Here is a 44,746-nt window from a genome sequence, read left to right on the forward strand (position 1 = left end):
CAGAACTTCGCGCTGCTGCAGGCCGTCGGCGCGGTAGGCAAGCCGGTCATGCTGAAGCGCGGCATGAACGCCACCATCGAGGAGTGGCTCATGGCGGCCGAGTACATCGCCCAGCGCGGCAACCTCGACATCGTGCTGTGCGAGCGCGGCATCCGCACGTTCGAGACCGCGACCCGCAACACCCTGGACGTCTCGGCCGTGCCGGTGGCCCAGCGGCTGTCGCACCTGCCCGTCATCGTCGACCCATCGCACTCCGGGGGCCGCCGCGACCTGGTGCTCCCGCTGACCCGCTCCGCGATCGCCGTGGGGGCCGACGGAGTGATCATCGACGTCCACCCGCATCCCGAGCAGGCGCTCTGCGACGGTCCTCAGGCGCTCGTCGACGGCGATCTGGAGGAGCTGGCCCGCGTCATGCGCGACTTCCCGCCCCTGATGAACCGGGTGCCCGCCGGCGCGCTCACCCCCGTGGCGTAGCCCCCGCGCGAGGAGGGCGGCCTCGGGGGGCCGCCGTCCTCCCAGGAAAGGTGCCGCCGACCTGCGCGACCAGGTGGCCCGGCCGGGGTTCCACGAGCTGCTCGCCGTTCTGGGCGCCCGCCGCTCTAGGCGCTCGCCGGGCTCACGGCCGGGCCGCCCTCGGGCCGCTCGGCCCTGGTGTCCGAGTCGTCGATCTTGTACTCCTGGACGGAGTCGGCGAGCTGGACGGCGAGCTCCTCGGCGTCCAGTCGCTTCTCGATCTGCCGCAGGTCGGCGATGCGGGCATGGGTCTCGACCCGGCGGGGGGTCAGCAGCGTGCAGCAGTCCTCGTCGGGAAGCTCGGAGATCTCCAGCGTGCCGATGCGGCGCGCCTCCGCGATGATCTCGGACTTGTCCATGCCGATGAGGGGCCGCAGGATCGGCAGGCTCACGGCGTCGTCGAGCGCGGTGATGTTCTGCAGGGTCTGCGAGGAGACCTGGCCGAGCGAGTCGCCGGTGACCAGCACGGCGCGGCGCAGGCGGTGGGCGACCTCCTCGGCGGTCTTGAGCATGAGGCGCCGCTGGGCGACCACCTGCAGGCGGTCGGCGCCCGAGGACTTCAGGGACTGCTGCGCCTTGCCGAACGGCACCACGAACAGCCGTGCCCGCACCTGGAACTTGCTCAGCGCGCGCACCAGGGCGTACGCCTTGTAGATCGACTCGGAGGTGGTGAACGGGATGCCCGAGAAGTGCAGGAAGTCGACCTGGAGACCGCGGCGGAGCATGCGGTAGGCGGCGACCGGCGAGTCGATGCCGCCCGACATCAGCACGAGGCCGCGCCCGCTGGTGCCGACCGGAAGGCCGCCCTGGCCAGGCAGCCCGTCGGTGAAGACGAACACCTCGTCCCTGTCGACCTCGATGTGGATGGTCAGCTCGGGGTTCTTCAGGCGGACGGGCAGGCCGTACTTGTCGTTGATCTCGCCGCCGACCATGCGGTCGAGCTCGTTGGAGCGGAGGGGGAACCGCTTGTCGCGGCGGCGCGAGCGCACCGCGAACGTCGCCTTGCGCTCGACCTCGGGGCGGCCGGCCACCAGTTCCAGGGCGGCGGCGGTGACGGCGTCGGGGTCCTTGGCGACCCGCCAGGCGCGGTGGATCCACACCAGGCCCATCACGTCGGTGAGCCGCGCGGCGATGGCGTCGGCGGTCTCCACGCCCGTGCCCTCGGGCAGCAGGATCGCGATGACACCGTGGCGCTGGCGAACGTCGACCTTCACGCCGGAGCTCTTCAGCGCGGACTTGATGTTCATCTGCAGCTGCCGCTCGAACAGCTCGCGGTTCTTGCCCTTGAGGACGACCTCACCCAGTTTGAGCAGGACGCAGGGCTCGCCCAGAGCTGACGGGGGCACGACGGACATGGGGTTGCCTCCGGGCAGTGGTGGGAGTCGGAGTCGGGCTGCTTGCCGCGCGGAAGGTCGTTCCAGCGCAGGGCACCCTTCAATTTATCCCGGATGGCGGGGTCCCGGACCCCTCAGAGCCCATCCGGTCCAGCCGACGCCCACCTGAGGCCCGTACGGATGGGGCCAGGAGCACCGCCCCCCGGCCGCTCCGGCAAGGGGGTGGTGCGGATGAGGCGGGGACGATCAGCCGAAGAAGACCTCGGCCTCCTGGTAACGCGACGGGGGCACGGTCTTGAGCTCGGAGGTCGCGGCGTCCAGGCCGACCCGGACGATGTCGGTGCCGCGCAGCGCCACCATCTTGCCGAAGTCGCCGTCGTTGGCCGCGTCGATGGCCTGCAGGCCGAAGCGGGTGGCGAGCACCCGGTCGAACGCGCTGGGGGTGCCACCACGCTGCACGTGGCCGAGCACGGTGGTGCGGGCCTCCTTGCCGGTGCGCTTCTCGATCTCGTGGGCGAGCAGCTCGCCGATGCCGCCGAGGCGGACGTGGCCGAACGCGTCGAGCTCTCCGGCCTGGAGCGCCATCTGGCCCTCGATCGGGTGCGCGCCCTCGGCGACCACGATGATCGGCGAGTAGCGGGTCTTGAAGCGGCTCTCGACGTACTCGCAGACCTTGTCGATGTCGAAGGGCTTCTCCGGGATCAGGATGACGTTGGCGCCACCGGCCATGCCGGCGTGCAGCGCGATCCAGCCGGCGTGACGGCCCATGACCTCGCAGATCAGCGCGCGGTGGTGCGACTCGGCCGTGGTGTGCAGGCGGTCGATCGCCTCGGTGGCGATGTTGACGGCCGTGTCGAAGCCGAAGGTGTAGTCGGTCGCGTTGAGGTCGTTGTCGATCGTCTTGGGCACGCCGACGACGTTGACGCCGAGGTCGAACAGCTGCTTGGCCACGCCGAGCGTGTCCTCGCCGCCGATGGCGATCAGCGCGTCGACCCCGCCCTCGGCGAGGTTCTTCTTGATGCGGTCGACGCCGCCCTCGATCTTGATGGGGTTCGTGCGCGAGGACCCGAGGATCGTGCCGCCGCGCGGGAGGATGCCCCGCACGGTCTGGACCTCAAGCGGCATCGTCTCGCCCTCGAGGGGGCCGCGCCAGCCGTCGCGGAACCCAACGAACTCGTGGCCGTAGACGCCGATGCCCTTGCGGACGACGGCACGGATGACGGCGTTGAGCCCGGGGCAGTCGCCGCCCCCTGTAAGCACTCCGATACGCATGGCGGGTTCCTCCCGATGGGGTACACAGTCAGACTATGTCGAGCTCCGCGGCCGCCAGGATGCTTCCGGGGCATCCCCGGCGCGGCCGCCAACGCAGAGCATTGTGCCCCAGCGGCCAACATTGGTCTAGACCAAGTGGTGAGAGCGGGGTCTACACCGCCACGGCCAGCACGCACGAGGGGCTGCCGACCTTGAACGTCTCCCCCGTGGGAGCCGGGACGCCGTCGTTGATCTGGAGCGTCGCGACGGCGTCGGAGCGCTCGTTGGCGACGTACATGTGGTCGCCCGCGATGGCGAAGTGCCGGGGCCACAGCCCTCCCGAGCCGACCTCGGCGACCCGCGAGGGCGTGGCGTCCTCCACCCCGAAGACGGCGATGGTGTCGGGGCCGCGGTTGGCGGCGTAGAGATGGCGGCCGTCGGCGGACAGCTCGATGTGGGAGACGTGGTTAGGGCCCTCGGCCTCGCTCGCGGGCAGGCGGCCGACCTCGTGCCACTCGGCGTCGTAGATCCTGATCATGCCGTCGAGCTCGCCCGCGACGAACCAGCGGCCCTCGTGGTGGACCATGTGGCGCGGGCCGCTGCCGGGCGCCAGCCGCGCCGGGCCCTCGGGGTGCAGGTCGGGCTCGCTGCCGACAAGGTAGCGGCGGACCTCGTCGGTGCCGAGGTCGGTGACGTGGAGCGCCCGTCCGGGGCCGAAGACGGCCTGGTGCGCGTGCGGCTCGGCCTGCCTGGACGGATCGGGCCCGTGGCCCTGGTGGGGGAAGAGCCTCGGACGGCCGTCGAACAGACCCGAGCTGCCGAGCCGGTACATCGCGAGCGTGCCGTCGCCGTAGTTGGCGACCGCGAGCCAGGTGCCGCTGGGGTCGACGGCCAGGTGGCAGGGGTAGGACCCACCGCTCGCGCCGTCGGCGAGCAGGCCGGGGCCGTCCGGGTCGGCGGAGTAGGCGGCCACGCCGCCCTCCTCGCGCTCCAGCACCGCGTACAGCACGGGCAGCCGGGGATGCAGGGCGAGGAACGACGGGCCCGGCGCGGGGGTCTCGGCCAGCGCCTTGAGCACGCCGCCCTCCTCCCTGCGGACCACGGTCAGCCCGGCACCCGACCCGCCGGTCTCAGGTGTGTATCCGCCGATGTAGAGCACGTCGTACCCCGAAGTCATGTGATCGACAATAGCGCCATGGACCGGCTTCGATCTTGACGGGGGCGCGCCGCGGCCCTCGTCACGGTCCTGATTTTGGGCGCGGGAGCCAAGGGGCACAACCCCGCGTCGCGGTCTGGATCTTCGGGCGCGTACATGCTTGACTGAGGCAACGAATCAGTTGATCGGAGCAATGATGGACGAGCTCGTCACCGGGATCCGCGCCTTCAACCGCTTCTACACCCGCGTCATCGGCGTGCTCGGGGCCGGGATGCACGACACCTCGTACTCCCTCACGGAGGCCAGGGTCCTGTTCGAGCTGCACGGGCGCGAGGAGATGGAGACCGGCGAGCTGCGGCGGCTCCTCGGCCTGGACGGCGGCTACCTCAGCCGGATGCTCGCCCGCTTCGAGGCCGACGGGCTGGTCACGCGGGAACGCTCGGCGGCGGACGCCCGCCGCCAGGTCGTCCGGCTGAGCGAGGCGGGCCAGGTCGCCTACGGGACGCTCGACGAGGCCTCGGCCGCCGCGGTGCGGGAAATGATCTCACCGCTGGGCGAGGAGGACCGGCGCCGCCTGATCTCCGCCATGACCACCGTCGAGGAGATCCTCGGCGAGGCCCCCAAACCGGAGCCGTACGTCATCCGCCCGCCGCGCGCGGGCGACCTCGGCTGGGTGGTGCACCGGCACGGGGTGCTGTACGCCGAGGAGTACGGCTGGGACGAGACCTTCGAGGCCATGACCGCCCGCATCGTCGCCGACTACGTCCGAGACCACGACCCGAAGCGCGAGGCGGGCTGGATCGCCGAGGTCGGCGGCGAGCCCGCCGGCTCGGTCTTCTGCGTCAGGAAGGACGACCGCACGGCCCAGCTCCGGCTGCTCCTGGTCGAGCCGTCCACGCGGGGCATGGGAGTGGGCGGCCGGCTCGTCGAGGAGTGCCTCGCGTTCGCCAGGAGGGCCGGGTACCAGCGCGTCATCCTGATCACGGTCGACGTGCTGGCCGCCGCGCGGCGCATCTACGAGCGGGCGGGCTTCCGGCTCGGCGAGCAGCACACCGAACGCGACTGGGGCACCGAGATCACGATGCAGACCTGGTCCCGCGACCTCTGAGCACCAGGGCGGGAAAGGCAGGGCAAAGCGCCGGTCTCGCCCGTTCACGGCGCGCCCGGGACCGGCCCGGCGTCTGCGAGCATCGAGCGAGCCCCTTACCAGCACGGCATCGGAAAGGCGTCAGCACGGCCCGGCGGTCAAGGGGCGCAGAGCCCGCCGCCCCGGCCATGGGAGCCCGCCGATGACCTCGATGATCGTTTCCGCGCCGCCCGCTCCGGCGATCAGGACGCGCAAGGCCCTGGTCTTCCTGGACCGCGAGAGCGGGCCGGGGGGCGGGGCCGACCGCAGGCTGGTCCACGCCCTCACCGCCCAGGGGTACGCGGTCGAGACCGCCGACGGCGACGCGGGCGACCACCGGCGCGTCGGCGCGTTCCTGGACGCCGTCGAGCCCGGCGACCTGCTGCTCGTCCGCTGGTCCACCGAGTCTGGCTGGGGGCGGCGCGAGTTCGGCGCGCTGATGGGCGAGTTCGCCCGCCGGGTCGAGCGGTCGGACGGCGCGGCGCTGCTGCTGGTGGTCGACTTCGGATGGCTCATCACGGCGAACCCCGACCAGCCCCACGAGACCGTGGGCCGCCTGCGGATCAGGGGCGAGCCCGTGGCCGCCGCCGCCGCGCTCACCACCAGCGCGACCATGCCGGGGGAACGGCCCGGCCGGACGGTCTCCCTCACCGGAATCCTGGCCGACGGCATCCTGTCGGGCGAGGCGGACCTCGACCGCGACGGCACCGTCTCGGTCGGCGACCTCTACCGGTACGCGGAGGAGCGGTGCGCGGACCTCGGCGCCGACCGGCGGCCCTACCTGCTCACCTACGGGGAGGGCGAGCTGATCGGCGTCGCGTCCACGCGGGAGTCCGTACACGATCTCGGCGCCGCGTTCGGCGCCGCGCTCGCCCGCCTCGCCGTCGCGGGCGACGCCGTGCCCCCCGTCTCGGCCGCCGAGCTGGTGAGCAGGATCTACGAGGTCCACCTGGGCGAGGACGCCAGGCGGCTGCTGCGCCGGGCGACCCTGCTGGCCGAGGACGAGCCGCTCACGCCCGAGGTCGCCGAGCTGCTCACCGAGGACACCCCCTCGGGCGAGGCGGTGCGCGATCTCGCGGCGTGGGGTCTGCTCGGGAAGGGCAGGCCGTTCGCCGACCCCGCGATCCGCCGTGCCCTCGCCGGCCGGCTGGACCCCAAGGAGCTGTCGCGGGTCTCCGGCCTGCTGCGCCGGTGGCGCGCCACCCGCCGCACCGTGCAGCCCCGCACCCGGCTGACCGGCGACCGGTGGACCATTCACGACCGGCTCGGCCACCGGGTCCACGCCGAGGCCGTCGCGGCGTTCGTCCGCCATCCCGACACCCGGCCCCCGCTGACCATCGGCATCAAGGGGCCCTGGGGGGCGGGCAAGACCTCGCTGATGCGCATGGTGCAGGACCTGCTGGACCCCGGCGCCGCCGAGGACCGGCCCGCCGACATCCACCTCAACCGGCTGCGCGGGACGCCGGAGGAGGTGACCAACGCGGAGGTCCTCGCGCGTTCCAAGGTCCCCGAGCACGGCTGCGCGGAGTACGCGGTGCCCGGCGAGCTGCCGCTGCGGCACGCGGACTGGCGGCCGACCGTCTGGTTCAACCCGTGGATGTACCAGAGCGGCGAGCAGGTCTGGGCGGGGCTGGCCCACGAGATCATCACCCAGGTCACCGGCCGCCTGCCCCGGAGCGAGCGCGAGCGCTTCTGGCTGACGCTCAACCTGTCGCGGATCGACAGGGAGGCGGTGCGCGGGCGGGCCTACCGGCTGGCCGCCACGCGCCTGCTGCCGGTGGCCCTGGCGTTCTGCGCCACCCTGCTGTTCTGCGCCGCCGCGCTGGCCGCCGGGGCCCTGATGCCCGCGCTGGGCTCCTTCCTGCGCGGCACGGCGGCGGCGGTCGGGTCAGGTGGCTCGCTGATCCTGCTGGCCGCGACGGCCGTACGGCTGGCGCGGTTCCTCGGCGAGTCGGCGGACACCGCGTTCCGTGAGCTGGTCCGCCAGCCGGACCTGCTCGGCGTGTCACCCGAGCTGGTCAAGGAGCTGACGCCCGACCCCGGCTACCGGTCCAGGACCGGCTTCCTGCACCTGGTGCAGACCGACATGCGCAGCGTGCTCGGCATGGTGGCCACCGAGAAGCGTCCCCTGGTGGTGTTCGTGGACGACCTCGACAGGTGCTCGCCCGGTACGGTCGCACAGGTCATCGAGGCCGTGAACCTGTTCCTCGCCGGGGAGTTCCCCAACTGCGTGTTCGTGCTGGCCATGGAGCCCGAGGTGGTGGCGGCGCACGTCGAGGTGGCCTACCGCGACCTCGCCCGCACGCTGCCCTCGGCCATGGAGGAGCGCTCGGGCCTCGGGTGGCGGTTCCTGGAGAAGATCGTGCAGCTCCCGCTCAGCGTGCCCTTACTGGACGACGGCGAGCGCGTGCCCGCCTTCCTCCGCACCCTGCTCGACGTTCCGGCGGCGCCGTACGGCGGGGGGCCGGGCGCGCGGGACGGCGGCGAGGGCCGTGGAGGGCCCGCGCCGTCCCCGCAGCCCGATCCGGAGCTGGTCGACCGGCTCGAGGCGGCCATCAGGGCGCAGGGCCCGACCGCGGACGACCTCGACGCGGTCGCGCGCAGGGTCCAGGAGACGGTGGGCACCCCGTGCGGCCGGGCGCCGGAGAACGGCCGGACGCGCGCTCCTCGCCGTCCCCGGGCACCCGGCGGCGAGCGCGAGCACCTCGCCGATCACCGGGCGGCCAGGGGCGAGCGGGAGCGCTTCGCCGACCGCAGGACGTTCCGGACCCCGCCCGTGGCCGCCTCACCCGCGCCACCGGGGTGGGCGGGCTTCGACGACGCCATCGGCGGGCTGTCGGCCGCCGCGCGGCTCGCCGCCGACCGCGTCTACGACGAGCTCTACAGCGACCAGAACGCGTACGCCGCCATCGAGCGGGCCCTTCCCGCGCTCACGCTGAGCAATCCCCGCGAGCTCAAGAGGTATGTCAACGTGTTCCGGTTCTACTCGTTCGTCACCTACCGGCGGGCCCTGGCCGGCGCGGCGCGGGCGAGCGACGAGGAGGTGGCGAAGCTCGCGGTGCTGACGATCCGCTGGCCGCACCTGCTCTCCCTGCTGGCACGGGACGCGGACAGCGTGGTACACGCGTGGCCGGAGACCTCCTCAGAGCCGGGCGGGCCACGCCGTGCCGGTCAGGGTGCCGGTGCCGGTCAGACGGTGCTCGAAAGGCTGGAGCGCGCGGCGGCCCGCGCGGAAGACGACTGGGCGGCCTGTCTCATCGAGGCCGGGCTGCTGAGAAACACAAGGGCCGGGACGGCCCGCTGGGACGCTCTGCGCGCCCTGCTGTCCGCCCGGCCCTCGATCGCCCACCTCGCACGCGATCTGCTCTGACGTGCTCCTCCGGTGCCGGAGCTCACGGCTCCGGCCCTTGGCCGCCGCCGGCCGCTCAGCGCTGCGCCTGGATCATCCAGTGCTGCTTCTCCAGGTCCTGGGTGATCTCGATGAGGAGATCCTGCGTGACCGGATCGGCCTCCTCCGTGGTGTTCACGCGCTCGCGCATGCGCGAGATCATCGCCCCGAGGATGTCGGTGAAGGCCGCGACCACCTTCCCGTCCTCGATGTAGCCCGCGTCGAGCGCGTGTATCTGGGTATCGCGCGCGATGGTCGCCGCGCGCCCGTCCGGGTTGATCCCGAGAGCCACCGCGCGCTCCGCCGCGTCGTCGGCGCGGTTGCGCGCGATGCTGACGATCTCGTCCAGCTGCAGGTGCAGCGACCGGAAGTTGCGCCCGATCAGGTTCCAGTGGGCCTGCTTGCCCACCAGCGAAAGGTCGAGCAGATCGATGAGGGCACCCTGAAGGGCCTCACCGGTGATCTTCTGATTGTCGCCCGACAGAGGGCTGGTGATCTGGGCCATGAAGTTTCTCCCCCTCAAGAGTCGTCTATGGCGTCTTACGTAGAACGCCGTATCCGGTCTGAGTCGTCCTAAACGTTGACACTGTCATGATTGCAGTGTCAGTATCGAGGTATGAGTGACACCTGGACCATCGGCGAGCTGGCGGAGCGGGCGGCGACCACGCTGCGCCCCACGCCGCAGCGGCCCAACGGCCGGGTTCGCGACGTGCCCAACGAGCGGCTCATCCGCTGGTACACGACGATCGGCCTGGTCGACCCGCCGCTGACCCGCCGGGGCAGGGTCGCGCTGTACGGCAGGCGCCACCTCCTCCAGCTGATCGCGGTCAAGCGCCGGCAGGCCGACGGGCGTTCCATCGCCGAGATCCAGGCCGAGCTGGCGGGTGCGACCGACACCACCCTCGAAGCCATCGCGAGCATTCCCACCGCCGCCGGGCCCGCGCCCGGCGGCGCGGACGCCGAGGGCTCCCCCCATCCCCCGGCGGGGTTCGACGGAAACCCCGGGCCTCCGGCCGCCCGCCCCCGCTTCTGGGCGCGACCCGCCGCCGAGGCGGTGCCGGCCCTCGCCGACGGCGCCGTGCCGGTGAGCCTGCCCGATGCCCCCGGCGGCGGCCCCCCTCCCGGCCCGCGTCCGGCCGGGCTCGTGCACGGCGTACGGCTCGCGCCGGGGGTCACGCTGCTGCTCGACGGGCCGGCGCCCTCCCCCGGCGACGTCGCCGCGCTCCAGGAGGCCGCCGCGCCCCTGCTCACCGTGCTGCGCGACCGCGGCCTGTCCGGCTCCGCCGTCATCCACCCCATCCACCACGACCTCGACCGATCCCCGTCCGAAGGGATGCAAACATGACTGTTCAGATCACCGCGTTGAAGCCCGGTGAGTACTCCCCGCTGCCCGACGCGGGGCTGGGCGCGCTGCGGACCGGCAAGGGGAACCTCCCGCTGGAGAGTGTCGAGGTGGACGCGCGGATCACCGCCCTCACCTGTGGCGTGGAGGTCGCCCAGGGATTTCACAACCCGTATGACGTCCCGCTGGAGGCGACGTACGTCTTCCCGCTTCCCGACCGGGCGGCGGTGACCGCCTTCCGCATGGAGGCGGACGGCCGGGTGGTCGAGGGCGTGCTGAAGGAGCGCGGCCAGGCCAGGCAGGACTACGACCAGGCCATCTCCGAGGGACGGCGGGCCGCCATCGCCGAGGAGGAGCGCCCGGACGTCTTCACCATGCGGGTCGGCAACATCGTCCCCGGCGAGCGGGTGACGGTGCGGCTGACGCTCAGCCAGCCTCTCCCGTACGAGGACGGCGCCGCGACCTTCCGCTTCCCGCTCGTCGTCGCTCCCCGCTACATCCCGGGCACCCCGCTCGACGACCGCTCGGCGGGGGACGGCGTGGTCCCCGACACCGACGCCGTGCCGGACGCCTCGCGGATCACTCCCCCGGTGCTGCTTCCCGGTTTCCCCAACCCGGTGCGGCTGTCGCTCACGGCCCGGGTGGATCCGGGCGGGCTCGACCTGCGGGAGATGCGGTCCAGCCTGCACGCGGTCACCGAGGAGGACGGCGTCGTCCGGCTCCAGCCGGGCGAGTGGCTCGACCGTGACTTCGTGCTGCGCCTGGACTTCACCGCCTCCAGCTCGCTCACGCTCGTACCGGACCGCGAGCGGACCGCCGGCGACGGCCGGGGGGCGACCGGCGGCGCCGGCCAGGAAGCGACCGGCGGCGCCGGCAGGGAAGCCGCCGACGGCGACGGCACCTTCACCCTCACCGTGCTGCCACCCGCCCCGGACGACCAGGCGGCGCGGCGGCCGAGGGACGTGGCGCTGCTCCTCGACCGCTCCGGCAGCATGACCGGCTGGAAGATGGTCGCCGCCCGGCGCGCGGCGGCGCGCATCGTCGACACGCTGACCTCGGCCGACCGGTTCGCGGTGCTGTCGTTCGACAGCGTCGTCGAACGGCCCGAAAGGCTCGACGCCGGGCTCGTCCCCGCGACCGACCGCAACCGCTACCGCGCGGTCGAGCACCTCGCCCGGCTGGAGGCGCGGGGCGGCACCGAGATCCTAGAACCCATGGAGCAGGGGCTCGGCCTGCTGGACGACTCCACCAGGGAGCGGGTGCTCGTCCTGGTCACCGACGGGCAGGTCGGCAACGAGGACCAGATCCTCGAACGCCTCGGCACGCGGCTCGCGGCCGTGCGCGTCCACACCGTCGGCATCGACCGGGCCGTCAACGCCGGTTTCCTCGGCAGGCTCGCGGGCCTCGGCTCGGGCCGCTGCGAGCTGGTGGAGTCGGAGGACCGCCTGGACGAGGCGATGGAGCACATCCACCGCAGGATCGGCTCCCCGCTGGTCACCGGCCTGTCGCTCAAGGCCGACGGGCTCGACGTGCTGCCGGGCACCGTCACCCATCTCGGCTCGCTGTACTCCGGCGTGCCCCTGACCGTGTCGGGGAGGTTCCGCGGCCCCGCTCGCGGGTCGGTGACCGTGCACGGCCTGGCCGCCGACGGGCAGCCGTGGGAGCGGCGGCTGGAGGGCGCGCCCGCCGAGGGGGACGCCGCCAGGGCCATCTGGGCGCGGGCGCACCTGCGCCGCCTGGAGGACCGCTACGCCACCGGCGAGCACGGCCTGGAGCGGGAGATCGTCGAGACCTCCCTGCGGCACGGGGTGCTGTGCCGGTTCACCGCCTTCGTCGCGGTGGACACGCGCGTCGTCGCCGAGGGCGGTCCGAGGCACCGGGTCATCCAGCCGGTGGAGATGCCGAGCGGCTGGGACGTGCCGTCCCCGATCACCGGCGCTCCGATGATGGCCGCCGCCCCGGTCGCGTTCACCGCGGACGCCGCACCGGCGATCTTCGGTCTCGGCGCGCAGGACGGCGGGCCTCTGGGCCCCGGCGGCGGGGGCATGCCCGGCGCTCCGGCGCCGTTCCCGGCTCCCCGTGCCTCGCGTGGCTTCGCCCGCGCGTCCAGCGCGAAGATGGCGCCGCCCGCGCCGCCGGTTCCCCACTCGCCCGACCTGGTACGGCCGCAGCTGGTGGAGGAGCTCGCGCGGCTGCGGGCGCAGGAGTCGCTTCCCGCCCACGAGCGGCGGCTCTACCTGGCCGACCTGGGCAGCCGCCTGGCGGCCCTCGCGGCGTACGTCGGCGGCGGCGAGAACGAGCTGTCGGTCCTGGCCCGCGAGCTGTCGGCGTGCGAGACGCCGGGCGCGGACGTGGACGGCCTGTGGCTCCGTGCGACCAAGGTGCTGGCCGAGCTGATCGGCGGCACGACGGGCCCCGTTCAGGACGCCCGGCACGGCCACCGGCCGTCGTTCTGGAAGCGCTCCTAGCGCGGCGGGGCCCGGGGAACGCGACCCCGGGCCCCACTCTTCCGGGCCACCGCGGAAACCAGGCCGATTACCGGCGAACGACGGCTCCGGTCATTTCCGGAATGTTAACGAAGCTATTGACGAGCCGTCGTAAAGTGGTGATAATTCCCCCGGAGAGCGCTCTCTCACCTTAGTTCGACCGATCTGCTACCCCCGGCACGCACCGGTGATGATGGCCGGTGCGCTTACCTCCCTCGTCCCTGTCTCGGCGGACAGCAGGCAACACCCCCTGGACCCGGGACCGCCGTCGTTCGCCGATCGGTCTTCCAGCAAGGGAGAGACGATGTTAGGCAAGCGCACAAGCAGAGACGTGGGAGGCAGCGCGGGCAAGCGCCTGTTGCTGCGCCTCAAGGCCAGTGGCTCTGCCATGGCACTGGTGCTCGGCACGGCCGGAGTCGCGGCCATCGGCGCCGTGACCGTTCCCGGCACCGCCAACGCCGCCGCCCCGGCTCCCCCGCCGGGCTTCACGCTCACCTGGAGCGATGAGTTCAACGGTGCCGCCGGAACGGGCGTCAACACCGGGAACTGGAAGTACGACACCGGTCCCGGCAGCAACTTCGGCACCGGCGAGATCGAGACGATGACCAACAGCACGGCCAACGTCTTCCAGGACGGCGCCGGTCACCTCGTGCTCAGGGCCCTGCACTCGGGCACGGCCCCGCGCTCGGGCTGGACGTCGGGCCGCATCGAGACGCAGGCGGCGACCTTCGGGGCGCCCGCGGGCGGCGTCGTGCGGATGGAGTCGGTCATCCAGCAGCCGAACGTGACCACCGCGAACGGCGCCGGCTACTGGCCGGCCTTCTGGATGCTCGGCGCCGACCTGCGCGCCGGGGTCCCGTGGCCGACCAGCGGTGAGATCGACATCCTGGAGGACATCAACGGCCGCAGCTCGGTCTTCGGCACGCTGCACTGCGGCACCAACCCCGGTGGCGTGTGTAACGAGTCGACCGGCATCGGCAGCGGTGAGCGCGCGTGCCCCGGCTGCCAGACGGGTTACCACAACTACGCGGTGGAGATCGACCGCTCGACGAGCCCCGAGCAGATCCGCTGGTACCTCGACGGCAACAACTACTTCACCCTCCCGGCCAACCGCGTGGACGCCGCCACCTGGACCAAGGCGGTCGACCACCCGTTCTTCATCATCTACGACCTGGCGATGGGCGGTGGATTCCCCGACGCCTTCGGCGGCGGTCCGAACGCCAGCACCATCTCCGGCGGCCAGATGAACATCGACTACGTCGCCGTCTACAACAAGGCACCCGGCGGCGGTGGCGGGACGAACATCGCGCAGGGCAAGCCCACCACGGCCTCCTCCACCGAGAACGCCGGAACCGGCGCGGCGAACGCGACCGACGGCAACGCCGGCACCCGCTGGTCGAGCGCCTTCAGCGACCCCCAGTGGATCCGGGTCGACCTCGGCCGGTCGTACAACATCAACCACGTGAAGCTGACCTGGGAGGCCGCCTACGGCAAGGCGTACCAGATCCAGACCTCACCAGACGGCAACACGTGGACGAACATCTACTCCACCACGACAGGTGACGGCGGGACCGACGACCTGGCGGTGACCGGCACCGGCCGGTACCTCAGGGTGAACGGCACCCAGCGCGCCACCCAGTACGGCTACTCGCTGTGGGAGCTCGCCGTCAACGGCAGCTAGCCCTTCTCCGGCGGGGCCGCCGCGTGCGCTGGGAACGGCACGCGGCGGCACCGGGCGGTAAAAGTCAAAGAGAGCGCTCTCTGAATTAGGTCGTTGGTTGTCCACCGTGGACGATCACTATTTCGATCATCCGTGACACGGCGGCACGACATGAATTCCCTCGGGGCGGCCCGTCTAGGAACCCGGGCCCAGCTCCCGGTAGGCCGGGCGGAGGATGTCCAGCAGAGGGATGTGGCGCACCTTGACCGGCGGCGGCTCAAGGGCGCGCAGCAGGAGCTCCGGGGGCGCGAGCGGGTTGCCGGACCGCGGCCGCAGGCGGCTGAGCGGCACCGGGGAGGAGTAGAAGTCGTCTACCCGCTCGCCCAGCGGCACGTCGTCCACGTGCAGCGGATCCGGGGACTCGTCCTCCTCGAACGGGATCCCCCGCAGAGCGTCCAGCAGCTCCTCCTTGCCCCGCCCGCGCCAGGCGAGCACCAGGAACGGATCCTGGTCGAACGCCTCGGCCAGCAGGTAGAGCACCGCCGACAGGTGCTTGCAGGGAGACCCCCAGTCGGGGCACGAGCACTCCATGTCCAGCTCGGCGGGGAAGAGCGGCAGCGCGAGCGCGTCGAAGACCTCGACGATCTCGGTGGGCATCTCCCCTGCCAGCAGCTTGGCCCGGTACAGCGCCTGCCCGGCCAGCGACTCCTGGATCCCCGCCCAGTCGGCCGGGCCGTACGCCGGAATCCGGACCGACAGCAGGTACGGCTCGGGGCGCGACCCCTGCACCCTGGCCTTCACCACGCCGGGCGACAGGTCGATCTCCAGCACCTGGCCCTTCCTCGCGTACGACCGGCCGCGGGTGAGGCGGCCGGAGTCGCAGACGCGTTCGAGGATGTCGATGAACCGGCGGGACCACCACTGCTCGCCGATGGACCCGCGCTTGCTGCGCGCCTGGATGCCGCCCTCCACCCGGATGGGCGCCGAGGCCTCGAACCAGCCGTCCTTCCCGACCGGCATGTCAGCTCACCGCCTCGGGGCCGAGGTGGAACAGCTCACGCAGCTGCTCGGTGGACAGGCCGGTGATCCAGTCCTCGCCGGTGCCGACGACGCTCTCGGCCAGGGCCTTCTTGCGCTCGATCATCTCGTCGATCCGCTCCTCCAGCGTTCCCACACAGATGAACTTCCTGACCTGGACGTTCCTGGTCTGGCCGATGCGGAACGCCCGGTCGGTGGCCTGGTTCTCCACGGCGGGGTTCCACCACCGGTCCACGTGGACCACGTGGTTGGCTGCGGTGAGGTTCAGCCCCGTACCGGCGGCCTTGAGGGACAGCAGGAAGATCATCGGCTCGTCGTCGTTCTGGAACCGGTCGACCAGCTCGTCGCGCTTCTTCTTCGGCAGCCCGCCGTGCAGCCAGAGCACGGGACGGTCGAGGTGGGCCGCGAGGTAGGGCTGCAGCAGCGACCCGAACTCGGCGTACTGCGTGAAGACCAGCGCCTTGTCCCCCTCCTCGATGATCTCCGCGGCCAGCTCCTCCAGCCGCGCGAGCTTCCCCGAGCGCCCCGCCAGCCGCGAGCCGTCCTTGAGCAGGTGGGCGGGATGGTTGCAGACCTGCTTGAGCCGGGTCATCGTCGCCAGCACGTTGCCGCGCCGCTCGATGCCCTCACTGTCGTCGATCTTGGCGAGCATGTCGTTCACGACGGCCCGGTACAGGCTGGCCTGCTCGGGTGTGAGCGTGCACCAGACCTTCATCTCCAGCTTCTCGGGCAGGTCGGAGATGATCGTCTTGTCGGTCTTCAGGCGGCGCAGGACGAACGGCCCCGTGGCCCGCTTGAGCGCCTTGGCCGCGTCCTCGTCGCCGCGCGCCTCGATCGGCTCCTGGTAGCGCTCCCGGAACCGCTTGGCCGGTCCGAGCAGGCCGGGGTTGCAGAATTCCATGATCGACCAGAGCTCCGCGAGGTGGTTCTCCACCGGGGTGCCGGTCAGCGCCAGCCGCGTGCGCGCCGGGATCGACCGTACGGCCTGGGCCTGCCGCGCGCCGCTGTTCTTGATCGCCTGCGCCTCGTCGCAGACCACCCGCCCCCAGGCGAACCCCGCGAGGACGCCGGCGTCCCTGAGCGCCGTGCCGTACGTCGTGAGGACGAGGTCGGCCTCCTGGACCACCGCGGCCAGCTCCTCGTCCCTCTTGCGCGTGCCCCCGTGGTGGACGTACACGCGCAGCGAGGGCGCGAACCGCGCCGCCTCCTTCTGCCAGTTGCTCACCAGCGACATGGGACAGACGAGCAACGTCGGTGCCACCGGCCCATCCCCCCGCTCCTCCAGCAACAGCGACAATGTCTGGGCCGTGTTGTGGCACAGCATGCCGCCCGCGACGAAATTATGATGATCGGCGACCTCGAAGTCGTAGACGTAGCCTTCGTACTCGACCTCCTCGACCGACGCGACGCGAGCATAGAAGACCTCCCGCTCGGCCCGACTGGCAAGCTCGTCCCGGACCACGGACAACTTCTCTCTGTCCAGCGCGGAGTACGAGGCTAGGATCGCCGATGTCCACCTCGACCGCGGCCGTGCTTGGTATTCGCGTTCCGCCTCTCCCGACAGCATCCGGTCCATCGCGCTGACCGCAGCACGAGCTGTCAGCCTGGAGAGCTCCTGCGTGCCGGCGAAGTAGACGGTTCCTACACCGAAGTGGCGCTGAGGGAGCCCGGTCAGGGCATACGCGGCAGAGAGCAGATCATGCCCGGGCACGCCTTCGACGTTGGAGTTCGCGGGTCTCTCACAGATCATCTTCAGCTTCGCCTGCTTACCGGGATCGGAGAAGCCGATGAGCTCGCTGAACGTCCGCAGGCCCGGGCCGCCCAGCATTCCTATCTGGTAGGGACGCTTGATTCCGGTGCCGTTCGTCGCGCACGCCATCTTCTCGAAAGAACGCAACCAGATTCCGAAGCGGCGCAACAGAACCGAAAGTTGACGCATGATCTCGCGCGAGGCGGAGGAGATCTCGACTGTGCGTGTCTGTGGAAGAACGCTTCCCTCAGCCGTGAAGTACTCACGGAGGAACGATCTGACCGTGTCGTCGTCCGCTGACATGATCAGGTCGGGGATCCGTTTGGTCGCCGAACGGCACCCCCACTCGTAACCGTGCTCCGCGAGGAAACTCGCGTAGTCGATGCTGCACACGCGCAACTCGTGCACGGACTTGCTGACCCGGACAGTCGGTTTGTTAACTTTCAGCCCCAACCGGGCGCCCATCGCGTGAATGCGGTCCCGAAGCGACTCGAGGACAGCGCGGTCCTTCTGCGTGATGCGGAGGACCGCCTTTCGCTCTTCGTACCCCTCGCTGATCTGCCAGGCCAGGAGCACCGTCAAGTCAGGGTCGACATGGTCGCCTTTCCACGGCAGACGCCCGGGCACGCAGACCCTGTCGCCGGGGACGACGTCCTTGACCCACCCGTGAACTCCGAGCAGACGATGCCGTTTGGTGATAACGATCTCGCTGCCGTCGTCAAGCCGGATTCGCCGTAGTTTCTCCCGTACCCATTGCCGGTACAGGTGCGTGATCTCGGCGGGGACAATGTGGCCGGAACCGTCGATAGAGCAGGTTGTGAGGGGCTTGATCGGCACTGCCCACTCACCCTCACCGTCGAAGGTCGTCTCACTCGAATACTGAGACCAGATCTCCTGTGCTTGCCGCAGCCCCCCCTCGATGAATACCGGGGTATCGGGCATAACGCACTTGCCCAGTCCCATGTCGTCCGCGAGGATCCCTCCGAGGCCGACCTTGGAGAGGAAGCTCAGCCACGACAGGCCGCGCTGCTGGTAGGGGCGCAGGCTGCCGTTGAAGGTGCCGGGGGTGGAGACGGCCTCCAGGCGGCGGTCGGCCTCTCCCGAGAGCAGGTCGCCGAGCATGCCGTCGGCGTCCACGCCGACCAGCGGCAGATCCTCCTCGCCGCCGTTCACGACCTCCTGGAGCACCTCGGCCACGGTCATCTCGCCCGCCCGGCGCCGTTCGATCGCCGACAGCGCCGCCTTGAGCTGGCGGTCGTCCAGCTCGACCCACTGGCCGCGCACGCGCACGAGCGGGACCTTTAGCCTGGCCAGCTCCTCCAGCTCCTCCTCGCTGATGGTGTGCTCGCCGACGGCCAGATCGACCTTGAAGTCCACCAGCTCGCCCAGGCCGAACCCCTGCCCCGCCGCCGCGCGGGCCGCCGTGCCCGTACGGGAGCGGGCGGTCAGCTTGAGGCCGAGCCCCTTGCGTCCCGCCCACGCGGGGAGCCGGACGCCGTACCCGGCGGCCTGGAGCAGCGGCGCGGCGCGGCGCAGGAACCCGAACGCCCACGCGGTGTCCACCACCATGCTGGACGGCGCCGCGGTGTGCAGGGCCGTGTACAGGTCGGGGCAGAGCCGTACGGCACGGCCGAGGCCGGCGAGCAGCGTCTCGTCCGGGCGTCTGGGCAGGCCGGGCACACGCTTGCCCTCCCAGATCAGGGAGGCCGGCACGTACAGGCTGGGGTCGTCGACCGACTGGAGGGCGAACTCCAGCTCCCAGGCGTCCTCGTCGCCTTCGGGCTCGCTGAGGCGGAAGCAGACCCGGATGGGCCCGTCGAGCTGGTGGGCCGACTCCATCCAGTCGCGGAGCGCCTTGCCCAGACGCCTGACCTGGCTTGGCTCTGCCTCGGGGAGCGCGGCCTCGTCGCCGGTGAGGGCAAGCAGCCATCGGTCGGCCAGGGGACTCTTGAGGCCGGCGCGGTTGCCGCGCAGCAGCCGTTCGGGCAGCGACAGGCGCGTCACGCGGTCGGAGAGCGCTCCGAGGGCGTCGTGCAGCACGCGCGCGGCAGGGCGCCCCTCCCCCGCCGCGCGGCAGGCGGGCGGCATCGCGGTGGCCAGCTCACGGAAGGCGGTGGCGTCCACGCCGGTGATCACGGGACGCCAGCGGGCGGCGTGGACGCCGTTCTCCATCACGAGCTGGGGCAGCACCCGGCCGCGCCCGACCAGCGCGCGGGCGTGCTCGGCGACCACCGCGAGGTAGCGGAGCGAGGTGCCCGGGCCCCACTCGGGCGCCCCGGGAGCGCCCGGGGGCGGGTCGGACAGCGTGCTCAGCAGACCGAGCGCCTCGGCGGGGGCGAAGAGCAGCGCGGGGACGCGCCAGGCGGAGATCTTCGGGGTGCGCGCCGTGCTCTGGAGGCCCGACTCGGGCGAGGGCAGCGGGCCCTTGGCGGAGCCGGGGAGCTGGATGGTCAGCTCGGTGGCCACGGCGGCGACGGCGGCTTCCCCGAGGGCCGCGGTGAGGGTGGGGGCCGGGGCGGCGAAGGGATGCGCGCGGTGCCCATTTCGGGAGGCGGGCTCCCCGGGCGGCGTGGTGTCCTCGGCCCACAGCGCCAGCCCGCCCTCCGTCCAGGCACCGTGAACTACGAGCACTCGACCACCCCCGCCTGCCGCCGCCGTCCGACCGCTGCGAGATCGGTCACCGCCGCGGCTTCGTTACGCGACGCCGGACTCTCGTTCCCGCCCTTGCACGGTACCGGTACCGGCGAGCCGCGGCGGCGTCCCGAGCCTGAGGGAACGTCCTTGGCGGACGGCCGGCGGGCCCGGAGCACCTGGACGGGCGGGCGTTCCAGGTCGTGCCGGGCGCCTCCCGGCTGCATGGACACCGTGCGGCTGCCGCCCGGCCTGACCACACATAGGGTATATGGGTGAGTTCCCAGCCCGATGAGTCCGATGTGGTGATCCTTGATGGCGGCCTGGCCACGCACCTGGAGGCGCTGGGCTGTGACCTGCGCGACGAGTTGTGGTCGGCGAAGCTGCTCATGGAGAACCCCGAGGCGATCCTCCAGGCCCACCGCGACTACTTCGCCGCCGGCGCCGACGTCGCGATCACGGCCAGCTACCAGGCCAGCTTCGCCGCGTTCGTGAGGCGGGGCCGCGTGGAGCACGAGGCGCAGGCGCTCATGCAGCTGTCGGTCGAGCTGGCCAAGGAGGCCAGGGACGAGGCGGGCGGGGGCATGATCGCGGCCAGCATCGGGCCGTACGGGGCGTACCTCGCCAACGGCGCGGAGTACACGGGCGACTACGACCTGGACGAGGAGGGCCTCTACGAGTGGCACCGTCCCCGCTGGGACGTCCTCGCGGACAGCGGCGCCGACCTGCTGGCCTGCGAGACCATCCCCTCCTTCACGGAGGCGCGGGCGATCGCGCGCCTGCTGGAGGAGACCCCGGCGGTCAACGCCTGGGTGAGCTTCTCGTGCCGGGACGGCGAGCGCGTCAACGACGGGACTCCGCTGGAGGAGTGCGCCGCCCTTTTCGCCGGCAACCCGCAGGTGGTGGCCGTGGGGATCAACTGCACGGCGCCGAGCCACGTCAAGAGCCTCATGAGCCGCATCACCGGCTCGCCCATCGCGGTCTACCCGAACTCCGGTGAGACCTGGGACCCGGATGCCCACCGCTGGCTGGGGCTCGCCGACCCGGTGGAGTTCGGCGCCGCCGCCACGGAGTGGCGGGACGCCGGAGCCTCGTTCATCGGCGGCTGCTGCCGCACCACCCCCGAGCACATCCGCCAGATCCGGGCGCACCTCGGCTGATCCACATTCGCTCCGGGCGGGGCGAAGAGACCGGGACGGGATAGTGGCCCGCGAGTAACACTGTGGTCATCCGCGAGCACCACACCGGCAACATTTTCACGGTTCACTCCTGACAGACACCGATGCACGGCTGTCAACAGGAGGCGCGATGACGTCCCTGCCTCATCCGCCTGACCAGCAGGCAGGAAGGCAAGGGGGTCTCCCCGATGCCGAGGTGACGCTGGACGCCGCCGCCATGAGCACCCGGGAGATCAACCGATCGCTTCAGGCCCTGCCGTACGGCAGGGCCGTCGTGGTCAACCCCGCCGGGCGCCACAACCTGGCGGTGGGGCTGGACGCGCCTGTGCGGGTCGAGATCGACGGTCCGGCGGGCTTCTACCCCGGCGGCCTCGGCAAGAAGGCCCGTATCACGGTGAACGGACCGGCCGGGTGCGGTGTGGCCGAGAACCTCATGTCCGGCAACGTCCACGTGCGCGGGTCGGCGGGCCAGAGCGTCGCGGCCTCCGCCCGGGGCGGGGTCGTGGTGGTGGACGGCGGCTGCTCCTCGCGCGCGGGCATCTCGCTCAAGGGCGCGACGCTGGCGATCGGCGGCGACGCCGGCGCCTACTGCGGGGTCCTCGCCCAGTCCGGCGTCATCCTCATCGGGGGCGACGCCGGGCCCTGCCTCGGGGACTCGCTGTACGAGGCGGTGGTCTACGTCGGCGGGAAGATCACCGGTCTCGGCACCGACGCCGCGATAGAGGAGATCACCGAGCACGACGTGACGTTCGTGAAGGTCCTCGCGGAAGGGTGCGGGTTCGACCACGTCTCCCCCGCCGACATCACCAAGGTCGTCTCCACCCGGCGGCTCTACCACCTCCACAGCCACGACCACGGGACGTACTGATGAGCCACACCTTCTCTCCGCGGGTCATCGCGGAGATCCAGGAGCGGGCGCGGCTCGGGGGATGCGAGGTCCGGGGCGGGGGCGCCAGGCGTGCCGTCCCGGGCTTCGACGACCTGCTGATCCTGCCGGCGGGCCTGTCTCCCGCCCCCCTGGAGGGCTACCGCGAGCGGTGCGAGACCCGCACGGTCCTCGGCACGCGGTACGCCGAGGAGCCCGTCGTGCTGGACATCCCGGTCACGATCGCCGGCATGTCGTTCGGCGCGCTGTCCGCCGGGGCCAAGGAGGCGCTCGGCCGGGCGGCGACCCTGGCCGGCACCTCGGCGACGACCGGTGACGGCGGCATGGCCCCGCAGGAGCGCGACGCCGCGAAGACGCTCGTGTACCAGTGCCTGCCCTCGCGCTACGGCTTCGATCCCGACCACCTGCGCTCGGCCGACGCCGTCGAGATCGTGCTCGGCCAGGGCGCCACGCCGGGCGGCGGCAGCATGCTGCTCGGGCAGAAGATCACCACCCCGGTGGCGTTCATGCGCGACCTGCCCGAGGGCATGGACCAGCGCTCCGCGAGCCGACACCCCGACTGGACCGGGCCTGACGGGCTACGCATCAAGATCGAGGAGCTGCGGGAGGTCACCTCCTGGCGGATCCCGGTGTACGTGAAGATCGGCGCGGCCCGGGTCGCCTCGGACGTCCAGCACGCGGTCGAGGCGGGCGCGGACGTGATCGTGGTCGACGGCATGCAGGGTGGCACCGGCGCCGCGCAGGACGTCTTCATCGAGCACACCGGCATCCCGACGCTCGCGGCCACCAGGCTGGCCGCCGACACGCTGCGCAGGCTGTCCGCCGAGGGCGAGGTCCAGCTGGTCGTCTCCGGGGGCATCCGCAGCGGCGCGGACGTGGCCAAGGCGCTCGCCCTCGGCGCCGACGCCGTGTCCGTCGGGGTCGCCGCGCTGGTCGCGCTCGGCTGCAACTCCTCCTCCGACGACACCGGCGCCGACGTCAGCCTCGGGTACCGCGCGCTCGGCACCGTGCCCGGCTCCTGCACGGCCTGCCACACCGGCGGCTGCCCGGTCGGCATCGCCACGCAGGACGACATGCTGGCCGACCGCCTCGACCCGGACTTCGGGGCCGAGCGGGTGGCCAACTACCTGCGCGCCCTGGCCGTGGAGACGGCGATGCTCGCCCGGGCCTGCGGCAAGTCCTCGGTCCACCAGCTCGACACGGGCGACCTGGTCGCGCTCACGGTGGAGGCGGCGGCGATGGCCCGCGTCCCCCTCGCGGGCACCTCCTGGATCCCCGGCGTCACCGTGTAGGGCGGCTCAGCCGGTGGAGTGGGCCAGGTCGTCGGCGACCGGACCGCCGGCCGTCCGCGCGGGCCGGCCGCGCCCGGGGATGAAGTTGGTGATCAGCGCGCCCACGATGGCCACCCCTCCCGCGATGATGATCGCCACCTGGAGCCCCCGCAGCGAGGGCATGACGATCGCGCCGAGAGAGACCGTCATGTGCGCCAGCACAACGCTGATCACGGCGCTGGAGGCCGAGGTGCCGATGGAGCGCATGAGCGCGTTGAGCCCGTTGGCCGCGGCGGTCTCCGACGGCGGCACCGAAGACATGATCAACGCGGGCATGGCGGCGTACGCGAGGCCCACCCCCGCCGCGATGACCGAGGAGCCGATGACCACCTGCCAGGCCGAGTGCATCAGGCCCAGGGTGGCGGCGTAACCGGCCGCGATCACCACTGTGCCGAGCAGCAGCGCGATCTTGGGGCCCCACCGCCGCGAGACGCGGGCGGACAACGGCGAGAGCAGCATCATCACCAGGCCGCCGGGCGCGAGGCACAGTCCCGCCTCCACCAGCGACAGGCCGAGCCCGTACCCGGTCGCCCGGGGAGCCTGAAGGAGCGTGGGCAGCACGAGCGACATCCCGAACATCGCGAAGCCGACGACCACCGAGGCGAGGTTGGTCAGCAGGACCTGGCGGCGGGCGGTGGTCCGCAGGTCGACGAGCGGGTCACGGACCCGCAGCTCCATGACGCCCCAGAGGAGCAGGATGACCACGGCGGCGGCGAACAGGCCGAGGGTCAGCCCGCTTCCCCAGCCCCAGTCACCGCCCTTGGTGATCGCGAGCAGCAGGCAGATCAGGCCCGCTGTGAGCCCTATGGCCCCCGGGACGTCGAACCGCCCGGACGCGCGCAGCGGCGACTCCGGGACGACGAACGCGACCAGCAGCAGGTCGAGCGCCCCGATCAGGGCCGCCATCCAGAAGAGCGCGTGCCAGTTGGCGTGCTGGGCGATGAACGCGGCGAGCGGCAGCCCGATCGCCCCGCCGACGCCGAGGGTGGCGCTCATCAGCGCCATCGCCGAGCCGAGCCTTTCGGGCGGCAGCTCGTCCCGCATGATGCTGATCCCGAGGGGGATCACGCCGATCGCGCATCCCTGCAGCACTCGCCCGATGACCACCGGGACGAGGCCGGCGGACAGGGCGCAGACCACCGATCCGAGCACCATGAGCCCAAGGCTGGCCAGCAGCACGCGCCGCTTGCCGTACAGGTCCCCGAGCCTCCCGCTGACGGGGTTGCAGACGGCGGCGGCCAGCAGCGTGGACGTGATCACCCAGGACGCGTCCGACGCGGAGGTGTCGAGGATCCGCGGCAGATCGGGGATGAGCGGCACCACGATGGTCTGCATCAGTGAGACGACGATGCCGCACAGCGCGAGCACCGCGACCACCGGTCCGGGCCCCTTCGCGGTGCCGGGAACCCCGCCGGCCGAGGACGATTCGGTCACTTGGCGGGCCTCCGAAACTCGATCACCGTGACCAAAGAACGATACCTAGCCGCCTAGTTCACGAAATGAACCGGGGCTTCCCCGGCCCGATGGCGTTCTCGCGGGCGGGACGCGGTCGCGTGCCATCAGGGCGTACACGTTCGGCGTGAGACCGGCCAGGGCCACCCCGAGGGCGGCGGCGAGCAGCGGCAGCCGCACCCGAAGTGCGATCCGCCCGGATGGTTCCGGGGGGTGGAGGGGTCAGCGGAGGAAGGCGGCGGGGACGCCGGCGTCGACCGGGATGTGGAGTCCCGTGGTGAGAGACAGGTCTCCCCCGGTGAGGGCGAAGACGGCGGCGGCGATGTGCTCGGGCAGAACCTCGCGCTTGAGCAGGGTGCGCTGGGCGTAGAACTCGCCCAGTCGCTCCTCGGGAACCCCGTACACCGCGGCGCGGTCGGCCCCCCAGCCGGAGGCGAAGATGCCAGAGCCCCGGACCACGCCGTCGGGGTTCACCCCGTTGACGCGGATGCCGTGCGCGCCGAGCTCGGCCGCGAGCAGGCGCACCTGGTGGGCCTGGTCGGCCTTGGCCGCGCCGTACGCCACGTTGTTCGGGCCCGCGAAGACGGAGTTCTTGGAGGAGATGTAGATCAGATCGCCTCCCATAGCCTGATTTATCATGATCTGGGCGGTTTCGCGGGAGACGAGGAACGACCCCCTGGCCATGACGTCGTGCTGCAGGTCCCAGTCGGCGGCGGTCGTCTCCAGCAGCGAGCGCGACAGCGACAGCCCGGCGTTGTTGACCACCAGGTCGACCCCGCCGAACGCGAGGACGGCCCGGCGCACGGCCGCGCCGATCTGCTCCTCGGAGGTCACGTCCACCTCGACGGCGATCGCCACGTCGCTCGAACCCAGCTCGGCGGCGACCTTCTCCGCAGCCCCGAGGTCGCGGTCGGCCACCACGACGCACGCGCCCTCGGCGGCCAGCCTGCGGGCGGTGGCCGCCCCGATGCCCGAGCCTCCCCCGGTCACCAGCGCGACGCGGGTGGCCAGCGGCCTGGGCTTGGGCATGCGCCTGAGCTTGGCCTCCTCCAGCTCCCAGTACTCGATGCGGAACTTCTCGGACTCCTCGATGGGCCGGTAGCTCGACAGCGCCTCGGCGCCGCGCATGACGTTGATCGCGTTGACGTAGAACTCGCCCGCCACGCGCGCGGTCTGCTTGTCCTTGCCGAAGCTGAACATGCCGACACCGGGCACGAGCACGATCGCCGGGTCCGCGCCGCGCATCGCGGGCGAACCGGGCACGGCGTGCCGTTCGTAGTAGGCGCGGTAGTCGTCGCGGTAGGCGGCGTGCAGCTCGCGCAGCCGGGTGACGACCTCGTCGAGCGGCGTGTCCGGCGGCAGGTCGACGACCAGCGGCGCGACCTTCGTGCGCAGGAAGTGGTCGGGGCAGGACGTGCCGAGGGCGGCCAGACGCGGGTGCTCGGCGCGGGACAGGAAGTCGAGCACCTCGGGGGTCGCGGTGAAGTGGCCGACCTGGCGGGCGTCGGTGGAGCACAGCCCCCTGATCACCGGGAACAGCGCCGCCGCCCGCCCGGCCCGCTCACCCTCGGGGAGCGGCTGGTGGATCACCGGGCCGAACGGCTCGGGCCGCCCGTGCTCGGCGATGTGGCGCTCGGCCGTACGGATGATCTCCAGGGAGCGGGCCGCGCACTCCTCGCTCGTGTCGCCCCAGGCGGTGATGCCGTGGCCGCCGAGGACGACGCCGATGGCGCCGGGATTGGCGTCCTTGAGCGCGGCGATGTCCAGGCCGAGCTGGAACCCCGGACGCCGCCAGGGCACCCACAGCACCCTGCCGCCGAAGATCTCGCGGGTGAGCGCCTCTCCGCCGGCCGCCGTCGCGACCGCGATGCCGGCGTCCGGGTGGAGGTGGTCGACGTGGGCGGCGTCGACGAGCGCGTGCATAGCGGTGTCGATGCTCGGCGCCGCGCCTCCCTTGCCGAAGGCGCAGTAGTCGAACGCCGCGACCATCTCGTCCTCGCGCTCGACCCCCGGATAGACCCGGGTCAGGGAGCGCAGCGGATCGAGCCTGAGCACGGCGAGGCCCGCCTCGGTCAGCGTGCCGAGGTCGCCGCCGGAGCCCTTCACCCACATCAGCTCGACGCCCTCCCCGGTGACGGGATCGGTCGCGGTGCCCTTGGCGGAGGCGTTGCCCCCGGCGTAGTTGGTGTTGCGCGGGTCGGCGCCGAGGGCGTGCGCCCGGCGCAGGAGCTCGTCGATGGGTCCGGTGGTCATGGTCAGGCCCCCCATCCGGCCTGGGCGCCGCCCACCCGGTCGGTGACGATCTTCTCGGCGTACCCGGAGCGCCGGTAGGCGGCCATCGGGTCGGCGTCGAGGCCGGACTCCTCGCGCAGCTCGGCGAGCAGCGGCCGCACGTCGGTGTCGTAGGCGTCCATGAACACGGCGTTGGCACCGAGCACGTCGCCCTCGGCCTGGGCCTTCGCCAGCGCGTCGCCGTCGACCAGCAGCGCCTTGGCGGTGGCCTCCTGGACGTTCATCACCGAGCGGATCTGGCCGGGGATCTTGGCCTCGATGTTGTGGCACTGGTCGAGCATGAACGCGATGTGCTCGGCGTAGCCGCCGCCCCTGATGACCTCGTACATGATGCGGAAGAGCTGGAACGGGTCGGCCGCGCCCACCATCAGGTCGTCGTCGGCGTAGAAGCGGGAGTTGAAGTCGAACCCGCCGAGCTTCCCTTCGCGCAGCAAGAACGCCACGATGAACTCGATGTTCGTGCCCGGGGCGTGGTGGCCGGTGTCCACGACGACCTGCGCCTTCGGCCCGAGCTTGAGGCAGTGGGCGTACGCGGTGCCCCAGTCGGGCACGTCGGTCACGTAGAAGGCGGGCTCGAACAGCTTGTACTCCAGCAGGAACCGCTGGTCCTCGCCCAGCCGGTCGTACACCGCCGCCAGCGCCTCGGCCAGCCGGTCCTGGCGGGAGCGGACGTCGTCCTGCCCGGGGTAGTTGGTGCCGTCGGAGAACCACAGCTTGAGGGTGCGGGACCCGGTGAGGTCCATGATGTCGACGCACTCCAGCAGGTGGTCGAGCGCCTTGCGCCGCACGCCGGGATCGGGGTTGGTGACGCTGCCCAGCATGTAGTCGTCGTCCTGGAAGACGTTGGAGTTGATCGCGCCGATGCCGACGCCCAGCTCGCGGGCGTGCCGCGCCAGGTCGGCGTAGTCGTCCACCTTGTCCCACGGGATGTGCAGGGCGACGGTCGGGGCGACGCCGGTGAACCGGTGCACCTGGGCCGCGTCGGCCAGCTTCTCGTACGGATCTCGCGGCACGCCCTTCTGGGCGAACACCTTGAACCGGGTGCCCGAGTTGCCGTACGCCCAGGAGGGCGTCTCTATGCGCTGTGTTCGCAGCGCCGCCTTGATGTCCGTTGCCATGTGAGTCCCCGATCAGTCGAGATGGAAAACTTCGTCGAGCGTGAACATGCCTTCGTCGGGACGGCACACACGCTTCATGATCAATTGCTCCTCACGTACGGCTCGCGCGGGCCTCTGCCCTGGTCAGCGGGGCGGGCGTGCCCGCGCGAGCCGCACACGGTCTTCAGAACGCGGGGTCTAGAAGTCGAACTGGCCGATGTTGGCGGAGTCGAACGTGAACGGCGGGCCGAGGATGACCTCGCCGTCCTTGCCGATCGTCTTCTCGCCGAGCTTGCCGGCCTTGAAGGTCTCGCCCTCGGCCCCGGTGATCTGCCCGGAGGAGAGCGCCGCCGCGGCGTAGGCGGCCAGGTAGCCGAGGTCCTTGGGGTTCCACAGGGCGAACTTCTGGACGGTGCCGTCCTTGACGAACTTGCGCATCTGGTTCGGCGTGCCGAGGCCGGTCAGCACGACCTTGCCCTTGTACTTGGAGCCGGAGATGTAGCGGGCGCCCGCCGAGATGCCGACCGTGGTCGGGGAGATGATGCCCTTGAGGTTGGGATACGCCTGCAGAAGACCCTGGGTCTGCTGGAACGACTTCTGGTCCTCGTCGTCACCGTAGGCGACCTTGACGAGCTTCATGTCCTTGTACTCGGGCTTGGTCAGCTCGTCCTTCATGAAGCCGATCCAGGTGTTCTGGTTCGTGGCGTTCGCGGTGGCCGACAGGATGGCGATGTCGCCCCTGTGGCCGATCATGTCGGCGAGCAGCTTGACCTGGCTGCGGCCGACCTCCTCGGAGCTGGCCTGGTTGATGAAGATGTCGCGGCACTCCTTGGCGGCGTCGGAGTCGTAGGCCACGATCTTGATGCCCTTGGCCATGGCCTGCTTGAGCGGGCCGCAGACCGCGTTGGCGTCGTTGGCGGCGATGAGGATGGCGTCCTGGCCCTGCTGCGTGAGCGTGTTGATGTAGGAGATCTGGGACGACGCCGACGCGTCGGAGGGGCCGACCTCCTTGGCCGTGCCGGAGAACTCCTTCGCGGCCTCGATGCCCGCGTTGTCGACGATCGTCTCGTACGGGTTGTTGATCGCCTTGGGGAGAAAGGCGAGCTTCAGCCCCTGCTTGACGGGCGCGTTCGGGTCGGCCTTGGCCGACGACGACGCCGCGGGCTCGGCCGGGGGCGCGGACGAGGTGGTGGAGTCCTTCGTGGTGCCGCCGCAGGCCGCCGGCCCGAGCGCAAGGACGCTCGTGGCGAGGACCGCGGAAGCGAACCGCCGTGAAGAGTGCGTCATCATCGATCTCTTTCTTCCGTGGAGGAGCGGGGGGTGTGCGAAGACGGGGAGCGGCGTCGTTGTCGCAGGACCGCCGCGAGGCGCGGGGTGAGGACCGAGACGATGAGGAGCAGGCCGGTGACGATCGACTGGATCTCGGTCGCCACGTCGTTGAGCATGAGCAGGTTGCGCAGCAGGCCTATGAGCAGCACGCCGGCGACGACCCCGCCGAGCGTGCCCTTGCCGCCGTCGAAGTCGACGCCGCCCAGCAGCACGGCCGCGATGACGGCCAGCTCGACGCCGAAGCCGTTGTCGGCCCTGGCGCTGCCGTATCTGAGCGTGTACACCACACCGGCGAAGGCGGCCATCGTGCCGGAGACCACGAAGAGCACCAGTTTGATGCGCTTGACCCGGATGCCGGCGAAGAAGGCCGCCTCCTCCTGCGAGCCGATCGCGAACAGCGCCCGCCCGATGCCGGTGGCGTGCAGGACGACGCCCGTGACGATCGCGAGGAGGACGAACAGGGCGACAGGCCACGGGATGGGCGTGCCGGGCACGTCTCCGGTCACCAGGTCGGTGTACCTCTGGGGGAACTCCGCCACCGCCTTGTCGCCGAGCACGACGTACGCGAGGCCGCGGTAGAGCGCGAGCGTGCCGATCGTGACCGCGAGCGAGGGCAGGCCGAGCCGGGTGACCAGCAGGCCGTTCACCAGCCCGCACACCGCGCCCACGAGCACGACCACCGGGATGATGGTCTCGATCGCCCAGCCGCCGTCCCACAGGGCGCCGAGCAGGGCGCTGGAGAGCCCGAGGACCGAGGCCACGGAGAGGTCGACCTCGGCGGCCACGACGAGAAGCGTCATCGCCAGCGCGATGAGCGCTATCTCGCCGAGGTCTCCCAGGGCGAACGACAGGTTGCCGGTGCTGGCGAAGTCGGGCGACCCCGCCGCGCCGACGAGGAACACGGCGATCAGCAGTGCGGTGACCAGCACGTCCCAGCGGGCGAACCGGCCGATCGCGGACCGGGCGGCCGGAGCCTGGGGCGCCTTGCCGGTGCCGGTGGTCGTCATCAGGTCAGGCGCCATGGCGGACGCTCCTCCTGCGCAGCAGCCGCGTGACCCGCACCGCGAGCACCCGGTCGACGGTGATGGCCAGCAGCAGCAGCGCGCCGGTGAGCGCCTGCTGCCAGAACGAGTTCACCTTCAGCACGACCAGGGCGCTGCCGATGGTGGTCAGCAGCAGGGCGCCCAGCACCGCGCCGTACACCGTGCCGACGCCGCCGACGATGGCCACCCCGCCCACCACGACGGCGCTGACCACGAGCAGCTCCCATCCGCGCGCCGAGTCGGCGACGACCGTGCCGAACCTCGCGAGCCACAGCACCCCGGCGAGCCCGGCGAGCGCGCCGCTGAACAGGTAGGCGGCGAGGACGCGGCGCCGTACGGGCACGCCGGCGAGGCGGGCGGCCTCGGGGCTCGACCCGATGGCGTAGAAGTCGCGCCCGGAGGGATAGGAGCGCAGGTAGTAGCCGACGGCCAGCATGACGGCGACCGTGATGATCGGGAGGTAAGGCACGCCGAGCACGCCCTCGTTGCCGAGGTTCAGCAGGGCCTGCGGGAGGTCGACGGCGTTGATCTGCTGGCCGTGGGCGATGTAGTGGTCGAGGCCCTGGATGACGTACAGCGTGCCGAGGGTGACCACCAGGGCGGGCACGCGGCAGAAGCTCACGAGCAGGCCGTTGAGCAGCCCGCACGCCGCGCCGATCGCGACGCCGAAGACGAGCGCCACCACGACGCCCCGCCCGCCGGGGTCGGCGGCGAGGAACTTGCCGACGGAGAAGGCGACCAGCCCGACGACGGAGCCGACGGACAGGTCGATGTTCCTGGTGATGACGACCAGCGACTGGCCGACGGCGAGCAGCGCCAAGATCGAGGTGTTGAGGAAGATGTCCTTCACACCCTGGCCGGAAAGGAAGTTCGGGTTGACGGCGGCGGTGACGAGGACCAGGACGGCGATGGCGGCCACCAGGCTGAGCTCGCGGGCACGGAAGACCAGCTCGACCAGGCCCCTGGCGCCGCGCTCCCCGGCCGGCCTGTCGCCGGCGGTGACGGCGGTCACGCGACGCCCCCCGCGCCTCCGCGGCGGCCCGCGAGCCGCGGGGCGGTCACGCGGCCCCGGAGTCCTTGGGCGATCACGCGGCCGCCTCCGGGGCACGGCCGGTGGCGGCCGTCATGACGCTTTCCTCGGTGGCCAGCTCACGCGCGATCTCCGCGGTGAGCCGGCCCTCGTGCATGACGAGCACGCGGTCGGCCATGCCCAGCACCTCCGGCAGGTCAGAAGAGATCATCAGGACGGCGATGCCGCGCCCGGCCAGCTCGGACAGCAGGCGGTGCACCTCGGCCTTGGTGCCGATGTCGATGCCCCGGGTGGGCTCGTCGACGATCAGCACCGCGGGGTCGGTGGCCAGCCACTTGGCCAGCACGACCTTCTGCTGGTTTCCGCCCGACAGGACGTTCACCGCGTCGCCGAGCCGGGTGAACTTGAGCTGGAGCCGCGTGGCCCAGTCGCGCGCCCGGTCGCGCTCGGCGGCACGGGAGACCACCGGGCCCCGCCGCACGCTCCTGAGGCCCGTGAGGGCGATGTTGCGCTCGATCGACAGGTCCATGACCAGGCCCTGCTGCCGGCGGTCCTCGGGGACGAGCGCGAGGCCCGCCGCCATCGCGGCGGCCGGGCTGCCGGCGGGCAGGCGGCGCCCGCCGACCTCCACCGAGCCCGCGTCCCAGCGGTCGACCCCGAAGATCGCGCGCGCGACCTCGCTGCGGCCCGCCCCGACCAGACCCGCCAGGGCGACGATCTCGCCCCGGCGCACCTCGAACGAGATGTCGGTGAACACGCCCTCGCGGGTGAGACGGCTGACGGTCAGCGCCACCTCGCCCGGCGTGGTCTCCTGCTTGGGGTAGAGGGTGTCGAGGTGGCGGCCGACCATGCGCCTCACCAGGTCGTCGGGGGTGAGCCCGGAGATGTGCTCGCTCGCCACCCACGCCCCGTCGCGCAGGGTCGTGACGCTCCGGCAGAGCTCGAAGATCTCATCGAGGCGGTGGGAGATGAACAGCACCGCGCAGCCGTGCTCCCTGAGCGCCTCGACCACACTGAACAGCCGGGCGACCTCGTTGCCCGACAGCGCGGCGGTGGGCTCGTCCATGATGAGGACGCGCGCCTCGCGCGACAGCGCCTTGGCGATCTCGACGAGCTGCTGGTCGGCGATGGACAGGCCGCGCGCGGGCCTTGCCGGGTCGAGCGCGACGCCGAGGCGCCTGAACAGCTCGGTGGCCTCGCGCCGCACGGTACGCCGGTCGATGCGCCCGAACCGGGCGCGCGGCTGGCGGCCCATGAAGATGTTCTCCTCGACGGAGAGATCGGGGAAGAGCGTGGGCTCCTGGTAGATCACGGCCACGCCGGCCTCCTGGGCGGCGGCGGGGCCGTCGAACTCCACGGGCCGCCCGTCGAGCAGCACCTCGCCCTCGTCGGGGCGGTGGACGCCGGTCAGGGTCTTGACGAGGGTGGACTTGCCCGCGCCGTTCTCCCCCGCGAGCGCGTGGGCCTCGCCGGCGAACAGCTCCAGCGAGACACCTCTCAGCGCGCGGACCGCGCCGAACGACTTGCTGACCTGCCTCAGTGCGAGCACCGGCGGCGCCGTGCCGGAGGCGGGCCCCCGCGGGGCCTCGACCTCGCCCGGATCGTTCACGCTGACCCGCCCCTTCCTTAGCGCTTGGCATGCGGAGCCAAAAACGTTTTAATGGCCTTGCCGGGACGCTACGGCCGGTCCGGCGACCATGTCAATGGGGGGTGAAGCCGCTGTTTCCAGAGCGTTACCGGGGCTTCTCCACCGCATCCCCGGCCCAGGTTCCGCATCCCTGTGCGATATTCGTACGAGGCCTGGTGCGCGCTACCGCTGGCACGTTTTAATAAACGCCGACCACCGAAGGAGTACGGATGACCACGGGGAGCACCGGAAGCACGGTGAGCATCAAGGAGGTCGCCGCGCAGGCCGGGGTCTCGCCCGGCACGGTGTCCAACGTGCTCAACCGGCCCCACAAGGTGGCGGCTGAGACGCGCTCCCGCGTCGAGCAGGTCATCAGGGAGCTCGGCTTCGTGCGGCACGGCTCGGCGTCCACGCTGCGCGCGGGCCACAGCCGCACCATCGGCCTTTCGGTGATCGACATCGGCAACCCCTTCTTCACCGACGTCGCCGCCGGCGTGGAGGACGTGGCCAGCGAGCTGGGCTATGCCGTGATCCTCGGCAACTCCTCGGGAGACCGGGTGAAGGAGGAGCGCAACCTGCGCGTCTTCGCCGAGCAGCGCGTGCGCGGCCTGCTGATCACCCCTTCCGACGAGGATCCCGCCCGGCTCGACGTGATCCGCGACCGCGGCATCAGCGTCGTGCTCGTCGACCACCCCGCCCACCGTCCCGACCAGTGCTCGGTCGCCGTCAACGACATCACCGGCGGGCGCACGGCGGCGGGCCACCTGCTCGACGGCGGCGCCGCCCGGCTCGCCTTCGTCACCGGCCCGCTGACCATCCGGCAGTGCCTCGACCGCATGAGCGGCGCCGAGCAGGCCATCGCGGCGGCCGGCCTCGACCCCGCCTCGGCGCTGGAGGTCGTCGAGATGCCGGCCATGAACGCCAGGGCGGGGCAGCGGGCGGCCGAGAAGCTGGTCGCCGGGGGCCGCCTCCCCGACGCGATCTTCTGCGCCAACGACCTGCTCGCCCTCGGCCTGCTACGAGGGCTGCTCCAGGCCGGCCTGCGGGTGCCCCACGACGTCGCCCTCATCGGTTACGACGACATCGACTTCGCCGCCGCCTCCGCCGTTTCGCTGAGCTCGATCCGGCAGCCGACCTACAAGCTCGGCCGCATCGCCACCGAGCTCCTCCTCGACGAGTGCGACAACCCGGAGAGCCATGCCCACCAGCAGATCATGTTCCAGCCCGAGCTCGTGGCCCGCGAGTCCACCCGGCGCGGGTGAGGCGGCCCCGCGCGCGGCACGGCCACCGGGCCTGAGGGGCGCCCGGGAGGTGAGGAGGTGGTGGTGAGCAAGGTCGCGGCCGTCGACCTCGGGGCCTCCAGCGGGCGGGTGATGACGGCGCGCATCGACGCCGGCGGGGTCGAGCTGACCGAGGTCCACCGGTTCGCCAACCGGCCCGTCCGGGCCGGGGGCACCCTCCACTGGGACATCCTCTCCCTCTACCAGGGCATTCTCGACGGCCTGCGCAAGGCCGGGCCGGTCGACTCCATCGGCGTCGACTCCTGGGCGGTCGACTACGGCCTGCTCGACTCCTCCGGCCGGCTGCTCGGCAACCCCGTCCACTACCGCGACGAGCGCACCTCAGGGGTCATGGAGCGGGTGGTCGCCGAGATGGGCGCCGCCTCGCTGTACGGGGTGAGCGGCCTGCAGTTCCTGCCGTTCAACACCGTCTACCAGCTCCTGGCCGACCGTGAGGCCCTCGACCGGGCCGAGACGCTGCTCATGATCCCCGACCTGCTCACCTACTGGCTGACCGGATCGATCGGCGCCGAGGTCACCAACGCCTCCACCACCGGGCTGTACGACGTCCGCACGGGCGACTGGGCCCGCCCGCTCATGAGCCGCCTCGGCCTCCCCGGTGAGATCTTCCCCGCCCTGCGCCCGCCCGGCTCCCCCGCCGGAGTCCTGCGTCCCGACGTGGCCGCCGGCATCGGGAACGCGGGCGAGCCCGTGCCCGTGATCGCGGTGGCCTCCCACGACACCGCCTCGGCCGTGGCCGCCGTTCCCGCCACCACCCCGGGGTTCGCCTACATCTCCTCCGGCACCTGGTCGCTCGTCGGCGTCGAGCTTCCCGGGCCCGTGCTCACCGACGCGAGCCGCGAGGCCAACTTCACCAACGAGGGCGGCCTCGACGGCACCACCCGCTACCTGCGCAACGTCATGGGCCTTTGGATCCTGCAGGAGTGCCTGCGGGCCTGGGGCGACCCCGGCCTGCCCGGCCTGCTGGCCGCCGCCGGGCGGGCACGCCCGTTCGCGGCGCTGGTCGACCCCGACGACCCGTCCTTCCTGCCCCCCGGCGACATGCCCGGCCGCATCGCCGCCTACTGCGAGCGCGCCGGCCGCCGGCCCCCCTCCGGCGCGGCGGAGACCGTCCGCTGCGTGCTCGAAAGCCTGGCCCTCGCCTACCGGCGTGCCGTGCTCGACGCCGCACGCCTCAGCGGCCACGACGTCGAGGTGATCCACATCGTCGGCGGCGGGGCGCGCAACGGGCTGCTCTGCCAGATGACCGCCGACGCCACCGGCCTTCCGGTGCGGGCCGGGCCGGTCGAGGCGGCGGCGCTCGGCAACGCGCTGGTCCAGGCCCGCGCGCACGGCCTGGTCACCGACATCCGCGACCTCGTACGCCGCGGCGAGCCGATCACCGCCTACGAGCCGAAGGGCGACCAGTCGCTCTGGTCCGCCGCCGCCGACCGCCTGGCCGTCTCCTAGATCCGTCGATCCGGCCAGATGGACGGCCCTGCGATCAACAAGTGGCCGTGAAGAGGTACCTGCCGGACACAAGGTACGTGCATGCTGTACCCGGAACGAGCAGAGCGCCGAAGCCCTACGGCGGAGGTCGCACCCGGAAGGAGCACCAGTGCTGTCGTGGGGTATCGCGGCCACGGGCGGCATCGCCCGCACGGTCGGGCAGGTGATCGCGCGGGAGCCGGGCATGCGGGTGGCCGCCGTCGGCTCCCGTGATCTCGACCGGGCGCGCGGGCTCGCCCACGAGCTGGGCGCGTCCCGCGCGTACGGCTCCCACGAGGAGCTGGTGCTCGATCCCGAGGTTGACGTCGTGTACATCGCGACGCCGCACTCCCACCACCTCCCGGTCGCCGAGCTCGCCATCGCGGCGGGGCGGGGGGTGCTGTGCGAGAAGCCCCTGGCCGCCACCGCCGCCGACGCCGAGCGCATGGTCAAGCTGGCGCGCGAGGCGGGGGTCTTCCTCATGGAGGCCATGTGGATGCGGTTCAACCCGCTGGTGAGGCGGCTGCACGGGCTCGTGCGCGACGGGAGCTTCGGCACGGTGCGGTCGGTGTCCGCGTCGTTCGGGTTCCCCCTGCCCTACGATCCGGCGCACCGGCTGTGGGATCCCGCGCTCGGCGGCGGGGCCCTGCTCGACCTCGGCATCTACCCGATGGGCCTGGCCCAGCTCCTGCTGGGCGAGCCCGGCGCGATGACCGTCACCGGCACCCTCTCCCCTTCGGAGGTGGACGCCGAGGTGGGGCTGCTGATGTCGTGGAACAACGGCGCGCGGGCGCTGCTGGACACCTCGCTGCTCAGCCCGCTGGCCAACACCGCCTCGGTGACGGGCACGACCATGCGCGCCGACCTCGACGCCCCCTTCTTCGCTCCCCGCCGCATGATCCTGCGCGGTCTCTCCGGCGAGCCCGAGGAGCACGCGATCGCCGACTCCGACAACGGGTACGCCGGGGAGCTCCGCGAGGTGCGCGACGCGCTGGCCGAGGGCCGCACCGAGAGCGCCGTCATGCCGCTGGAGGACAGCCTCGCCATGATGCGCCTGATCGAGGAGGCGCGGGGCCACGTCGCGCGCCTTCGTTGCCTGGCGCCGGTCACCGCCGGAGACTGATCATGTGAGCCCTAGCGTCCGTGCCGAGATCCGGGTCGACGGTGTCGTCCAGGGGGTGGGATTCCGCCCTTTCGTCCATCGGCTCGCGACGCGGCTGGGGCTGTGCGGGGTGGTCGGCAACGACGAGCACGGCGTGTTCATCGAGGTCGAGGGCCTCTCCACCGCCGTGGCCGAGTTCCTGGAGACCGTGAGGCACAGGCCGCCTCCGCTCGCGATCGTCGACGGCGTCACCTGGCGGGAGGTGCCCGTCACGGGTGTGCCCGGGTTCGGCATCGCGCCGAGCACGGGCGCGGGGCGGGGGCGGGCCCTCATATCCCCCGATGTCGCCACCTGCGCCGACTGCCTGCGGGAGCTGGAGGATCCCTCCGACCGCAGGTACGGCTATCCGTTCATCAACTGCACCGCCTGCGGGCCGCGCTTCACGATCGTCCGGGCCTCTCCGTACGACCGGGCCGGCACCACGATGGCGGCGTTCGAGATGTGCCAGGCGTGCTCGGCGGAGTACCACGACCCGGCCAGCAGGCGGTTCCACGCCCAGCCGCTGTGCTGCGCCGAGTGCGGCCCGCGCCTGCGGCTGGTCGACGCCTCGCTGCGGGAGATCCCGGGCGACCCCGTGGCGGAGGCGGCCGGGCTCCTCCGGGCGGGACGGCTCCTCGCGGTCAAGGGCATCGGCGGGTACCACCTAGCCGTCCGTGCCGATCTGGAGCGTGCGGTCACGGCGCTGCGCGCCGGAAAGCACCGGGAGGACCGGCCGTTCGCGCTGATGGTGCCCTGCCTGGCGGCGGCACGCCTGCTCTGCGAGATCGGCCCGGACGAGGAGCGGCTGCTCACCGGCCGGCGCCGGCCCATCGTGCTCCTGCGCCGCCGCGCCGAACACCCCGCCGCGAAGGACGGGCTCATAGGGGTCGCGGACGCGGTCGCGCCCGGGGCACGGTCGCTCGGCGTGATGCTGCCCTACTCCCCCCTGCACCACCTGCTGCTGCGGCACTTCCCCACCCCGATCGTGCTGACCAGCGGGAACGTCTCCGACGAGCCGATCGCCTACCTCGACGAGGTGGCGTTCAAGCGCCTGCACGGCATCTCGGACGCCTTCCTCGTCCACGACCGCCCGATCCACACCCGCACCGACGACTCGGTCGTCCGGGTGTTCCGGGGCAGGGAGCTGCCGATCCGCCGCTCGCGGGGCTACGTCCCGGCGCCGTTGCCCCTCCCGGCAGAGGTCCGCCGGCCGGTGCTCGGCTGCGGAGCCGAGCTGAAGCACACCTTCTGCCTGGCCGAGGGACGCCGCGCGTTCGTGTCGCACCACATCGGGGACCTGGAGAACTACGAGACCCTCAGGTCGTTCACCGACGGCGTCGGGCATTTCCAGCGGCTGTTCGGCATCAGGCCCGAGGTGGTCGCCCACGACCTGCACCCGGAGTACCTCTCGACCAAGTACGCGCTGGAGCGGGAAGGCGTCGAGCTGGTGGGCGTGCAGCACCACCACGCGCACATCGCGTCGTGCCTGGCCGACAACGGCGAGGCGGGGCCGGTGATCGGCGTGGCCTTCGACGGGCTCGGATACGGCCCGGACGGCACGCTGTGGGGCGGCGAGTTCCTGGTCGCCGATCTGGCCGGGTTCGAGCGCGCGGGGCATCTGGAGACGGTGCCCATGCCCGGCGGGGCGACCGCGATCCGCCGGCCCTGGCGCATGGCCGCCGCCTACCTCGGCACGGGGGCGCCGGAGGGGCTGTCGATACGCGAGCGGAACGCCGGCCAGTGGGACGCCGTCGCCGCCATGGCCGCGCGGGGCGTGAACGCGCCGCCGACCTCCAGCGCGGGACGCCTGTTCGACGCGGTCGCCGCCATGGTCACGGGGCGCGACGCGGTCACCTACGAGGGGCAGGCCGCCGTCGAGCTGGAGCAGATCGCCGCGCCCGGCGAGCGGCGGGCGTACCCCTGCCGCATCCTCGACCCCGCCGGCGGCGCGACGGCCGGTGAGCGCCCGTTCACGGTGGCGGGGCGCGATCTGGTCGAGGCGGTGCTGGAGGACACCCGCGCGGGGGCCGAGGCGGGGGTGATCTCCGCGCGCTTCCACAACGGGGTCGCCCGGCTCATCGTGGAAGGCTGCCTGCGGGTACGCGAGCGCACCGGCCTGGCGGCGGTGGCGCTGTCCGGAGGGGTGTTCCAGAACCTCTTCCTCGTCGAGCGGGCGACCGGCCTGCTGGAGGAGCGCGGCTTCAGGGTGCTGCTGCACTCCCGCGTCCCGCCGAACGACGGGGGCATCAGCCTCGGCCAGGTGGCGGTGGCGGCGGCCAGGCCACCGGACCGGCTGAGCTGACGCGCTGCTCGCCTCGACGGCGACGGTCGATCGCGCGCCGGAGACACCGAACCGCCCGGTCACCCCTGCATCCTCGCGCCTAGGAGGAGGCGGGCTTCCTCGCCGCGCGGGCCATCTCGACCTTGGCGCTGGCGGCGTACTTGTCGACGTACTCCTGGCCGGACAGCTCCATCAGCGCGTACATGATCTCGTCGGTGACGGCGCGGAGCACCAGCCGGTCCTCCTCCATGCCGTAGTAGCGGGAGAAGTCGAGCGGCTTGCCGTACTTCACGCCGGGGCGGATGCCGAGCTTCGGGAACCTGCGGCCGGGAGGCATCATCTCGAACGTGTTCACCATCGCCCAGGGGATCACCGGCACCCGCGACTCCAGTGCCAGCCGGGCCACGCCCGTCTTGCCCTTGTAGAGGCGCCCGTCGGGCGAGCGGGTGCCCTCGGGGTAGATGCCGAGGACCTGGCCCTCGCGCAGGATGCGCAGGCCGGTGCGCAGCGCCGCCTCGCTGGCCTTGCCGCCTGACCTGTCGATGGGCACGGTGCCGACGCCGGTGAAGAACGCCCGGCTCAGCAGCCCCTTGATGCCGCGCCCGGTGAAGTACTCGGCCTTGCCGAGCGAGATGACCTTGCGGGGCAGCGGCAGCGCGCCGAAGAAGTGGTCGGCGAACGACAGGTGGTTGCCCGCGAGGATCGACGGGCCCTCCTTCGGGACATGCTCCTTGCCCTCGGCCCAGGGACGGAACACCAGATGGAGGAACGGCGAGAGAATGGCCTTCACCACCCAGTAGAACACTCGGGGCACCTCTTCTCTGGCTTCTCTCGGGGTTCACATCGCTGTAACCGGCGTGGCGTCATCTTCGCATGCCGGGCGCACCTCACCTACACCTCACCGCCCACCAACCGCGACACCGGGCTCGCGGATCTCGCGGGACGGCCCTCGAACGTGCGACGATCGAGCCTGCCGTATCAGGAGAGGAACCCAACATGCCGCTCATGCCCGGCTCCGAGCCGTATCAGCACGAAGGTGGCCAGGTCGGGGTCCTGCTCTGCCATGGTTTCACCGGGACGCCGCAGTCGCTGCGCCCCTGGGGGCAGTACCTCGCGGCGGCGGGCCTCACGGTGTCGCTGCCCCGCCTGCCCGGACACGGCACCACCTGGCAGGAGATGAACCGCACCCGCTGGGAGGACTGGTTCGCCGAGCTGGAGAGGGCCTTCGAGAGCCTCAGGAGCAGGTGTGCCGAGGTCTTCGTCATGGGCCTGTCGCTCGGGGGGTGCATGGCGTTCCGGCTGGCGGAGGTGCACGGCTCTTCGGTGCGTGGCCTGGTGGTCGTGAACCCGTCCATCGTGAACGACACCCCGCTGCTGAAGCTGGCCCCCGTGCTGAGGTTCGTGCTCCCCTCGGTCGCCGGCGTCGCGAACGACATCAAGCGAGAGGGGGTCACCGAGCTGGGCTACACGCGCACTCCGGTCAGGGCGGCGGCCACGCTCCCGAGGCTGTGGTCGCTGGTCCAGTCGGAGCTCGGCCGGGTCACCCAGCCCGTGCTGGTCTACCACAGCCCCGAGGACCACGTTGTGAAACCGGCGAGCGTCGAGCTGCTGCGCCAGGCCCTCGGCGACAACCTGACGGTCCGCGAGTGCGCGAACAGCTACCACGTGGCGACGCTCGACAACGATGCTCCCGAGATTTTCGAGGGGAGCCTCGACTTCATCAGGGCCCATGCGTCGGTACCCTTGCAGAGAGACTGATCCCACTGCGGAGAAGACTGATCCGACCTCATCATGAGCAGAGGAACGAATCGAAGTGACCGGTGACGCCACAGAGTGATGAGGACGAGGTCTGGCGTCAGATCGTCGCCTCTTTCAACGAAACCGCCGAGGCCACCTCGGCCGGCCAGCCATGGCCGGACCGCGAGAACGTCCCCGTCGAAGACGCCCCCCAGCAGGTGAAGGCGGAGATCCCCGCGGAGACCCGCGAGGAGGAGCCGGCCGCCCCGCCCCCGGCTCCCGAAGAGGACGACGGCGACCACTACGTCCCGCCTCCCCCGCCGCCGCTCCCGAAGATGGACGCCGGCACCAAGATCGCCTGGTTCGCCCTGTTCGGCGGCCCGGCCTACCTGCTGCTCGCCGCGCTCCTGTCCTGGCCGATGGACGGGTGGATCGTGTTCGCCGCCATCGCCGCCTTCATCGGCGGCTTCGTGGCGCTGATCGTGCGGATGGGCGACGGCCCGCCCCCCGACTCGGGCTGGGACGACGGCGCGATCCTCTGACCGCTCACGGGGTGCCGACCACAACCGGCGAGACCTCCGTGTCGGATTGTCGGAGGATCTCGCGCCAAACGGGTTCCGTTTCGCGGGCGTCAGTGCTATCACTTGCCTCTAGGTGGCCTGGGGAGCCCACGGAGGACGGTTGGAATTTCTTCTGCTCGGTCCGGTGGAAGCCTGGCATCGCGGGGAGCGGCTCTCGCTGGGCGGCCCGAAGCCGCGTGCCCTCATGGCGGCACTGCTCCTCAGCGCGGGCAGGGTCGTCTCCGGTGAGCACCTCGTCGACGCCCTGTGGGGAGACCGGCCGCCGAGCAGCGCCAACGCGCTGATCCAGACCTACGTGTACGGGCTGCGCCGCGCGCTGGTGCACGCCGGGCAGGACCACCTGCTGGAGACCAGGCCGCCGGGTTACCTGATCAGGCCCGAGCACGGGCAGCTCGACCTGCGGACCTTCGAGGACCGGGTGGCGGAGGGCCGCCGCCACGCCGCCGAGGACCGTCACGACGCCGCGGCCGACGAGCTGCGCGCCGCGCTGGCCCTGTGGCGGGGGTCGGCCCTCGGCGGCATCGGGGACGCGCTGCGCGGGGAGGCCGGGCGGCTGGAGCAGACCCGCCTTTCGGTCCTTGAGGAGCGGATCGGCGCGGAGCTCGCCGTGCACAGGGAGGCCGAGCTGGTCGGCGAGCTGACCGAGCTGGTCTGGGCGCACCCTACCCGCGAGCGGCTGCGCGGCCGGCTGATGACGGCGCTGTACCGGCTGGGCCGCCAGGCGGACGCGCTGGCCGTCTACCACGAGGGCCGCCGCGCCTTGGCGGACGAGCTGGGCGTGGACCCCGGGGCCGAGCTGCGGCACCTGTTCGAGGCCATGCTGCGGGGGGACCCCTCGCCGGCCCGGCCCGGCGTGAAGCGAGGCGCCGCCCCGGTCGGCCCGGTCACCCCGCCGCCGCCGGCCGATGCTCCCGCCACGAGCCCCGCCGGCACGGGCGGCTCCCCCGCGCCGCCTGCCGTCCAGGAGGAGCCGCGCCAGGAGGTCGTGCCCGGGCACCTGCCGCGCGGCGTTCCCGACTTCACCGGGCGGGCCACGCAGATCGCCGAGCTGACTGCGTGCCTGAACGCCCCGAGCGACACGGTCACGGTGGCGGTGATCTCCGGCAAGGGCGGCGTCGGCAAGTCGGCGCTCGCGGTCAAGGTCGCCCACGAGGTGACCGACGCGTACCCGGACGGGCAGCTGTACGCCGACCTGCGCGGCGTCAGCGACTCCCCCGCCCCTCCCCTTGAGGTGCTCGGGCGGTTCCTGCGCGCCCTCGGCGTCCCGCCCACCGGGATACCCGGCACCCTCGAGGAGTGCGGCGACGCCTACCGCAGCATGCTCGCGGAGGCCCCGGCCCTGGTCGTCGCCGTCGAGCGGGCCGCCGCGATGGACCTGCACGAGGTGGCCTGCGAGGTGAGCGCGGCGCTGTGCTCGTCCTCGTTCTCGGTGGACGCGAGGTTCGACGAGTGGCGGCGCACGCACGAGGCGGCGCTGGCGGCCGTGCGCAGGGCCGGTGACGTGCTGGGCGAGGCGACCCTGCTGGTGGGGCTCGGCCAGCTCCGCAACAGACAGGACCGCTACCCCGAGGCGCGGGGGTTCTTCCACGAGTCGCTCCCCCTGTTCAGGAAGGGCGGGGACGCCCACGGGGAGGCGGTCGCGCTCGCGGGCATCGGCACCGCCTGCCGCGAGGAGGGCGACCTGGAGCAGGCGCTGCCCCACCTGGAGCTGGCGGGGCCGCCTTCGAGGAGCTCGGCGACGACTCGGGCACCGGCTACGCCAAGAGGCTGGCCGGGTCGGTGTTCCTCGAACGCGGCGACTACGCCGCCGCGTCGGCGCTGCTCGACGACGCGCTCGCCGCGTTCAGGCGGCTCGGCAGCAAGCGCGGGGAGGCCCTCACCCTTCGCTCCACCGCGCTGGTGCATCGCGCGTCGGGCGACCTGCGCCTGGCCGAGACGCTGAGCGCGCGGGCGGTCGAGCTGCTGCGCGAGACCGACGACGTGCTGATGGAGGCCTACGCGGTCCAGTCGCTGGCCAAGACGCGCATCCGGCTGGGCGAGCACGACGCCGTCCTGCCCGGACTGGTGGACGCTCTAGGCGTCTGCACCGGCCAGGCCGACCGGTTCGGGGAGGCGCTGATCCTGCGCACGATCGGCGAGCTGCACCTGGCGCGGGGCGACTTCGCCGAGGCCGAGGAGCGGCTCACCCGTTCGATCGCCGTCTGGGACGACCTCGGGCTGCCGCTCTTCCGTGCCCGCTCGCTGCGTGACCTGGCGAGCGTACGGGCGGCGCGCGGCGACGCGGCGGGGGCGCGGGCGCTTCGCGAGGAGGCCCTCGGGGTCTTCGCCGCCTTCGGCACCCGGGAGTACACGGAACTTCTCTCCGCTCTTTAGCGCGTTTTTGGAGAGAACTTGTAGAGGAGCGGCCGAACCTGGCGGCGAGGGCCGACAGCGTGAGGCCCGCCCGCCTCGACAGGCCCGCCGAGCACGCGGCCGTCGCGGGGGGCCAGATGCCGCAGGCGGTCGCTCCGCCTGGCACAGTGCTCAGGAGAGAGCGTGTCACAGATCATTCTCATGTCCGATCCCCGGGTGGCCGCCGTGCCGGTCGAGGAGTCGGGCGAGCCCCTGGTGGACCTGCGGGCGAACACCGAAATCCTCCTCGACGGGCGCCTCGCCGACCCGGAGGGCGCGTTCGCCCACCTCCGCGAGGGGCTGGCCCAGCGGCTCCTCCGGGCGCAGAAGCTGCTGCCGGACGGGCTGCGCTTCATCGTGGTGGAGGGGTACCGGCCGTACTCGCTGCAGGAGCGGTACTTCACCCGGTACGCGGGCAGGCTTCGCGAGGCCAACCCCGACTGGCCGGAAGATCATCTCTACGTGCAGACCAGCCGCTCGCTGTCCCCTCCCCACATCGCTCCGCACGTCTGCGGCGCGGCCGTGGACCTCACCCTGTGCACGGAGGCGGGGGAGGAACTGCCGATGGGCACCGAGGTCAACGCCAGCCCCGAGGAGAGCGACGACGCCTGCTACACGGCGGCTGCCAACATCTCGGTGGAGGCCAGGGCCAACCGGGAGATCCTCTCCAAGGTCCTCGAGGAGGCCGGGCTGACCAATTACCCGACCGAATGGTGGCACTGGTCCTACGGTGACAGATATTGGGCGCTCGCCACCGGCTCTGGGGCCGCCCGCTACTCCCATGTGAACTGGCCACCCGCCGGCCGGCGAGAACTGAACCGGTAACGAAGAGAAACGATCCCGGGAAGACCCCTGAAACACAGGGATTCCTTCCCGGGATTTCTTCGCGCCCGGGGCCGGCCCGCCA

At 72.0% G+C, this 44,746-nt stretch carries 30 protein-coding genes and 3 pseudogenes; 18 read left to right on the forward strand and 15 right to left on the reverse strand.

From position 1 onward, the window contains the following. Window positions 1-474: pseudogene (locus tag AB0O34_RS21665) on the forward strand (3-deoxy-7-phosphoheptulonate synthase); the annotation flags it as partial. A gap of 125 nt (window positions 475-599) precedes the next feature. Here the strand turns inward: AB0O34_RS21665 and thiI are convergent. The 3 genes from thiI to AB0O34_RS21680 form a co-directional block, all read right to left on the reverse strand. Next, window positions 600-1,868: a tRNA uracil 4-sulfurtransferase ThiI gene (gene thiI, locus AB0O34_RS21670; protein WP_363917932.1), complete on the reverse strand. Its 1,269-nt coding sequence runs from the start codon at window positions 1,866-1,868 to the stop codon at window positions 600-602. Window positions 1,869-2,093: 225 nt separating this feature from the next. After that, a complete protein-coding gene (locus AB0O34_RS21675) occupies window positions 2,094-3,119 on the reverse strand; it encodes a 6-phosphofructokinase (protein ID WP_363917934.1) in 1,026 nt (341 codons plus the stop codon). Between the two features lie 151 nt (window positions 3,120-3,270). Then, on the reverse strand, window positions 3,271-4,275 hold the full coding sequence (locus tag AB0O34_RS21680) for a lactonase family protein (RefSeq protein ID WP_363917936.1): 1,005 nt from the start codon (window positions 4,273-4,275) through the stop codon (window positions 3,271-3,273). A 175-nt stretch (window positions 4,276-4,450) separates the two neighbouring features. Here AB0O34_RS21680 and AB0O34_RS21685 point away from each other — a divergent pair, with 175 nt between their 5' ends. Both AB0O34_RS21685 and AB0O34_RS21690 read left to right on the forward strand, forming a co-directional pair. Beyond that, the gene (locus AB0O34_RS21685; protein ID WP_363917938.1) at window positions 4,451-5,362 is read left to right on the forward strand and encodes a helix-turn-helix domain-containing GNAT family N-acetyltransferase; all 912 of its coding nucleotides are present in this window, start codon (window positions 4,451-4,453) and stop codon (window positions 5,360-5,362) included. 181 nt (window positions 5,363-5,543) lie between these two features. Next, window positions 5,544-8,750, forward strand: coding sequence for a P-loop NTPase fold protein (locus tag AB0O34_RS21690; protein ID WP_363917940.1), 3,207 nt, complete (start codon window positions 5,544-5,546; stop codon window positions 8,748-8,750). Between the two features lie 55 nt (window positions 8,751-8,805). Here the strand turns inward: AB0O34_RS21690 and AB0O34_RS21695 are convergent, their stop codons facing one another. Continuing rightward, window positions 8,806-9,273: a DNA starvation/stationary phase protection protein gene (locus tag AB0O34_RS21695; RefSeq protein ID WP_363917942.1), complete on the reverse strand. Its 468-nt coding sequence runs from the start codon at window positions 9,271-9,273 to the stop codon at window positions 8,806-8,808. 111 nt (window positions 9,274-9,384) lie between these two features. Here AB0O34_RS21695 and AB0O34_RS21700 point away from each other — a divergent pair, with 111 nt between their 5' ends. From AB0O34_RS21700 to AB0O34_RS21710, 3 genes are all read left to right on the forward strand, one after another. After that, window positions 9,385-10,113, forward strand: a complete 729-nt coding sequence (locus AB0O34_RS21700; RefSeq protein WP_363917944.1) for a MerR family transcriptional regulator — start codon at window positions 9,385-9,387, stop codon at window positions 10,111-10,113. Continuing rightward, window positions 10,110-12,578: a VIT domain-containing protein gene (locus tag AB0O34_RS21705; protein WP_363917946.1), complete on the forward strand. Its 2,469-nt coding sequence runs from the start codon at window positions 10,110-10,112 to the stop codon at window positions 12,576-12,578. The genes AB0O34_RS21700 and AB0O34_RS21705 overlap by 4 nt, the downstream gene beginning before the upstream one ends. Before the next feature lie 349 nt (window positions 12,579-12,927). After that, window positions 12,928-14,277 (forward strand): discoidin domain-containing protein, encoded by a 1,350-nt coding sequence (locus AB0O34_RS21710; RefSeq protein ID WP_363917948.1) that lies wholly within the window; start codon window positions 12,928-12,930, stop codon window positions 14,275-14,277. A gap of 174 nt (window positions 14,278-14,451) precedes the next feature. On the opposite strand, the gene AB0O34_RS21715 is transcribed toward AB0O34_RS21710, so the two are convergent. The 3 genes and pseudogenes from AB0O34_RS21715 to AB0O34_RS21725 all read right to left on the reverse strand — a co-directional run. Further along, window positions 14,452-15,276 (reverse strand): SWIM zinc finger family protein, encoded by an 825-nt coding sequence (locus AB0O34_RS21715; protein WP_363917950.1) that lies wholly within the window; start codon window positions 15,274-15,276, stop codon window positions 14,452-14,454. A gap of 1 nt (window position 15,277) precedes the next feature. Next, window positions 15,278-18,247 carry an SNF2-related protein gene (locus tag AB0O34_RS21720; RefSeq protein ID WP_363917986.1) on the reverse strand — a complete coding sequence of 990 codons (2,970 nt, stop codon included), beginning with the start codon at window positions 18,245-18,247 and terminating at the stop codon, window positions 15,278-15,280. Continuing rightward, a pseudogene (locus AB0O34_RS21725) lies at window positions 18,236-19,216 on the reverse strand (SNF2 helicase-associated domain-containing protein); the annotation flags it as partial. The gene AB0O34_RS21720 and the pseudogene AB0O34_RS21725, both read right to left, overlap by 12 nt. A gap of 761 nt (window positions 19,217-19,977) precedes the next feature. On the opposite strand from AB0O34_RS21725, the gene mmuM reads away from it, so the two are divergent. From mmuM to AB0O34_RS21740, 3 genes are all read left to right on the forward strand, one after another. Next, on the forward strand, window positions 19,978-20,835 hold the full coding sequence (gene mmuM / locus AB0O34_RS21730; RefSeq protein WP_363917952.1) for a homocysteine S-methyltransferase: 858 nt from the start codon (window positions 19,978-19,980) through the stop codon (window positions 20,833-20,835). Between the two features lie 148 nt (window positions 20,836-20,983). Further along, window positions 20,984-21,721, forward strand: coding sequence for a hypothetical protein (locus AB0O34_RS21735; RefSeq protein WP_363917954.1), 738 nt, complete (start codon window positions 20,984-20,986; stop codon window positions 21,719-21,721). After that, a complete protein-coding gene (locus tag AB0O34_RS21740) occupies window positions 21,721-23,031 on the forward strand; it encodes an FMN-binding glutamate synthase family protein (RefSeq protein ID WP_363917956.1) in 1,311 nt (436 codons plus the stop codon). The genes AB0O34_RS21735 and AB0O34_RS21740 overlap by 1 nt, the downstream gene beginning before the upstream one ends. Before the next feature lie 6 nt (window positions 23,032-23,037). Here the strand turns inward: AB0O34_RS21740 and AB0O34_RS21745 are convergent, their stop codons facing one another. The 7 genes from AB0O34_RS21745 to AB0O34_RS21775 form a co-directional block, all read right to left on the reverse strand. Next, window positions 23,038-24,504: an MFS transporter gene (locus AB0O34_RS21745; RefSeq protein ID WP_363917958.1), complete on the reverse strand. Its 1,467-nt coding sequence runs from the start codon at window positions 24,502-24,504 to the stop codon at window positions 23,038-23,040. Between the two features lie 240 nt (window positions 24,505-24,744). Next, window positions 24,745-26,775, reverse strand: coding sequence for a bifunctional aldolase/short-chain dehydrogenase (locus tag AB0O34_RS21750; RefSeq protein ID WP_363917960.1), 2,031 nt, complete (start codon window positions 26,773-26,775; stop codon window positions 24,745-24,747). Between the two features lie 2 nt (window positions 26,776-26,777). Then, on the reverse strand, window positions 26,778-27,932 hold the full coding sequence (gene rhaI / locus AB0O34_RS21755) for an L-rhamnose isomerase (RefSeq protein ID WP_363917962.1): 1,155 nt from the start codon (window positions 27,930-27,932) through the stop codon (window positions 26,778-26,780). A gap of 177 nt (window positions 27,933-28,109) precedes the next feature. Next, window positions 28,110-29,201, reverse strand: a complete 1,092-nt coding sequence (gene rhaS, locus AB0O34_RS21760; RefSeq protein ID WP_363917964.1) for a rhamnose ABC transporter substrate-binding protein — start codon at window positions 29,199-29,201, stop codon at window positions 28,110-28,112. Then, window positions 29,198-30,262 carry an ABC transporter permease gene (locus AB0O34_RS21765; RefSeq protein ID WP_363917966.1) on the reverse strand — a complete coding sequence of 355 codons (1,065 nt, stop codon included), beginning with the start codon at window positions 30,260-30,262 and terminating at the stop codon, window positions 29,198-29,200. The genes rhaS and AB0O34_RS21765 overlap by 4 nt, the downstream gene beginning before the upstream one ends. Continuing rightward, window positions 30,252-31,295, reverse strand: coding sequence for an ABC transporter permease (locus AB0O34_RS21770; protein ID WP_363917968.1), 1,044 nt, complete (start codon window positions 31,293-31,295; stop codon window positions 30,252-30,254). Before AB0O34_RS21770 ends, AB0O34_RS21765 begins: the two co-directional genes overlap by 11 nt. A 73-nt stretch (window positions 31,296-31,368) precedes the next feature. Beyond that, on the reverse strand, window positions 31,369-32,862 hold the full coding sequence (locus AB0O34_RS21775) for a sugar ABC transporter ATP-binding protein (protein ID WP_363917988.1): 1,494 nt from the start codon (window positions 32,860-32,862) through the stop codon (window positions 31,369-31,371). Window positions 32,863-33,170: 308 nt separating this feature from the next. Here AB0O34_RS21775 and AB0O34_RS21780 point away from each other — a divergent pair, with 308 nt between their 5' ends. The 4 genes from AB0O34_RS21780 (at window position 33,171) to hypF (ending at window position 39,151) form a co-directional block, all read left to right on the forward strand. Next, the gene (locus AB0O34_RS21780; protein WP_363917970.1) at window positions 33,171-34,202 is read left to right on the forward strand and encodes a substrate-binding domain-containing protein; all 1,032 of its coding nucleotides are present in this window, start codon (window positions 33,171-33,173) and stop codon (window positions 34,200-34,202) included. A 111-nt stretch (window positions 34,203-34,313) separates the two neighbouring features. Continuing rightward, window positions 34,314-35,690, forward strand: coding sequence for a rhamnulokinase family protein (locus AB0O34_RS21785; protein WP_363917990.1), 1,377 nt, complete (start codon window positions 34,314-34,316; stop codon window positions 35,688-35,690). Window positions 35,691-35,838: 148 nt separating this feature from the next. Further along, window positions 35,839-36,831, forward strand: coding sequence for a Gfo/Idh/MocA family oxidoreductase (locus tag AB0O34_RS21790; protein WP_363917972.1), 993 nt, complete (start codon window positions 35,839-35,841; stop codon window positions 36,829-36,831). 4 nt (window positions 36,832-36,835) lie between these two features. Then, a complete protein-coding gene (hypF, locus tag AB0O34_RS21795) occupies window positions 36,836-39,151 on the forward strand; it encodes a carbamoyltransferase HypF (RefSeq protein ID WP_363917974.1) in 2,316 nt (771 codons plus the stop codon). Between the two features lie 79 nt (window positions 39,152-39,230). Here the strand turns inward: hypF and AB0O34_RS21800 are convergent, their stop codons facing one another. Further along, entirely contained in the window at window positions 39,231-39,935 is a 705-nt protein-coding gene (locus tag AB0O34_RS21800) for a lysophospholipid acyltransferase family protein (RefSeq protein WP_363917976.1), read from the reverse strand. Between the two features lie 191 nt (window positions 39,936-40,126). Here AB0O34_RS21800 and AB0O34_RS21805 point away from each other — a divergent pair, with 191 nt between their 5' ends. From AB0O34_RS21805 to AB0O34_RS21825, 5 genes and pseudogenes are all read left to right on the forward strand, one after another. Continuing rightward, on the forward strand, window positions 40,127-40,888 hold the full coding sequence (locus tag AB0O34_RS21805; protein ID WP_363917978.1) for an alpha/beta fold hydrolase: 762 nt from the start codon (window positions 40,127-40,129) through the stop codon (window positions 40,886-40,888). Between the two features lie 62 nt (window positions 40,889-40,950). Beyond that, window positions 40,951-41,409, forward strand: a complete 459-nt coding sequence (locus tag AB0O34_RS21810) for a hypothetical protein (protein ID WP_363917980.1) — start codon at window positions 40,951-40,953, stop codon at window positions 41,407-41,409. 223 nt (window positions 41,410-41,632) lie between these two features. Further along, window positions 41,633-43,099 (forward strand): annotated as a pseudogene (locus tag AB0O34_RS21815) (BTAD domain-containing putative transcriptional regulator); the annotation flags it as partial. 128 nt (window positions 43,100-43,227) lie between these two features. Then, entirely contained in the window at window positions 43,228-43,821 is a 594-nt protein-coding gene (locus tag AB0O34_RS21820; protein WP_363917982.1) for a tetratricopeptide repeat protein, read from the forward strand. 162 nt (window positions 43,822-43,983) lie between these two features. Further along, complete coding sequence (locus AB0O34_RS21825; protein ID WP_363917984.1) at window positions 43,984-44,664, forward strand: M15 family metallopeptidase; 681 nt, start codon at window positions 43,984-43,986, stop codon at window positions 44,662-44,664. Window positions 44,665-44,746 lie beyond the last annotated feature (82 nt).

The sequence above is a fragment of the Sphaerisporangium sp. NPDC088356 genome (assembly GCF_040685555.1).
Lineage (GTDB): Bacteria > Actinomycetota > Actinomycetes > Streptosporangiales > Streptosporangiaceae > Sphaerisporangium.

Coding starts and splice junctions, on each gene's coding strand:
- thiI (WP_363917932.1), bottom strand. CDS start 1,868: ATGTCCGTCGTGCCCCCGTCAGCTCTGGGCGAGCCCTGCGTCCTGCTC.
- AB0O34_RS21675 (WP_363917934.1), bottom strand. CDS start 3,119: ATGCGTATCGGAGTGCTTACAGGGGGCGGCGACTGCCCCGGGCTCAAC.
- AB0O34_RS21680 (WP_363917936.1), bottom strand. CDS start 4,275: ATGACTTCGGGGTACGACGTGCTCTACATCGGCGGATACACACCTGAG.
- AB0O34_RS21685 (WP_363917938.1), top strand. CDS start 4,451: ATGGACGAGCTCGTCACCGGGATCCGCGCCTTCAACCGCTTCTACACC.
- AB0O34_RS21690 (WP_363917940.1), top strand. CDS start 5,544: ATGACCTCGATGATCGTTTCCGCGCCGCCCGCTCCGGCGATCAGGACG.
- AB0O34_RS21695 (WP_363917942.1), bottom strand. CDS start 9,273: ATGGCCCAGATCACCAGCCCTCTGTCGGGCGACAATCAGAAGATCACC.
- AB0O34_RS21700 (WP_363917944.1), top strand. CDS start 9,385: ATGAGTGACACCTGGACCATCGGCGAGCTGGCGGAGCGGGCGGCGACC.
- AB0O34_RS21705 (WP_363917946.1), top strand. CDS start 10,110: ATGACTGTTCAGATCACCGCGTTGAAGCCCGGTGAGTACTCCCCGCTG.
- AB0O34_RS21715 (WP_363917950.1), bottom strand. CDS start 15,276: ATGCCGGTCGGGAAGGACGGCTGGTTCGAGGCCTCGGCGCCCATCCGG.
- AB0O34_RS21720 (WP_363917986.1), bottom strand. CDS start 18,247: ATGACCGTGGCCGAGGTGCTCCAGGAGGTCGTGAACGGCGGCGAGGAG.
- AB0O34_RS21735 (WP_363917954.1), top strand. CDS start 20,984: ATGACGTCCCTGCCTCATCCGCCTGACCAGCAGGCAGGAAGGCAAGGG.
- AB0O34_RS21740 (WP_363917956.1), top strand. CDS start 21,721: ATGAGCCACACCTTCTCTCCGCGGGTCATCGCGGAGATCCAGGAGCGG.
- AB0O34_RS21750 (WP_363917960.1), bottom strand. CDS start 26,775: ATGACCACCGGACCCATCGACGAGCTCCTGCGCCGGGCGCACGCCCTC.
- rhaI (WP_363917962.1), bottom strand. CDS start 27,932: ATGGCAACGGACATCAAGGCGGCGCTGCGAACACAGCGCATAGAGACG.
- rhaS (WP_363917964.1), bottom strand. CDS start 29,201: ATGATGACGCACTCTTCACGGCGGTTCGCTTCCGCGGTCCTCGCCACG.
- AB0O34_RS21765 (WP_363917966.1), bottom strand. CDS start 30,262: ATGGCGCCTGACCTGATGACGACCACCGGCACCGGCAAGGCGCCCCAG.
- AB0O34_RS21780 (WP_363917970.1), top strand. CDS start 33,171: ATGACCACGGGGAGCACCGGAAGCACGGTGAGCATCAAGGAGGTCGCC.
- AB0O34_RS21785 (WP_363917990.1), top strand. CDS start 34,314: ATGACGGCGCGCATCGACGCCGGCGGGGTCGAGCTGACCGAGGTCCAC.
- AB0O34_RS21805 (WP_363917978.1), top strand. CDS start 40,127: ATGCCGCTCATGCCCGGCTCCGAGCCGTATCAGCACGAAGGTGGCCAG.